This is a genomic window from Klebsiella sp. A-Nf5, from assembly GCF_002810545.1.
Taxonomy (GTDB): domain Bacteria; phylum Pseudomonadota; class Gammaproteobacteria; order Enterobacterales; family Enterobacteriaceae; genus Klebsiella; species Klebsiella variicola.
Map to the genome: position 1 here is coordinate 1 of NZ_PIOG01000291.1, position 52311 is coordinate 52311.

73 protein-coding genes (1 of these 73 only partly in view) are annotated in these 52311 nt (G+C 54.5%); 56 read left to right on the plus strand and 17 right to left on the minus strand.

Translation table 11 applies throughout. The features are described 5' to 3' along the window. The 3 genes from cysG to nirB form a co-directional block, all read right to left on the minus strand. The coding region (cysG, locus tag CWM53_RS29925) for a siroheme synthase CysG (protein ID WP_100750911.1) at nucleotides 1-926 on the minus strand (926 nt) is incomplete at its 3' end. Between the two features lie 152 nt (nucleotides 927-1078). After that, a complete protein-coding gene (gene nirD, locus CWM53_RS29930; protein ID WP_074387068.1) occupies nucleotides 1079-1405 on the minus strand; it encodes a nitrite reductase small subunit NirD in 327 nt (108 codons plus the stop codon). Beyond that, the gene (gene nirB, locus CWM53_RS29935) at nucleotides 1402-3945 is read right to left on the minus strand and encodes a nitrite reductase large subunit NirB (protein ID WP_100729736.1); all 2544 of its coding nucleotides are present in this window, start codon (nucleotides 3943-3945) and stop codon (nucleotides 1402-1404) included. The genes nirD and nirB overlap by 4 nt, the downstream gene beginning before the upstream one ends. 238 nt (nucleotides 3946-4183) lie before the next feature. Here nirB and CWM53_RS29940 point away from each other — a divergent pair, with 238 nt between their 5' ends. Next, the gene (locus CWM53_RS29940) at nucleotides 4184-5506 is read left to right on the plus strand and encodes a cytosine deaminase (RefSeq protein ID WP_061153117.1); all 1323 of its coding nucleotides are present in this window, start codon (nucleotides 4184-4186) and stop codon (nucleotides 5504-5506) included. On the opposite strand, the gene tsgA is transcribed toward CWM53_RS29940, so the two are convergent. Further along, nucleotides 5503-6690 carry an MFS transporter TsgA gene (tsgA, locus tag CWM53_RS29945; protein WP_061153118.1) on the minus strand — a complete coding sequence of 396 codons (1188 nt, stop codon included), beginning with the start codon at nucleotides 6688-6690 and terminating at the stop codon, nucleotides 5503-5505. The genes CWM53_RS29940 and tsgA overlap by 4 nt on opposite strands. A 277-nt stretch (nucleotides 6691-6967) precedes the next feature. On the opposite strand from tsgA, the gene ppiA reads away from it, so the two are divergent. The 5 genes from ppiA (at nucleotide 6968) to argD (ending at nucleotide 10310) form a co-directional block, all read left to right on the plus strand. Beyond that, on the plus strand, nucleotides 6968-7537 hold the full coding sequence (gene ppiA / locus CWM53_RS29950; RefSeq protein WP_002920238.1) for a peptidylprolyl isomerase A: 570 nt from the start codon (nucleotides 6968-6970) through the stop codon (nucleotides 7535-7537). Between the two features lie 106 nt (nucleotides 7538-7643). Further along, nucleotides 7644-7811, plus strand: coding sequence for a YhfG family protein (locus CWM53_RS29955; RefSeq protein WP_012540423.1), 168 nt, complete (start codon nucleotides 7644-7646; stop codon nucleotides 7809-7811). Continuing rightward, a complete protein-coding gene (locus CWM53_RS29960; RefSeq protein WP_074387070.1) occupies nucleotides 7801-8403 on the plus strand; it encodes a putative adenosine monophosphate-protein transferase Fic in 603 nt (200 codons plus the stop codon). The genes CWM53_RS29955 and CWM53_RS29960 overlap by 11 nt, the downstream gene beginning before the upstream one ends. A gap of 32 nt (nucleotides 8404-8435) precedes the next feature. Further along, a complete protein-coding gene (pabA, locus tag CWM53_RS29965) occupies nucleotides 8436-8999 on the plus strand; it encodes an aminodeoxychorismate synthase component 2 (protein WP_074387071.1) in 564 nt (187 codons plus the stop codon). A gap of 90 nt (nucleotides 9000-9089) precedes the next feature. Beyond that, a complete protein-coding gene (argD, locus tag CWM53_RS29970) occupies nucleotides 9090-10310 on the plus strand; it encodes a bifunctional acetylornithine/succinyldiaminopimelate transaminase (protein ID WP_100729737.1) in 1221 nt (406 codons plus the stop codon). Here the strand turns inward: argD and CWM53_RS29975 are convergent. Beyond that, complete coding sequence (locus CWM53_RS29975) at nucleotides 10300-12378, minus strand: YccS/YhfK family putative transporter (RefSeq protein ID WP_100631044.1); 2079 nt, start codon at nucleotides 12376-12378, stop codon at nucleotides 10300-10302. The genes argD and CWM53_RS29975 overlap by 11 nt on opposite strands. Before the next feature lie 51 nt (nucleotides 12379-12429). Next, entirely contained in the window at nucleotides 12430-13062 is a 633-nt protein-coding gene (gene crp / locus CWM53_RS29980) for a cAMP-activated global transcriptional regulator CRP (protein WP_000242758.1), read from the minus strand. 306 nt (nucleotides 13063-13368) lie between these two features. On the opposite strand from crp, the gene CWM53_RS29990 reads away from it, so the two are divergent. Continuing rightward, nucleotides 13369-13773 (plus strand): OsmC family protein, encoded by a 405-nt coding sequence (locus CWM53_RS29990; protein ID WP_004202200.1) that lies wholly within the window; start codon nucleotides 13369-13371, stop codon nucleotides 13771-13773. Nucleotides 13774-13828: 55 nt separating this feature from the next. On the opposite strand, the gene CWM53_RS29995 is transcribed toward CWM53_RS29990, so the two are convergent. From CWM53_RS29995 to CWM53_RS30010, 4 genes are all read right to left on the minus strand, one after another. Next, on the minus strand, nucleotides 13829-14698 hold the full coding sequence (locus CWM53_RS29995) for a phosphoribulokinase (RefSeq protein WP_061153123.1): 870 nt from the start codon (nucleotides 14696-14698) through the stop codon (nucleotides 13829-13831). A 36-nt stretch (nucleotides 14699-14734) separates the two neighbouring features. Next, nucleotides 14735-14953, minus strand: coding sequence for a YheU family protein (locus tag CWM53_RS30000; RefSeq protein WP_100729738.1), 219 nt, complete (start codon nucleotides 14951-14953; stop codon nucleotides 14735-14737). After that, nucleotides 14950-15948 carry a hydrolase gene (locus tag CWM53_RS30005; protein WP_072096663.1) on the minus strand — a complete coding sequence of 333 codons (999 nt, stop codon included), beginning with the start codon at nucleotides 15946-15948 and terminating at the stop codon, nucleotides 14950-14952. Before CWM53_RS30005 ends, CWM53_RS30000 begins: the two co-directional genes overlap by 4 nt. A 224-nt stretch (nucleotides 15949-16172) precedes the next feature. Further along, the gene (locus CWM53_RS30010) at nucleotides 16173-18077 is read right to left on the minus strand and encodes an ABC transporter ATP-binding protein (protein ID WP_074387075.1); all 1905 of its coding nucleotides are present in this window, start codon (nucleotides 18075-18077) and stop codon (nucleotides 16173-16175) included. Nucleotides 18078-18250: 173 nt separating this feature from the next. Between CWM53_RS30010 and kefG the strand changes: the two genes are divergently transcribed. The 4 genes from kefG to slyD all read left to right on the plus strand — a co-directional run bounded on the left by kefG (nucleotide 18251) and on the right by slyD (nucleotide 21502). Next, complete coding sequence (kefG, locus tag CWM53_RS30020; protein WP_074387076.1) at nucleotides 18251-18814, plus strand: glutathione-regulated potassium-efflux system ancillary protein KefG; 564 nt, start codon at nucleotides 18251-18253, stop codon at nucleotides 18812-18814. Next, entirely contained in the window at nucleotides 18801-20606 is a 1806-nt protein-coding gene (kefB, locus tag CWM53_RS30025) for a glutathione-regulated potassium-efflux system protein KefB (protein WP_100631045.1), read from the plus strand. Before kefG ends, kefB begins: the two co-directional genes overlap by 14 nt. 11 nt (nucleotides 20607-20617) lie before the next feature. Continuing rightward, the gene (locus CWM53_RS30030; protein WP_002920143.1) at nucleotides 20618-20818 is read left to right on the plus strand and encodes a YheV family putative zinc ribbon protein; all 201 of its coding nucleotides are present in this window, start codon (nucleotides 20618-20620) and stop codon (nucleotides 20816-20818) included. Nucleotides 20819-20911: 93 nt separating this feature from the next. Further along, entirely contained in the window at nucleotides 20912-21502 is a 591-nt protein-coding gene (slyD, locus tag CWM53_RS30035; RefSeq protein WP_008807039.1) for a peptidylprolyl isomerase, read from the plus strand. 58 nt (nucleotides 21503-21560) lie between these two features. On the opposite strand, the gene CWM53_RS30040 is transcribed toward slyD, so the two are convergent. Further along, entirely contained in the window at nucleotides 21561-21779 is a 219-nt protein-coding gene (locus CWM53_RS30040; protein WP_002920136.1) for a protein SlyX, read from the minus strand. A 222-nt stretch (nucleotides 21780-22001) separates the two neighbouring features. Between CWM53_RS30040 and fkpA the strand changes: the two genes are divergently transcribed. The 11 genes from fkpA (at nucleotide 22002) to bfr (ending at nucleotide 30218) form a co-directional block, all read left to right on the plus strand. Beyond that, nucleotides 22002-22832 carry an FKBP-type peptidyl-prolyl cis-trans isomerase gene (gene fkpA / locus CWM53_RS30045; RefSeq protein WP_008807040.1) on the plus strand — a complete coding sequence of 277 codons (831 nt, stop codon included), beginning with the start codon at nucleotides 22002-22004 and terminating at the stop codon, nucleotides 22830-22832. 168 nt (nucleotides 22833-23000) lie between these two features. Continuing rightward, nucleotides 23001-23723: a transcriptional regulator gene (locus CWM53_RS30055; RefSeq protein WP_002920130.1), complete on the plus strand. Its 723-nt coding sequence runs from the start codon at nucleotides 23001-23003 to the stop codon at nucleotides 23721-23723. Beyond that, nucleotides 23723-24109, plus strand: a complete 387-nt coding sequence (gene tusD / locus CWM53_RS30060) for a sulfurtransferase complex subunit TusD (protein ID WP_074387078.1) — start codon at nucleotides 23723-23725, stop codon at nucleotides 24107-24109. The genes CWM53_RS30055 and tusD overlap by 1 nt, the downstream gene beginning before the upstream one ends. Beyond that, nucleotides 24109-24468: a sulfurtransferase complex subunit TusC gene (gene tusC / locus CWM53_RS30065; RefSeq protein WP_074387079.1), complete on the plus strand. Its 360-nt coding sequence runs from the start codon at nucleotides 24109-24111 to the stop codon at nucleotides 24466-24468. The genes tusD and tusC overlap by 1 nt, the downstream gene beginning before the upstream one ends. A gap of 7 nt (nucleotides 24469-24475) precedes the next feature. Beyond that, nucleotides 24476-24763, plus strand: coding sequence for a sulfurtransferase complex subunit TusB (tusB, locus tag CWM53_RS30070; RefSeq protein WP_008807043.1), 288 nt, complete (start codon nucleotides 24476-24478; stop codon nucleotides 24761-24763). A gap of 124 nt (nucleotides 24764-24887) precedes the next feature. Beyond that, a complete protein-coding gene (gene rpsL, locus CWM53_RS30075; RefSeq protein ID WP_002920115.1) occupies nucleotides 24888-25262 on the plus strand; it encodes a 30S ribosomal protein S12 in 375 nt (124 codons plus the stop codon). A gap of 96 nt (nucleotides 25263-25358) precedes the next feature. Further along, the gene (gene rpsG, locus CWM53_RS30080; protein WP_008807044.1) at nucleotides 25359-25829 is read left to right on the plus strand and encodes a 30S ribosomal protein S7; all 471 of its coding nucleotides are present in this window, start codon (nucleotides 25359-25361) and stop codon (nucleotides 25827-25829) included. 96 nt (nucleotides 25830-25925) lie between these two features. After that, entirely contained in the window at nucleotides 25926-28040 is a 2115-nt protein-coding gene (gene fusA / locus CWM53_RS30085) for an elongation factor G (RefSeq protein WP_074387080.1), read from the plus strand. A 69-nt stretch (nucleotides 28041-28109) separates the two neighbouring features. Continuing rightward, nucleotides 28110-29294 carry an elongation factor Tu gene (gene tuf, locus CWM53_RS30090; RefSeq protein ID WP_012540432.1) on the plus strand — a complete coding sequence of 395 codons (1185 nt, stop codon included), beginning with the start codon at nucleotides 28110-28112 and terminating at the stop codon, nucleotides 29292-29294. Between the two features lie 179 nt (nucleotides 29295-29473). After that, entirely contained in the window at nucleotides 29474-29668 is a 195-nt protein-coding gene (bfd, locus tag CWM53_RS30095) for a bacterioferritin-associated ferredoxin (RefSeq protein WP_004152415.1), read from the plus strand. 73 nt (nucleotides 29669-29741) lie between these two features. Further along, a complete protein-coding gene (gene bfr, locus CWM53_RS30100) occupies nucleotides 29742-30218 on the plus strand; it encodes a bacterioferritin (RefSeq protein ID WP_004206792.1) in 477 nt (158 codons plus the stop codon). Here the strand turns inward: bfr and CWM53_RS30105 are convergent. Further along, nucleotides 30202-30687, minus strand: a complete 486-nt coding sequence (locus tag CWM53_RS30105; RefSeq protein WP_074387081.1) for a prepilin peptidase — start codon at nucleotides 30685-30687, stop codon at nucleotides 30202-30204. The genes bfr and CWM53_RS30105 overlap by 17 nt on opposite strands. Nucleotides 30688-30700: 13 nt before the next feature. Between CWM53_RS30105 and CWM53_RS31570 the strand changes: the two genes are divergently transcribed. The 32 genes from CWM53_RS31570 (at nucleotide 30701) to CWM53_RS30260 (ending at nucleotide 45969) form a co-directional block, all read left to right on the plus strand. Then, complete coding sequence (locus tag CWM53_RS31570; RefSeq protein ID WP_165785156.1) at nucleotides 30701-30859, plus strand: hypothetical protein; 159 nt, start codon at nucleotides 30701-30703, stop codon at nucleotides 30857-30859. A 209-nt stretch (nucleotides 30860-31068) separates the two neighbouring features. Further along, nucleotides 31069-31380 (plus strand): 30S ribosomal protein S10, encoded by a 312-nt coding sequence (rpsJ, locus tag CWM53_RS30110; RefSeq protein ID WP_001181005.1) that lies wholly within the window; start codon nucleotides 31069-31071, stop codon nucleotides 31378-31380. 32 nt (nucleotides 31381-31412) lie between these two features. Then, nucleotides 31413-32042, plus strand: coding sequence for a 50S ribosomal protein L3 (rplC, locus tag CWM53_RS30115; protein WP_002919796.1), 630 nt, complete (start codon nucleotides 31413-31415; stop codon nucleotides 32040-32042). Nucleotides 32043-32052: 10 nt separating this feature from the next. Further along, nucleotides 32053-32658 carry a 50S ribosomal protein L4 gene (gene rplD, locus CWM53_RS30120; RefSeq protein ID WP_002919794.1) on the plus strand — a complete coding sequence of 202 codons (606 nt, stop codon included), beginning with the start codon at nucleotides 32053-32055 and terminating at the stop codon, nucleotides 32656-32658. Next, the gene (gene rplW / locus CWM53_RS30125; protein WP_000617546.1) at nucleotides 32655-32957 is read left to right on the plus strand and encodes a 50S ribosomal protein L23; all 303 of its coding nucleotides are present in this window, start codon (nucleotides 32655-32657) and stop codon (nucleotides 32955-32957) included. The genes rplD and rplW overlap by 4 nt, the downstream gene beginning before the upstream one ends. A 17-nt stretch (nucleotides 32958-32974) precedes the next feature. Next, nucleotides 32975-33796: a 50S ribosomal protein L2 gene (rplB, locus tag CWM53_RS30130; protein WP_002919786.1), complete on the plus strand. Its 822-nt coding sequence runs from the start codon at nucleotides 32975-32977 to the stop codon at nucleotides 33794-33796. 16 nt (nucleotides 33797-33812) lie between these two features. Further along, entirely contained in the window at nucleotides 33813-34091 is a 279-nt protein-coding gene (rpsS, locus tag CWM53_RS30135; RefSeq protein ID WP_001138115.1) for a 30S ribosomal protein S19, read from the plus strand. A gap of 14 nt (nucleotides 34092-34105) precedes the next feature. After that, complete coding sequence (rplV, locus tag CWM53_RS30140) at nucleotides 34106-34438, plus strand: 50S ribosomal protein L22 (protein WP_002919773.1); 333 nt, start codon at nucleotides 34106-34108, stop codon at nucleotides 34436-34438. Nucleotides 34439-34455: 17 nt separating this feature from the next. Further along, entirely contained in the window at nucleotides 34456-35154 is a 699-nt protein-coding gene (gene rpsC / locus CWM53_RS30145; protein WP_002919766.1) for a 30S ribosomal protein S3, read from the plus strand. A gap of 12 nt (nucleotides 35155-35166) precedes the next feature. Next, nucleotides 35167-35577 (plus strand): 50S ribosomal protein L16, encoded by a 411-nt coding sequence (gene rplP / locus CWM53_RS30150; protein WP_002919759.1) that lies wholly within the window; start codon nucleotides 35167-35169, stop codon nucleotides 35575-35577. Next, nucleotides 35577-35768, plus strand: coding sequence for a 50S ribosomal protein L29 (gene rpmC / locus CWM53_RS30155; protein WP_002919754.1), 192 nt, complete (start codon nucleotides 35577-35579; stop codon nucleotides 35766-35768). The genes rplP and rpmC overlap by 1 nt, the downstream gene beginning before the upstream one ends. Further along, complete coding sequence (gene rpsQ / locus CWM53_RS30160; RefSeq protein WP_004106347.1) at nucleotides 35768-36022, plus strand: 30S ribosomal protein S17; 255 nt, start codon at nucleotides 35768-35770, stop codon at nucleotides 36020-36022. The genes rpmC and rpsQ overlap by 1 nt, the downstream gene beginning before the upstream one ends. Before the next feature lie 165 nt (nucleotides 36023-36187). Then, nucleotides 36188-36559 carry a 50S ribosomal protein L14 gene (gene rplN, locus CWM53_RS30165; protein WP_002919748.1) on the plus strand — a complete coding sequence of 124 codons (372 nt, stop codon included), beginning with the start codon at nucleotides 36188-36190 and terminating at the stop codon, nucleotides 36557-36559. Nucleotides 36560-36569: 10 nt separating this feature from the next. Next, nucleotides 36570-36884 (plus strand): 50S ribosomal protein L24, encoded by a 315-nt coding sequence (gene rplX, locus CWM53_RS30170; RefSeq protein ID WP_003031122.1) that lies wholly within the window; start codon nucleotides 36570-36572, stop codon nucleotides 36882-36884. A gap of 14 nt (nucleotides 36885-36898) precedes the next feature. Beyond that, a complete protein-coding gene (rplE, locus tag CWM53_RS30175) occupies nucleotides 36899-37438 on the plus strand; it encodes a 50S ribosomal protein L5 (RefSeq protein WP_003031123.1) in 540 nt (179 codons plus the stop codon). 14 nt (nucleotides 37439-37452) lie between these two features. Continuing rightward, on the plus strand, nucleotides 37453-37758 hold the full coding sequence (rpsN, locus tag CWM53_RS30180) for a 30S ribosomal protein S14 (protein WP_002919667.1): 306 nt from the start codon (nucleotides 37453-37455) through the stop codon (nucleotides 37756-37758). A 33-nt stretch (nucleotides 37759-37791) separates the two neighbouring features. Beyond that, nucleotides 37792-38184, plus strand: a complete 393-nt coding sequence (rpsH, locus tag CWM53_RS30185) for a 30S ribosomal protein S8 (RefSeq protein ID WP_008807048.1) — start codon at nucleotides 37792-37794, stop codon at nucleotides 38182-38184. A gap of 12 nt (nucleotides 38185-38196) precedes the next feature. Then, on the plus strand, nucleotides 38197-38730 hold the full coding sequence (gene rplF, locus CWM53_RS30190) for a 50S ribosomal protein L6 (RefSeq protein WP_008807049.1): 534 nt from the start codon (nucleotides 38197-38199) through the stop codon (nucleotides 38728-38730). 9 nt (nucleotides 38731-38739) lie between these two features. Then, nucleotides 38740-39093 (plus strand): 50S ribosomal protein L18, encoded by a 354-nt coding sequence (gene rplR, locus CWM53_RS30195; protein ID WP_006817270.1) that lies wholly within the window; start codon nucleotides 38740-38742, stop codon nucleotides 39091-39093. A 14-nt stretch (nucleotides 39094-39107) separates the two neighbouring features. After that, the gene (gene rpsE, locus CWM53_RS30200) at nucleotides 39108-39611 is read left to right on the plus strand and encodes a 30S ribosomal protein S5 (protein ID WP_000940121.1); all 504 of its coding nucleotides are present in this window, start codon (nucleotides 39108-39110) and stop codon (nucleotides 39609-39611) included. 3 nt (nucleotides 39612-39614) lie between these two features. Next, nucleotides 39615-39794 (plus strand): 50S ribosomal protein L30, encoded by a 180-nt coding sequence (gene rpmD, locus CWM53_RS30205; RefSeq protein ID WP_001140434.1) that lies wholly within the window; start codon nucleotides 39615-39617, stop codon nucleotides 39792-39794. A gap of 3 nt (nucleotides 39795-39797) precedes the next feature. Further along, a complete protein-coding gene (gene rplO, locus CWM53_RS30210) occupies nucleotides 39798-40232 on the plus strand; it encodes a 50S ribosomal protein L15 (RefSeq protein ID WP_061153137.1) in 435 nt (144 codons plus the stop codon). A 7-nt stretch (nucleotides 40233-40239) separates the two neighbouring features. Beyond that, nucleotides 40240-41571 carry a preprotein translocase subunit SecY gene (gene secY / locus CWM53_RS30215; protein WP_008807050.1) on the plus strand — a complete coding sequence of 444 codons (1332 nt, stop codon included), beginning with the start codon at nucleotides 40240-40242 and terminating at the stop codon, nucleotides 41569-41571. Nucleotides 41572-41604: 33 nt separating this feature from the next. Further along, complete coding sequence (rpmJ, locus tag CWM53_RS30220) at nucleotides 41605-41721, plus strand: 50S ribosomal protein L36 (protein ID WP_000868187.1); 117 nt, start codon at nucleotides 41605-41607, stop codon at nucleotides 41719-41721. Between the two features lie 146 nt (nucleotides 41722-41867). Then, a complete protein-coding gene (gene rpsM / locus CWM53_RS30225) occupies nucleotides 41868-42224 on the plus strand; it encodes a 30S ribosomal protein S13 (protein ID WP_002919259.1) in 357 nt (118 codons plus the stop codon). Between the two features lie 16 nt (nucleotides 42225-42240). Beyond that, nucleotides 42241-42630 carry a 30S ribosomal protein S11 gene (gene rpsK, locus CWM53_RS30230; protein ID WP_004388621.1) on the plus strand — a complete coding sequence of 130 codons (390 nt, stop codon included), beginning with the start codon at nucleotides 42241-42243 and terminating at the stop codon, nucleotides 42628-42630. Nucleotides 42631-42663: 33 nt separating this feature from the next. Continuing rightward, nucleotides 42664-43284: a 30S ribosomal protein S4 gene (gene rpsD, locus CWM53_RS30235; RefSeq protein WP_002919224.1), complete on the plus strand. Its 621-nt coding sequence runs from the start codon at nucleotides 42664-42666 to the stop codon at nucleotides 43282-43284. A 25-nt stretch (nucleotides 43285-43309) separates the two neighbouring features. Further along, nucleotides 43310-44299: a DNA-directed RNA polymerase subunit alpha gene (locus tag CWM53_RS30240; protein WP_002919219.1), complete on the plus strand. Its 990-nt coding sequence runs from the start codon at nucleotides 43310-43312 to the stop codon at nucleotides 44297-44299. 40 nt (nucleotides 44300-44339) lie between these two features. After that, entirely contained in the window at nucleotides 44340-44726 is a 387-nt protein-coding gene (gene rplQ / locus CWM53_RS30245) for a 50S ribosomal protein L17 (protein ID WP_002919206.1), read from the plus strand. Nucleotides 44727-44833: 107 nt separating this feature from the next. Next, a complete protein-coding gene (locus tag CWM53_RS30250) occupies nucleotides 44834-45202 on the plus strand; it encodes a DUF1992 domain-containing protein (protein ID WP_074387082.1) in 369 nt (122 codons plus the stop codon). 2 nt (nucleotides 45203-45204) lie between these two features. Next, nucleotides 45205-45633 (plus strand): Zn(2+)-responsive transcriptional regulator, encoded by a 429-nt coding sequence (zntR, locus tag CWM53_RS30255; protein ID WP_074387083.1) that lies wholly within the window; start codon nucleotides 45205-45207, stop codon nucleotides 45631-45633. 57 nt (nucleotides 45634-45690) lie between these two features. Next, on the plus strand, nucleotides 45691-45969 hold the full coding sequence (locus CWM53_RS30260; protein ID WP_071993293.1) for an alternative ribosome-rescue factor A: 279 nt from the start codon (nucleotides 45691-45693) through the stop codon (nucleotides 45967-45969). On the opposite strand, the gene mscL is transcribed toward CWM53_RS30260, so the two are convergent. The 5 genes from mscL to def form a co-directional block, all read right to left on the minus strand. After that, on the minus strand, nucleotides 45905-46318 hold the full coding sequence (gene mscL / locus CWM53_RS30265; protein ID WP_004145325.1) for a large-conductance mechanosensitive channel protein MscL: 414 nt from the start codon (nucleotides 46316-46318) through the stop codon (nucleotides 45905-45907). The genes CWM53_RS30260 and mscL overlap by 65 nt on opposite strands. 140 nt (nucleotides 46319-46458) lie before the next feature. Beyond that, on the minus strand, nucleotides 46459-47835 hold the full coding sequence (gene trkA, locus CWM53_RS30270; RefSeq protein WP_061153140.1) for a Trk system potassium transporter TrkA: 1377 nt from the start codon (nucleotides 47833-47835) through the stop codon (nucleotides 46459-46461). A 13-nt stretch (nucleotides 47836-47848) separates the two neighbouring features. After that, the gene (gene rsmB, locus CWM53_RS30275) at nucleotides 47849-49144 is read right to left on the minus strand and encodes a 16S rRNA (cytosine(967)-C(5))-methyltransferase RsmB (RefSeq protein ID WP_100632224.1); all 1296 of its coding nucleotides are present in this window, start codon (nucleotides 49142-49144) and stop codon (nucleotides 47849-47851) included. A 52-nt stretch (nucleotides 49145-49196) separates the two neighbouring features. Further along, complete coding sequence (gene fmt / locus CWM53_RS30280) at nucleotides 49197-50144, minus strand: methionyl-tRNA formyltransferase (protein WP_012540437.1); 948 nt, start codon at nucleotides 50142-50144, stop codon at nucleotides 49197-49199. Between the two features lie 14 nt (nucleotides 50145-50158). Beyond that, entirely contained in the window at nucleotides 50159-50668 is a 510-nt protein-coding gene (gene def / locus CWM53_RS30285; RefSeq protein ID WP_008807058.1) for a peptide deformylase, read from the minus strand. A gap of 128 nt (nucleotides 50669-50796) precedes the next feature. On the opposite strand from def, the gene dprA reads away from it, so the two are divergent. Beyond that, nucleotides 50797-51921, plus strand: a complete 1125-nt coding sequence (gene dprA, locus CWM53_RS30290; protein ID WP_074387087.1) for a DNA-protecting protein DprA — start codon at nucleotides 50797-50799, stop codon at nucleotides 51919-51921. Further along, on the plus strand, nucleotides 51893-52311 hold the 5' portion of the coding sequence (gene smg, locus CWM53_RS30295) for a DUF494 family protein Smg (RefSeq protein ID WP_008807060.1). It continues 55 nt past the right edge of the window; the window shows 419 of its 474 coding nt (coding positions 1-419); it begins with the start codon at nucleotides 51893-51895; its stop codon lies beyond the right edge, outside the window. The genes dprA and smg overlap by 29 nt, the downstream gene beginning before the upstream one ends.

Below are 52311 nucleotides of genomic sequence, written 5' to 3' on the forward strand. Positions count from 1 at the left end.
CGGCCAAAGATAAAGGGATCGCCGCCTTTCAGCCGGACCACGCGTTTTCCTTTTTGCGCTTCACGCAGCAGGATCTGGTTGATCTCCTCCTGCGGGACGCAGTGGTAGCCAGAACGTTTGCCGACGAATACCCGGTCAGCGTCGCGACGCACCAGATTCATGATGTCGTCGGAAACCAGCCGGTCATAAACCACCACGTCGGCCTGCTGGATCTGCTGCAGGCCTTTGAGCGTGAGCAGCCCGGCGTCACCGGGACCGGCGCCAACCAGGACGACCTCGCCGCGATGCTCCAATGGCTCCGTCAGTAGCTGCTCGGTGGTATCCGCCACCGCCTGCCGATCGTCATTGGCCAGCGACTGCGCCAGCCGGTCGTTCACAAACAGCTTCTCCCAGAAGCGGCGACGTTCGCCCACGCTGGCAAACTGCTGCTTAACGCGCGCGCGCAGATGGCCGGCATAGCGGGCCAGCTGGCCGAGATGCAGGGGTAAGACTGACTCCAGCTTCTCGCGCAGCAGGCGCGCCAGTACCGGCGATGTCCCGCCCGAAGAGACGGCGACCATCAGCGGCGAGCGGTCAATGATGGATGGCATAATAAAGCTGGCCTGACGTGGGGCATCCACCACGTTACAGAAGATACGCCTCGCTTCGGCCGCATCGCTGACCTGCTGGTTCACCGTCTCATTATCGGTAGCGGCAATGGCCAGCCAGCAGGTGTCCAGCAGCGAGGGGATAAACTCCCCCTGCACCAGGGTTAGCATCTGTGAATCGGCCCACACCTGAAACTGCGGGGTGAAGTCGAGCGCATTGACCGTGACGTTCGCGCCGGCATCCAGTAGCAGGCGGGCCTTGCGTTCGGCGACATCCCCGCCGCCAACCAGTAAACAATCGCGCTGGCGCAACTGGCAGAATATGGGTAAGTGATCCACAGAATAACCTCATGAAAATAAGGGGTAGAAAATGCGTGGTCGTAGAATAGCAGCAAAGGTAATACAAAACATGCGACTTATCCCGCACTCATGCATTGTCGGTCAGAAGTGTTGCTTATGTCTCCCCCCGTAACCGGGGGGAGGAAGGGGACTTACGCTTTAAGCTGCACCTGGCCGTCTTTCACCCGGGCGTCGAAGCGGGCGATGGAGTGGCTGGCATCTTCCATGCACAGGCCGTCGCTCAGGCGGAAGCGCTGCTTTTTCAGCGGGCTGGCAACCCATAGCGTGCCGTCATGTTCGGCGATAATCCCGCGAGATAGCACGCTGGCGTTGAAGAACGGGTCAATGTTGCTGATGGCGAATACCCGCTCGTCATGGTAGGGACGGAAGACCGCCACCTGCTGCTGGCCGAGCAGCGCGCAGACGCCGGTGGCCGGCAGGATGTCGTTGATGCTGCAGATGTTTACCCACTGGCTCATGCTTTTTCCTCCACCAGAGTAACCGGGATACGCTCATACGGCGTGGCCGGGCGGTGCTGGTCACGTTCCGGCACCACCTGAACGTTCGGGTCGCGCTGGTCGCTGTTGATAAAGTGTTTGAAGCGGGTCTGCGCCGCCGGGTTGTTGACGGTTTCGGTCCACTCGCAGGCGAAGGCGGCGCGCAGGCGAGCCAGCTCCTCTTCCAGATGGTCGTTCAGGCCCAGCTTGTCATCGATGATGACGCTGCGCAGATAGTCGATGCCGCCTTCCATGTTGTCCAGCCACGGTGCGGTGCGGGTCAGCTTATCGGCGGTGCGGATGTAGAACATCATAAAGCGGTCGAGATACTTAATCAGCGTCTCGCGGTCGAGGTCCGCGGCCAGCAGATCGGCGTGGCGCGGCTTCATCCCGCCATTACCGCACACGTACAGGTTCCAGCCTTTCTCGGTGGCGATGATCCCGACGTCTTTGCCCTGGGCCTCCGCACATTCGCGGGTGCAGCCGGAGACGCCGAACTTCATTTTGTGCGGGGTGCGGATGCCTTTGTAGCGGTTTTCCAGTTCCACGCCGAAGCCGACGCTATCCCCGACGCCGTAGCGGCACCAGGTGCTACCGACGCAGGTTTTCGCCATTCGCAGCGCTTTGGCGTAGGCATGGCCGGTTTCGAAGCCTGCTTCAATCAGTTGCCGCCAGATCTCCGGCAGGTCGTCTTTCTGCGCGCCAAACAGGCCGATGCGCTGGGAGCCGGTGATCTTGGTGTACAGATTGAATTCGCGTGCAATACGGCCCACGGCGACCAGCCCTTCCGGTGTGATTTCGCCGCCAGCGGAGCGCGGGATCACCGAATAGGTGCCATCTTTCTGAATGTTGGCAAGGAAGTTGTCGTTGGTGTCCTGCAGCGGCGTGTGCTGCGGCTTGAGGATGTACTCATTCCAGCAGGAGGCCAGCAGGGAGCCGACGGTCGGCTTACAGATCTCGCAGCCATAACCCTGACCGTGTTTTTCCAGCAGTTCGTCGAAGGTTTTAATGCCTTCCACGCGGATCAGATGGAACAGCTCCTGGCGGGAGTAAGCGAAGTGTTCGCACAGGTTATTGTTCACTTCGATGCCCTGTTTCGCCAGCTCGGCGTTGAGCACCTGCGTCACCAACGGAATACAGCCCCCGCAGCCGGTACCGGCTTTGGTTTCCGCTTTCAGCGCCGCTACGGTGTGGCAGCCTTTGTTGATGGCGGCGATCAGGTCGCCTTTGCTGACGTCAAAGCAGGAACAAATCTGCGCGCTGTCCGGCAGTTTATCGACGCCGATCGACGGCTTGCCGCTGCCGGCGTGGGCCTGGAGGATCAGCGAATCCGGATTTTCCGGCAACTCAATAGCGTTGAGCACCAGCTGCAGCAGGTTGCCGTAATCGCTGGTGTCGCCGACCAGTACCGCGCCGAGCAGGGTCTTGTTGTCTTCGCTGACGATAAGACGTTTGTAGACTTCTTTGCTTTCGTCGAGATAAACGTAGCTGCGGGCGCCCGGCGTACGGCCGTGGGCATCGCCGATCCCGCCCACGTCCACACCCAGCAGCTTCAGCTTGGCGCTCAGGTCGGCGCCGGTGAAGCTGTTTTCACTGCCGAGGAGATGGTCGACGGTCACCTGGGCCATTTTGTAGCCCGGAGCGACCAGACCATACACGCGGTTGTTCCAGCTGGCGCATTCCCCGATCGCGTAGATGTCCGGGTCGGAAGTCTGGCAACTATCGTTGACCATGATGCCGCCGCGCTGGGCGACTGCCAGCCCGCACTGGGTGGCCAGCTTATCGCGCGGGCGGATCCCGGTTGAGAAGACGATGAAATCGACCTGCAGCTCGCTACCGTCGGCGAAGTGCATGGTTTTACGCGCCTCAGTGCCCTGCTGGACGATCTCTTTGGTATTTTTACTGGTGTGAACTTTCACGCCCATGCTTTCAATTTTGCGCCGCAGCTGCTCGCCGCCCATCTGGTCGAGCTGCTCGGCCATCAGCATCGGCGCGAACTCGATCACGTGGGTTTCCACGCCGAGGTTTTTCAGCGCGCCTGCGGCTTCCAGGCCAAGGAGGCCGCCGCCGACCACCGCGCCGCGTTTGCTGCGACGGGCGCAGGATTCAATCGCGTTAAGATCTTCAATGGTGCGATAAACGAAGCAATCCTGAGTTTCCGCGCCTTTAATCGGCGGGATCCAGGGGTATGAGCCGGTCGCCATAATCAGCTTGTCGTAGAACACGGTGCGCCCGGCGCTGGAGTGGATCACCTTCTCCTGGCGGTTAATGGTGATCGCCCGTTCGCCGACCAGCACCTTGACGCCGTGTTTCTCATAGAAACCTTCGCGCACCAGCGACAGCTCTTCTGCGGTATGGTGGGAGAAATAAGACGACAGGTGGACACGGTCGTAGGCGATACGCGGTTCTTCACAGAACACGGTAATGTCGAACTGTCCGGCAGGCGCCTTATCGAGAAGCTCTTCGATAAAGCGATGGCCAACCATGCCGTTACCGATGATAGCGATTCTGACTTTGCTCATTTTTGCCTCGATTTCTTTTCTATTACCGCCTACCTTAACGATTCAGCCATCAGGCTTATTGATGCAAATCAATGACAACTTCACCTACCACTTAATGGGTATATGATTGATTTGTCAGTATTTTTATAAGTTATGGAAAACGCTGGCTTTTCCTTTTTGCTGATTTTGTGTACAAGAATTGGATGAGCCGCGATTGGGGTTGGGCAGAAAACTAGCCATATTGAATGGAGAAGGTGATATGACAGCAGCGCCGCTTTGGTTAATTCAGAACGTACGCCTGGCAGACCGCGACGGCCTGTGGCAGATAGCGATTGATAAGGGCCGCTTTGGCGAGATCACGCCGATGGGCGAGGCGAGCGACGAAAGCTACGAAGTGTTGAACGCTCGCGGTGGGCTGGCGATCCCGCCTTTTATTGAGCCGCATATCCACCTGGATACCACCCAGACGGCCGGCGAGCCGCACTGGAACCAGTCCGGCACCCTGTTCGAGGGGATTGAGCGCTGGGCGGAGCGAAAAGCGCTGCTCAGCCATGAGGACGTCAAAGCCCGGGCGTGGAAAACCCTGAAGTGGCAGATCGCCAATGGCGTGCAGTTTGTCCGCACTCATGTCGACGTCTCCGATCCCACGTTAACAGCGCTGAAGGCGATGCTGGAGGTCAAACGGGAGGTAGCGCCATGGGTCGAGTTGCAGATTGTCGCTTTTCCGCAGGAAGGGATCCTCTCTTACCCCAACGGCGAGGCGCTGCTGGAGGAGGCCCTCAAGCTGGGAGCGGACGTCGTTGGGGCCATCCCGCATTTTGAGTTCACCCGTGAATATGGTGTGGAGTCGCTGCATATCGCCTTCCGGCTGGCGCAGAAATATGACCGCCCGCTGGATATTCACTGCGATGAAATTGACGATGAACAGTCGCGCTTTGTCGAAACCGTTGCCGCGCTGGCGTTAAAGGCGGGGATAGGGGCGCGGGTGACGGCCAGCCATACCACCGCCATGCACTCCTATAATGGCGCTTATACCTCGCGCCTGTTTCGCCTGCTTAAGCTCTCTGGTATCAACTTTGTCGCCAATCCGCTGGTGAATATTCATCTGCAGGGCCGGTTTGATGACTACCCGAAGCGACGGGGGATTACCCGAGTGAAGGAACTCATGGCGGCGGGGATCAACGTGTGCTTTGGTCATGATGACGTCTTTGACCCATGGTACCCGCTGGGGACCGGCAATATGCTGCAGGTCCTGCATATGGGGCTGCACGTCTGCCAACTGATGGGCTACCAGCAGATCAACGACGGCCTGAAGCTTATCACCGACAACAGCGCCCGCACGTTTGGCCTGGAGGATTACGGCATTGTCAGCGGCAACCCGGCTAACCTGATCATTCTCCCGGCGGAGAATGGCTTTGAGGCCGTCCGCTGCCAGGTGCCTGTGCGCTGGTCAATTCGCCAGGGAAGGGTGATCGCGACCACCCAGCTGGCGCAAACCTGGATCCAGACCGACCGCGGTGGCGAGGAGCTCTCTTTTATGAGGAACAGCCCCCTTGCGGACGCAAAGGGGCCGAAGGCTTAGTGAGACGCCGCCTGAGCGTTGTTCTGGCGGTGACGGGAGACGAAGCCGAGGATAAAGCACATCACGAACACCACGGCGTAGAGGCCGTTAGCGGTGTGCAGCGCTGCCAGTGGACCGCTGGCAGCCACAATCGGGCCGGTGACGACGAAAGTGAGCATGGTGCCGATGGTGCCGCAGGTGAGGATAAAGTTCACCAGCTTCGGCGAAGCGACCCGCGTCTGTTGCGAGCCGAGCGTAATGATCGAGGTGTAGATGGCGCTGGAGAAGAAGCCCAGAGTCAGAATAAACCACGGCATGTGCTCTGGCGAACCATTGATAAACAGGTACATCAGCACCGTCGCGAGCCCGGCGAGGACGGTTAAGATACGCTGCAGGTCGAAGAAGCGCAGGATGAAGCTGAATGACCACATGCCGATCATGTAGGACATCCAGAAATCGCTCACCAGTTTACCGGCATCCCCGAGGCTCATGCCCAGGCTCTTCGCATATTCCGGTACCCAGGAGATAAAGCCCAGCTGACCGAGGATGTAGCACAGCGCCGCAACGGAGAGGAACAGCACGCCGATGCCCCACTTCTCTTTCACTACCGGCTGGCTGTTTTCGCTCTGCGCTTTTTTGCCCAGCACCGGGAAATCACAGCCAAAAGTCAGGACGAAAATGGCGACATACACCAGACCGATACTGGCGTAAACCCAGTACCACTCGATGCTGCGCGCCAGCAGGACGGCGGCGACCATCGGGAAAATCATTCCCGCCATACTAAAGAAGGAGTCGGTAAACAGCAGACGCGCCCCGCGCTGACGGCCTTCATACATATGGGTGATCAGGAAGGTCCCGATCGACATGGTGATCCCGCTCACCAGGCCGAGAACAAACATCGATGCGGAGAACAGCGCCAGGCTGTGGCTGAGCATCAGGCCGGCCACCGCCAGCACCATCAAAATAAAGCCAAAGCGCAGCTGAGTTTTCAGCGGCACGATTTCCATCAGCCAGGCATTGAGGAAGATGGAGATCAGAATACCGGCGTTCAGAAAGGTAAAGGTGTTGCTCATACTGGAAACGGGCAGATGGAAATAATCCGCAATGTTACCCATCACCATCCCGGTGACGATCACCAACGCGCCGGTCAGGGCGTAGGAGAAGAAGCTGATCCATGTGAGCTTAATACGGTTGCTGTTAGTCATGACTGGCCTGTGAATAGAAAGGTAAAGCGCGTTGACGCTGCGCCGGGCGGACAGATTTTATTCGTTCAGGTGATGTAATCAAATGTTTATTGTGAAAGTGGTTATCTTTTGCATAGTTTAATGTGACTTTCATCACACTTTATCCGTCGCACAGGATAACGTTTGCGCGGTTACAATTATTACAGCTAAGTAAAATTTGGTAAAAGGCTGGCCCAGGATGCAAAGGCTCTTTAGAATCAAGGCACTCGCTTTTATTCTGCTCCGTTAAGGAATTTCCATGCTCAAATCAACACTGGCGGCGATGGCTGCCGTTTTCGCCATTTCAGCTTTCTCCCCGGCCATGGCGGCAAAGGGCGATCCGCATGTGCTGCTGACCACCTCGGCAGGTAATATTGAGCTTGAGTTAAACAGCCAGAAAGCCCCGATTTCCGTGGATAACTTCCTGAAGTACGTCAACAGTGGCTTCTACAACAACACCACCTTCCACCGCGTGATCCCGGGATTCATGGTGCAGGGCGGCGGCTTTAACGAGCAGATGCAGCAGAAACAGCCTAACCCGCCGATCAAGAATGAAGCAGACAACGGCCTGCGCAACACCCGCGGGACCATCGCGATGGCGCGTACCGCCGATCAGGATAGCGCCACCAGCCAGTTCTTCATCAATGTGGCGGATAACGCCTTCCTTGACCATGGTCAGCGCGACTTTGGCTATGCGGTGTTTGGCAAGGTAGTGAAAGGTATGGACGTTGCGGATAAGATCTCCCAGGTCCAGACCCATAACGTCGGCCCGTACCAGAATGTGCCGACCAAACCAGTCGTTATCCTCTCTGCGAAAGTGCTGCCCTAATCCTTCCACGGCGCGGTGTGCTATCGCCGCGTCCGGTCGCCTCCCGGCATAACCTGAAATTGCTGCTTATACTTGTGGCACATAGGGGACGATAAGGGGGGCGACGATGCGTCCACTCACCGAAAAGCAAAAATCCCGACTCTGGGAACAGACACGCAATACCAATTTTCAGGCCAGTCGTCGCCTTGAAGGTGTGACGGTGCCGCTGGTTACGCTGACTGCCGAGGAGGCGCTGGCGCGTCTGGCGACGCTGCGGAGGGAGTATGAGCGATAAATTTGGTGATGAACGCGATCCTTACCTCTACCCGACGCTGAACGTCCTGCGCAACCGCCTCGGCATCCGTCAGTCTAAAAATCTGCAACAGGCCGCCTTTGAGATGACGGCGCTGCGGGCGGCAACCTTGCCGCTGGGCCCGCGCGTGCGCGGCTTACCCTATCTGTGCGCGATTCATCATCAGCTGTACCAGGACCTGTTTGACTGGGCGGGGCGGTTGCGCGAAGTGAACCTCTACCTGGGCGATACGCCGTTCTGCCATTTTGCCCGGATCGAGGAGGAGGGGAACGCCCTGATGCAGGCCCTTGAGCAGGAGGATTACCTTAGCGGCCTGCCGCGCGATACCTTTATCGAACGCCTGAGCTGGTTCTATGGTGAAATTAATGTGCTGCACCCTTTTCGTCTTGGCAATGGCCTGACCCAGCGCATTTTCTTTGAACAGCTGGCGATACATGCCGGCTACCTTCTTGACTGGCGTGACGTCGACCCTGCCGGCTGGAACGCGGCCTGCCAGCAGAGCGCGATGGGCGATCCGGCTCCGCTGGTGGCGATCTTTCGCAAAGTGGTAAGCGAAGCGCGGGAATCTGAGTAGAATAGCCCGGTTTTGATTGTTCCGGAGCCACTATGATCCTGCTTATCGATAACTATGACTCTTTCACCTGGAATCTGTATCAGTACTTCTGTGAATTGGGTGCGGAAGTACTGGTCAGGCGCAACGATGCGTTGACGCTGGAGGAGATAGCGGCGCTGGCGCCGGAGAAGATCGTGATCTCGCCTGGCCCCTGTACGCCGAATGAGGCGGGGATTTCCCTCGCGATTATCCGCCACTATGCGGGGAAAACGCCGCTACTGGGCGTCTGTCTCGGGCACCAGGCGATAGCCCAGGCGTTTGGCGCGACCATCGTACGGGCGGCACAGGTGATGCATGGTAAAACCTCGCTTATCGAGCATAACGGCGAAGGGGTGTTTCAGGGGCTGAATAATCCTCTGACGGTGACCCGTTATCACTCGCTGGTTATTGACCCGCCGACGCTCCCGCCCGAGTTTATCGTCACCGCCCGCAGCGCCAGCGCTGAGATTATGGGGATCCGCCACCGCGACTGGGATCTTGAGGGCGTGCAGTTTCATCCGGAAAGCATCCTCAGCGAGCAGGGCCATCAATTGCTGGAAAACTTTCTGAAGCGGTGATTTTCAGTTGCCATTGACTGATTTTTTATGCATATTTTGTGATTATATTTTCATGATTATATCTGCATAACGAAGAGGGATGGGCAAGACATGGCAACTGAACAACCGGCAATTACCCGCGCCACATTCGATGAAGTTATTTTGCCGATTTATGCACCAGCAGAATTCATCCCTGTGAAAGGGAAAGGCAGCCGCGTCTGGGATCAGCAGGGCAAAGAGTATGTCGATTTCGCTGGCGGCATTGCGGTGACGGCGCTCGGTCATTGCCACCCGGCGCTGGTGGCGGCGCTCCACGAGCAGGGCGAAACGCTGTGGCACACCAGCAACGTCTTTACCAATGAGCCAGCGCTGCGTCTGGGACGTAAACTTGTCGATGCCACCTTCGCCGAGCGCGTGGTGTTTATGAACTCCGGGACTGAAGCCAATGAAACGGCCTTCAAGCTGGCGCGTCACTATGCGGTGACCCGCCATAGCCCGTATAAAACCAAAATCATTGCCTTCCATAATGCCTTCCATGGCCGCTCCCTGTTTACCGTTTCCGTCGGCGGGCAACCGAAGTACTCCGATGGTTTCGGCCCGAAACCGGCGGACATTGTCCATGTTCCCTTCAACGACCTGCAGGCGGTAAAAGCGGTGATGGATGACCACACCTGCGCGGTGGTGGTGGAGCCGATTCAGGGCGAAGGCGGCGTGACGGCAGCGACGCCGGCCTTCCTGCAGGGGCTCCGTGAGCTGTGCGATCAGCACCAGGCGCTGTTAGTCTTTGATGAAGTGCAGTGCGGCATGGGGCGTACCGGATCGCTGTTCGCCTATATGCACTACGGTGTGACTCCGGATATTTTGACCAGCGCCAAGGCGCTCGGCGGCGGCTTCCCGGTCAGCGCCATGCTGACCACCCATGAGATCGCCAGTGCCTTCCATGCGGGATCCCATGGCTCAACCTATGGCGGCAACCCACTGGCCTGCGCGGTCGCCAACGCCGCCTTCGACCTGATCAATACCCCGGCGGTGCTGGATGGCGTGAGCGCGAAGCGCGAACTGTTCGTCAAACACTTGCAGCAGCTGGATGCTGAATTTGATCTGTTCAGTGATATTCGCGGGATGGGCCTGCTGATTGGCGCCGAACTCAAGCCGCAGCACAAGGGCCGCGCGCGCGATTTCCTCTATGCCGCTGCGCAAGCCGGCGTCATGGTGCTCAACGCCGGGCCGGACGTGATGCGTTTTGTTCCCTCGCTGATCATCGAAGAGCAGGATATTGCCGAGGGGATGGCGCGCTTTGCCCTGGCAGTGGCAAAGGTGATTAACGGCTGATTTTCCGCAGCCAGATGCCATGATGCGGCCGCTGACGCCATGCCACTGACGAAATGGTATGCATGGTGTTCAGATGGCCCAGAATGCGTTGCAGGTGTTGCTCCAGGGTGCTTAACGGACCGTTCGGCACCTCTGTTTCCGGCGACTCCAGAATATTGGCATCCCCTGCGCTGCCGGGACCATCGCTGTCCAGCCGCTGCTGGCAGCGCTGCAGGGCAATCTCACAGGATTCGAGATAGCGCTGGGCAAGATCCGGGGTCAGCATCGTGTGCTCCCGGGCGAGGGTGGTCATAGCGTTGATGTGTTCGACGATAAACTGGCTGTGCGTCACCCACAGCTTCATATCTTCCAGATAGTGGGTATTAAACCCGGGCTCCTGCATCGCCTGATTCAGGGAGTTGTAGAGCGCGTTATGCGCCTGGTTGACGCGCATGCGTTGGTAGGCCAGCGCGGGGGCTTTCGGGTCGGCGCTGAGGATCAGGCGAATCGCCTGCTGGTCGGCCTCCAGCGCATCGTGGGCGTTTTTTTTCAGCAGGCCGCTCTGCCACTGCGGCCAGAGCCAGACCATCCCGCCGAAGGCGATCAGGCAGCCGATAAGCGTGTCGATAAGCCGGGCGACAATAAACTGTTCGCCGTTGAGCGTCAGCAGTTGCAGGGTATACACCGCCGTCACCGTAAAGCCTACCATCGCCCAGCCATAGTGTTTACGGATGATCAGATAGCTGAGCAGGGTAATCAGCAGCATCCCGCTCAGGGTATAGCTCTCCGGAACGTGAAAGTGCAAGGTTAGCCCGGCGATGACCAGACCGGCGAGCGTTCCCGCCGCCCGGTGAACAATTCGCACCCGCGTGGCGCCGTAGCCGTTTTGCGTGACGAAGAGCACCGTCATCAGGATCCAGTAGGGCTTCGGCAAATGCAGGGCGTTGCCCATCAGGCTGGCGACGCTCAGCATCACGCTGATGCGGGCGGCATTGCGCAGTGCGGGTGATTTCAGCGACAGATAATTCTTTAGCGCGGGAAACAGCGGTAAACGACGCTCTTTGTCGGCCATCAGATCCCGGGCATACAGGGGGCGCTGGGTATGCAGCACCCGGGCGATACGGCTAAAGTGCCAGGCGCAGAACTGACCGACCGGGTTGTCCGGATGCTGGCGGGCGATCTTTTCCAGAGCCTCAATCTGTTTATCCATCTGAAAGCGCTGCGGAAAGCGATGATAGAGAATATCATCCGCCAGCACGCGCAGGCGGGCAGCGACGGTTTGCGCATTCCAGCGGATCACCGCTTCGGCATGGCTGCGTTCCACCAGCTTTTGCACCTCTTCTGGCTGATGCAGGCTAACCGAAATATGTTCCTGTAGATCCAGCCCAACCTGGAACGCCCGCAGCAGACGCTTGTGATCGTTGCGTTGGTTGGCGGCCAGCATATGCATCTGCTGATAGCACTGGGTAATCAGGTCGACTACCTTCTGCTGGCGGGTGAGCAGCGGCGGCAGGGCGGTCGACGGATCGGTATGCTGGGTCAACAGACTGTATTTGGCTTCACAATAGTCAGCCAGTTCCCGGTAAAGCAGGCTGAGCGACTCCCGCAGCGGCTGTTCGCGCCACAGCCAGAACCAGAGCCAGTTAAACACGCCGTACCACAGCGTACCGAAAGCGTAGATCAGCAGTGGTTCCCAGATGGGCATATTGCCCGCCAGGCTCAGGGTAAAGATAGCGGCGATCAGCGACGCGGGCAGCAGGCGAGCGTGCAGCGAACTGATCTCCGCGGTGACGCCGAGCAATAGCGCCAGACCGCTGAGAATAAGCGGCAAAGGAATGTCCTGGGCGAGCAGCAACTGCACGACCAGACTGCATCCGGCAAACAAACAGCCGCCGATAATCAGGCGTTTGAAAAAGCGCTTATGCGGGGTATCAAGACCGGCAATGTTGCAGCAGGCGGGCACTAAGGAAAACAACAGCCCCTGCTGGAGATGGCCGAGCAGAAGACCGATGGCCACAGGCAGACACAGCACCAGCGTTTGCCGCAGTGCATAGTTGACTTCCGGGTGGTAAATCAGCCTGCGCCACATGAGGGAAAAACAAGAACGGCGTACTGCAGGAGCAATACGCCGCTTAGCAACTTAACGGGTGCCGTAGACGACGATAGTTTTACCGTGTGCGGAAATCAGGTTCTGATCTTCCAGCATTTTCAAAATACGGCCAACTGTTTCACGAGAGCAGCCGACGATCTGACCAATTTCCTGACGGGTAATTTTAATTTGCATACCGTCCGGGTGGGTCATGGCATCGGGTTGCTTCGCCAGGTTCAGCAGCGTCTGGGCGATACGGCCCGTCACGTCGAGGAAGGCGAGGTTGCCCACTTTCTCAGACGTGACCTGCAGACGGCGAGCCATTTGCGAAGAGAGACGCATCAGAATGTCCGGGTTAACCTGGATCAGCTGACGGAATTTCTTATAAGAGATTTCGGCCACTTCACATGCGGTTTTCGCCCGTACCCAGGCGCTACGCTCCTGACCCTCTTCAAACAGGCCTAATTCACCGATGAAATCGCCCTGGTTGAGGTAGGAGAGGATCATCTCTTTACCTTCTTCATCCTTGATGAGTACAGCCACGGAGCCTTTAACGATGTAGTACAGCGTTTCTGCTTTTTCACCCTGGTGGATCAGCGTGCTCTTTGATGGGTACTTATGAATGTGGCAATGAGACAAGAACCATTCAAGGGTAGGGTCTGTTTGCGGTTTGCCAAGCACCATGCGCGGTTATCCTCTGTTATAAGCTATCTCCGGGCGCCGACACTACACGGCGTCCGGGCATGCAATCGTATTGTTTCCCTATACCTGGGAAGCTGGCTGATGATTTTTCGACAGCCCGTAATGTGAACTCCTCTGCATACATGCAGTACATCAATGTAATACTGTAGCATCCAGACTGTTTTAGCATAGCTTTCGCCGCATGTCTCCTGGTGTCTCGCTTCAGCATGACGCAGGTCGCCTTCCGTTGCGAGAATTGTTATGTGCGCGTAATCTGACAGGAAAATTGCGATACTGGAGTTAAATTTTATGCAAGCGCGTGTGAAATGGGTTGAAGGGTTAACCTTTATCGGGGAGTCCGCGTCAGGACACCAGATTCTGATGGATGGCAACTCCGGGGATAAGGCACCCAGCCCGATGGAGATGGTGCTGATGGCGGCGGGCGGTTGCAGTGCGATCGATGTCGTCTCCATTCTGCAAAAAGGTCGCCATGAGGTGACCAACTGTGAAGTGAAGCTGACGTCTGAGCGCCGCGAAGAGGCACCGCGTCTGTTTACGCATATTAATCTGCACTTTATCGTCACCGGTAAGGCGCTGAAAGATGCCGCGGTCTCCCGTGCGGTGGATCTGTCGGCAGAGAAATACTGCTCGGTGGCACTGATGCTGGAAAAAGCGGTGAAGATCACCCACTCCTATGAAGTGATCGAGGCGTAGTCTTCACCTGCCATAGTGAAGCATCTCAACCCCGGCCTGGCCGGGGTTTTTTCTGTTAGCCGATCTTGCGGCCTTCCATCAGGCGCTCGACCAGCGGCGTCATGATAAGCTCCATCGCCAGCCCCATTTTACCGCCCGGCACCACCAGCGTGTTCATGTGCGAGATAAACGACCCCTGCAGCATCGCCAGCAGCCAGGGAAAGTCGATATTCTGCAGGTTACGGAAATGGATCACCACAAAGCTCTCGTCCAGCGAGGGAATAGTTTTCGCAGCAAACGGGTTGGAAGTGTCCACCGTCGGCACGCGCTGAAAGTTGATATGGGTGCGGGAAAACTGTGGGGTGATGAAATTGATGTAGTCTTCCATCGAGCGGACGACCGAGTCCATCACCGCCTCCCGGGAGTGGCCGCGTTCGCTGGTGTCGCGAACGAGCTTCTGGATCCACTCGAGGTTAACGATAGGCACTACGCCGACCAGCAGGTCGACATGGCTGGCGACATCATGATGCGGCGTGACAACCCCGCCGTGCAGCCCTTCATAGAACAGTACATCTGTCGGCTCCGGCAGCGGCTGCCAGGGGGTGAAGGTCCCCGGTACCTGATTCCACGGCACGGCTTCGTCATAGGTGTGCAGGTATTTCCGCGACTGGCCTTTTCCGTGGCGGCCATAGTCGACAAAGGTCTGTTCCAGCAGGCCGAAGTCATTCGCCTCCGGGCCAAAGTAGCTGATATGTTTGCCCTGATCCCGCGCCTTGCGGATCGCCATGTCCATTTCCGGGCGGGTATAGCGATGAAAGCTGTCGCCTTCTACCTCCGCGGCGTGCAGGTTTAGCTGTGCGAAGATTTTGCGAAAGGCAAGGCTGGTGGTGGTAGTGCCCGCGCCGCTGGAGCCCGTGACGGCGATCACCGGATGTTTGGCAGACATAACAACTCCCTGGTTAAACGATGTAGTGGCGTCGCCTTAGCCGTTAAACAGGCCGCGCGGCATAATATTGACCGTCTCATGCAGTTCAGACCACACGAGGACCGCCTCTCCGCGTTTCAGCTGCTGTTTAACATCGGCGACTTTATCGGCAAGTGAACGTTCATATTCACCATAATCGGTGCCTTCACGTAACACAAAGCTTTCAATCAGGTTATCCAGCGTTTCGGGATCCAGATCCTGCCAGGGAATAATCATACGGGGACCTCCAGCCAACGGTTTAGCCAGTCCGGGATGCGTCGTTCCAGCCACATCTCCGGCTTACGCAGGGTGCCGCCGACGAAACCAACGTGACCGCCTTGCTCGGTTAATTGATACTCAACGTTCGCCGGCAGTTGCTCCTGCGGTGGTATGGAGTGGTGATCCATAAATGGATCGTCTTTCGCGTGAATGATGAGCGTCGGCTTAGTGATATCGCTGAGCCGCGGCATGGCGCTGCATTGCCGGTAATAATCCAGCGCATCGGCGAAGCCATGGATTTTGGCGGTGATCATATCGTCAAATTCCCGGATGCGGCGCATCCCTTTGAGCTGGCGTAAATCGACAGGCAGTGAGCCCGGATACGCTTTCAGCTTGCGTGAGGCATTGGCTTTTAACAGATTGAGCAGATAGCGCTGATAAACCCGCGAGAAGCCCTTATCCATATGATAGCTGCAGGCTTCGAGCATGAAAGGCGCGGAGACGATCACCGCCGCATCCAGCGGGCAGCGGTCGCCTTCTTCTGCCAGCAGGCAGCCCAGCATATTGCCGCCCAGTGAATAGCCGACGGCCGCAGTCGGCGCGGGGCCAAACTCTCGCTGTAGCCAGTGCAGAAACCAGGTGCCATCTTCCGTTTCGCCGGAGTGATAGATGCGGTGATTGCGGTTAGGTTCGCCGCTGCAGCCGCGGAAATGCATAACCACGCCCAGCCAGCCGCGCTGCATCGCCGCGTGGATCAGACCATGGGCATATGGGCTGTGCAGGCTTCCTTCCAGACCATGAAAGACGACAAGGCGCGGCTTATGGCGCGCCTGATGCGGATCTTCGCTCCAGGCCAGATCGACAAAATCGCCGTCCGGCAGCTCTAGGCGCTGCCAGTGCGGGGTAAAGCGCAATTTACGGCGGATCAGCCGCGGCAGCATGGTTTGCAGATGACGATTGCCCACGCCGCGCATCGGATGGAACTCACGCGAATCGTTTTCGGGGGGCGTCATGTCTGTGGGGATGATTTCAACCATAGCACCAGAACAATTAATAAACGTGATGATGACTATACCGCGCAGGGCGCACAGGGGTTAGCCAATATGTGGTCTTGTGACCAGTGACTCGAGGTTACAGCAAAAACAAATCATTGATGTCACTGATGGCAGGCCATGGAGAGGGCAGAAACCCACCCTGCCAGCGGCATCGTACGTGCAGGCAGGATGAGGAAGTCATATTAGCCTTCCTGAAGCATCTGCTCCAGCTGCTCCTGGGCCTCCAGCCAGGCCATTTCGCACTCCTCCAGCCCGGACTTCGCACTGGCCTGCTGCTGCAGGCATTCGGTCAGCTCGGCTTTGCGTGAGGCGTCATAAAGCTCACTGTCGCCAAGTTTTTCTTCCGCACTGGCCAACTGCGCGTTGAGCTTGTCCATCTCTTTTTCCAGACGGGCGATCTCTTTGCGCAGCGGTTGGGTCTGGCTGCGCAGTTCCGCTTCCCGACGCTTCTGGTCCTTGCGTGCCTGCGCGCTGTTGCCGCTCTCTTTTGGCGCCTCGCCGCTCTGGGATTCCTGTTTTTGCGAGTCGCTGAGCCACTGCTGATAATCTTCCAGATCGCCGTCGAACGGCTCAACTTTACCGTCATGGACGAGGTACAGATCGTCGGTGGTGGAGCGGATCAGGTGACGATCGTGCGACACGACAACCAGCGCCCCCTCAAAGTCGATCAGCGCTTCGGTTAAGGCCTGACGCATATCGAGGTCAAGGTGGTTGGTCGGTTCATCGAGCAGCAGCAGGTTAGGGCGCTGCCAGACGATCAGGGCCAGTACCAGACGCGCTTTTTCTCCACCGGAGAAGCGGCGGGTCTCTTCGCTGACTTTATCGCCCTGGAAACCAAAGCCGCCCAGATAATCACGCAGCTTTTGTTCCAGCTCCTGTGGCGCCAGGCGCGCCAGATGCTGTATCGGTGATTCATCGGCACGCAGGAACTCAAGCTGATGCTGGGCGAAGTAGCCGAGTTTGATACCTTTTGCGAGGCCGATCTCGCCGCTCACCGGCTGGAGTTCGCCCGCCAGCAGCTTAATCAGCGTCGACTTCCCGGCGCCGTTGCGGCCCAGCAGGCCGATGCGCGAGCCCGGCACCAGATTGAGCTTGATGGAGTCGAGGATAATACGCTCGCCGTAACCGGCGCTGACTTTCTCCATCTTTAGCAGCGGGTTAGGCAGACTCTCCGGCTGGCGGAAGCTGAAGTGGAACGGGTTATCCACGTGCGCCGGGGCGATAAGCTCCATCCGCTCCAGCATTTTGATACGGCTTTGCGCCTGCTTGGCCTTGGTGGCTTTGGCGCGGAAGCGATCGATATAGCTTTGCAGATGCGCAACGCGTTGCTGTTGGCTTTCGTACATCGCCTGCTGCTGAGAAAGTCGGGTAGCGCGCTGCACTTCGAACGAGCTGTAGTTACCGGTGTACTCAAACATCGTCTGCTGTTCGATATGGATAATTTTGTCGACGATAGGATCGAGAAAATCGCGATCGTGTGAGATCAGGATCAGCGTACCCGTGTAACCCTTAAGCCATTTTTCGAGCCAGATGACGGCATCGAGGTCGAGGTGGTTAGTCGGTTCATCGAGCAGCAGCAGATCAGAACGGCAAATCAGCGCCTGGGCGAGGTTAAGGCGCATACGCCAGCCGCCGGAAAAATCGCTGACCGGCCGCTCCAGCTGTTCGTTGCTGAATCCCAGACCGTGCAGCAGGCTGGCAGCGCGCGAACGGATAGTCCAGGCGTCGATGGCGTCCAGCTTGCCGTGGACCGTGGCGATGGCATGGCCGTCGTTGCGCTCATTAGCCTGCTGGAGCGCGGCTTCCAGCTGGCGGTATTCTCGATCGCCATCAATAACATAATCGATAGCCGGCTGAGGCAGCGCCGGGGTTTCCTGATTCACCCATGCCAGCTGCCAGCTGCCTGGAAAGGTCATACTGCCGCCGTCAGCGCTTATCTCGTTTTTCAAAAGCGATAGCAGCGTCGATTTCCCGCAGCCGTTTTTCCCCACCAGTCCGACCTTCTGACCTGGGTTGATGGTAGCGGTGGCGTTGTCCAGCAGGACGCGTACGCCGCGACGAATTTGTAACGAGGAGAAAACAATCATAAGGCGCCGTATGTTCAGACTATGTTAATTTGTCATTATGATAATGTAGTGTGGAAGCGAATCGCTTCACCGGGCCGCCATGGTAGCCCAAAACGAAGACGATACACAAAGTCATTCTGGCGGTGTCAGAACGCCGGGGCTGCGCAGGCCGCCAGAAGACCTACGGGAGGGGAATGATGTCTCAGACAGCGAAAGTGTTGCTGCTGTATGCCCACCCAGAATCTCATGATTCCGTGGCCAACCGGGTTTTATTAGAGCCGGCCTTACAGTTGCCGAACGTCACCGTGCACGATCTTTACGCGCACTATCCGGATTTTTTTATCGATATCGCTCATGAACAGGACCTGCTGCGCCAGCATGAGGTGATTGTTTTCCAGCATCCTTTATATACCTGGAGCTGTCCGGCGCTGCTCAAGGAGTGGCTGGATCGTGTGTTGAGCCGCGGCTTCGCCAGCGGTGCCGGAGGGAACGAGCTGGCGGGAAAGTACTGGCGTAGTGTGATCACCACCGGCGAACCTGAGAGCGCCTACCGTCGCGATGCCAATCGCTATCCGATGAACGAAATTTTACGTCCTTTTGAACTGACCGCCGGCATGTGCCGTATGCACTGGATGAGTCCCATTATTGTCTACTGGGCCCGGCGGCAACAGCCAGAGGAGCTGCGTAGCCGCGCCCGGGCCTACCGGGACTGGCTGGCCAACCCCATCGCCGCCGGAGGTATACATGGCGGGATCTGATTTGCTGCTGGCGGGCGTTCTGTTTTTGTTCGCCGCCGTTATTGCCGTCCCTCTGGCCTCAAGACTGGGTATTGGCGCGGTGCTGGGCTATCTGCTGGCCGGGATTGCGATTGGTCCGTGGGGACTTGGGTTTATCAGCGATGTGGATGAGATTCTCCATTTCTCTGAGCTCGGCGTAGTGTTTCTGATGTTTATCATCGGCCTGGAGCTTAATCCGGCCAAGTTATGGCGGCTGCGGAGCTCCATCTTCGGCGTTGGCGCGGCGCAGGTGATGCTCAGCGCGGCGATCCTCGGCGGTCTGCTGATGACGACCGGGTTTTCATGGCAGGCGGCGGTGGTCGGCGGGATCGGCCTGGCGATGTCTTCCACCGCCATGGCGCTGCAGCTGATGCGTGAGAAGGGAATGAGCCGTAGTGAGTCGGGGCAATTAGGCTTTTCGGTGCTGCTGTTTCAGGATCTGGCAGTGATCCCGGCGCTGGCGCTGGTGCCCCTGCTGGCCGGTTCAGCGGAGGAGCATGTTAACTGGCTGACGGTCGGCATGAAGGTCCTGGCCTTTGCCGGGATGCTGATTGGCGGACGTTATCTGCTGCGGCCGGTGTTCCGCTTTATCGCCAGCTCGGGGGTCAGGGAAGTGTTTACTGCCGCCACGCTGCTGCTGGTTCTTGGGTCTGCGCTGTTTATGGAGGCGCTGGGGCTGTCGATGGCGCTGGGTACCTTTATTGCCGGCGTGCTGCTGGCGGAAAGCGAGTATCGCCACGAACTGGAAATCGCTATCGATCCGTTCAAGGGGCTGCTGCTCGGGCTGTTCTTTATCTCCGTCGGCATGGCGTTGAACCTTGGCGTGCTGTACACCCATCTGCTGTGGGTGGCGGTGAGCGTGGCGGTGCTGGTGGCGGTAAAAATGCTGGTGCTCTATCTCCTGGCCCGCCTCTATGGCCTGCGAAGTTCAGAGCGGATGCAGTTCGCGGGCGTATTAAGCCAGGGCGGCGAGTTCGCCTTTGTCCTCTTTTCGTTGCCCGCCTCTCAGCGGTTGTTCCAGCATGACCAGATGGCGCTGCTGTTGGTGGCGGTGACGTTGTCGATGATGACGACGCCGCTGCTGATGAAGGGGATCGATAGGCTATTGTCGCGACGGCTGAATCCAGCGGACGATACCGATGAGGCGCCGTGGGTGGAGGATGACAAGCCGCAGGTGATTATTGTCGGGTTTGGTCGCTTTGGTCAGGTCATCGGCCGCCTGCTGATGGCCAATAAGATGCGTATTACGGTGCTGGAGCGGGACATCAGCGCGGTGAATCTGATGCGCAACTATGGCTATAAAGTCTATTTTGGCGATGCCACCCAGCTGGAGCTGCTGCGCTCGGCAGGTGCGGAAGAGGCGCAGTCGATCGTCATCACCTGTAATGAGCCGGAAGACACCATGCGGCTGGTGGAAATGTGTCAACAACACTTTCCACATCTGCATATTCTGGCCCGCGCACGCGGCCGCGTTGAGGCGCATGAGCTGCTGCAGGCCGGCGTGACGCAGTTTTCTCGTGAAACCTTCTCCAGCGCGCTGGAGCTGGGGCGGAAAGCGCTTATCACCCTGGGCATGCATCCTCACCAGGCGCAGCGCGCGCAGCTGCACTTCCGACGGCTCGATATGCGAATGCTGCGTGAGTTAATGCCGGTGCATACTGATACGGTACAGATATCTCGCGTGCGGGAAGCCCGACGCGAACTGGAAGAGATTTTTCAGCGTGAAATGCAGAAAGAAAGCCGGCAGCTGGACGGCTGGGACGAGTTTGAATAAAGGTAAATCATATGGCAGTACGTAAACGTTTTATTGCCGGGGCTAAATGTCCGGCGTGCCAGGCGCAGGATTCGCTGGCGATGTGGCGTGAGAATAATGTTGATGTCGTTGAATGCGTTAAGTGTGGTCACCAAATGCGTGAGGCGGATAAAGAGGCCCGCGAGCATGTACGCAAAGAGGAGCAGGTGATTGGCATTTTTCATCCCGACTAGCGTTATCCGTCGGCTTTTTTTAAGCTAGAGGGTACACGGCTGCAGAATTCCGCTACAATCTGCGCCACTATTCTTCCCATCTCAGGAGATATCATGAAAGTAGCAAAAGACCTGGTGGTCAGCCTGGCCTATCAGGTACGTACAGAAGACGGTGTGTTGGTTGATGAGTCTCCGGTAAGCGCGCCGCTGGATTACCTGCATGGTCACGGCTCCCTGATTTCCGGCCTGGAAAACGCGCTGGATGGCCACGAAGTGGGCGACAAATTTGACGTAGCTGTCGGCGCTAACGACGCTTACGGCCAGTATGACGAAAACCTGGTGCAGCGTGTACCGAAAGACGTCTTTATGGGCGTTGATGAACTGCAGGTTGGCATGCGCTTCCTGGCGGAGACCGATCAGGGTCCAGTACCGGTAGAAATCACTGAAGTTGAAGACGACCACGTTGTGGTTGATGGCAACCACATGCTGGCTGGCCAGAACCTGAAGTTCAATGTGGAAGTTGTCGCTATCCGTGAAGCAACGGCTGAAGAGCTGGAGCATGGTCACGTGCATGGCGCTCATGGCCACGATCACGATCATGACCACGGTCATGACGGTTGCTGCGGCGGCCACGGCCACGATCATGGTCACGACCATGAACACGGCAAAGGTGGTTGCGGTAACGGTGGTTGCGGTTGCCACTAATGGCGTCGCGTTCGCGCGGATAGCCAAAAAAAGCGGGGAAACCCGCTTTTTTTACGTCTCAATAATGCGGCGGCGGCGTCTCTTCTGCCTGAGAGGCGATATGGGACGGTTGGGTCGCCTTCAGTTTCTCGATCATCAGACGCATATGCTCCCGCATCTTCGCCATCTCTATCTCGTGGGCGGTCACGGTTTTATTGAGGTCTTCGATGGTGATTTCCTGAAACGCCAGCCGGCTTTCCAGCTCTGCAAGGCGCGTTTCTAATGTGCTATCGTGCATGGGTAACCTCTTTAGTCTGATCCTGCGAGCGGATTCTACTTAAGTTTCTCTTTTCGCGCAGCATCGCTGCGTCTGACAGGAAACTTATTCATACAAAAATAGTCCTAAAAGAGGCGATATTCAGGAACGTCCGTATGTAGATTTTAACGGCAACGTTCTATAGTACGTTTTTTGCTTTTTACGATAACCCTGGGGTGAGAGGCCCCGGCCCTGGAGAAATGGATGAAATCACTGTTTAAAGTAACGCTGCTGGCGACCACAATGGCCGTCGCCCTGAATGCACCGCTGACCTTTGCTGCAGATACGGCGGCGAAGGCAGCCCCAGCGGCTGAGAGTAAATCGGCATTTAAAAATGACGATCAGAAATCCGCCTATGCGCTGGGCGCGTCCCTGGGGCGTTACATGGAAAATTCCCTGAAAGAACAAGAAAAGCTGGGCATCAAGCTGGACAAAGCCCAGCTGATCGCCGGCGTACAGGACGCGTTTGCCGACAAGAGCAAGCTGTCCGACCAGGAGATCGAACAGACTCTGCAGGCCTTTGAAACGCGCGTGAAGACCGCGGCTCAGCAGAAAATGGAAAAAGACGCAACTGAGAACGAAGCCAAAGGCAAAACCTTCCGCGATAGCTTTGCTAAAGAGAAGGGCGTGAAAACCTCGAAAACTGGCCTGCTGTATAAAGTCGAGAAAGAAGGCACTGGTGATGCGCCGAAAGACAGCGACACTGTGGTCGTTAACTACAAAGGCACCCTGATCGATGGTAAAGAGTTTGATAACTCTTATACCCGTGGTGAGCCGCTCTCTTTCCGCCTGGACGGCGTGATCCCGGGCTGGACGGAAGGCCTGAAGAACATCAAGAAAGGCGGTAAAATCAAGCTGGTCATTCCACCGGATCTGGCGTACGGCAAAACCGGCGTTCCGGGGATCCCGGCCAACTCTACGCTGGTCTTTGACGTAGAACTGCTGGATATCAAACCGGCGCCGAAGGCAGATGCACAGCCGGAAGCCGCTGGCGAAGCGAAAGCCGCAGACGCGAACGCTGACGCTAAGAAGTAATCGAGTTCAGGCCGCCGTCTCGTCAGAGGCGGCGGCTTTTTTATTGAGCGCAGATATAATTAAAACTGGAAAGATCCTCAGGCGCTGTATTACTTTAGATAGCTTAATAATGATGATGAGCCTGCCCTGACAATAACGACAGGCTCCTGAAAAGGAGTGCTTTTTTTCATGTCCAGGTCGCTTTTAACCAACGAAACCAGCGAGCTTGACCTGCTGGATCAACGTCCCTTTGACCAGACCGATTTCGATATTCTTAAATCTTATGAAGCGGTGGTGGACGGGTTGGCGATGCTCATCGGTTCGCACTGTGAAATCGTGCTGCATTCTTTGCAGGATCTTAAATGCTCTGCCATTCGTATCGCCAATGGTGAACATACCGGCCGCCAAATCGGTTCACCGATTACCGATCTTGCGCTGCGCATGCTGCACGATATGACTGGCGCCGATAGCAGCGTTTCCAAATGCTACTTCACCCGCGCCAAAAGCGGCGTACTGATGAAGTCGGTGACGATTGCCATTCGCAACCGCGATCATCGGGTGATTGGTCTGCTGTGCATCAACATGAATCTGGATGTTCCGTTTTCCCAGATCATGAGCACCTTTATTCCGCCAGAAACGCCGGAGGTCAACTCACCGGTGAACTTTGCTTCCTCGGTTGACGATCTGGTCGCGCAGACGCTGGAATTCACCATTGAAGAGGTGAATGCCGATCGCAGCGTGTCTAATAATGCGAAAAACCGCCAAATCGTGCTGAATCTCTATGAAAAAGGGATCTTCGATATCAAAGACGCCATTAACCAGGTGGCCGATCGTCTGAACATCTCCAAGCACACCGTCTACCTCTATATCCGCCAGTTCAAGAGCGGCGATTTCCAGGGGCTGGATAAGTAATGCGTTTTGCCATTACGGTGACTGGCCCTGCCTATGGGACGCAGCAGGCAAGCAGCGCCTGGCAGTTTGCCCAGGCCGTTTTGCAGGAAGGTCATGAACTGGCATGTGTTTTTTTCTATCGCGAAGGCGTACTCAACGCTAATCAGCTGACGGCGCCCGCCAGCGATGAGTTCGATCTGGTGCGCGCATGGCAGTCACTGCACGATGAACAAGGTGTGGCATTGCACATCTGTGTGGCGGCTGCCTTACGTCGAGGCGTAACGGACGAACGTGAAGCGCAACAGCTCGCGCTGGCCAGCCACAATTTGCAGCCGGGTTTCACGCTTAGCGGGCTCGGTGCGCTGGCGGAAGCCGCGCTCACTTGCGATCGGATGGTACAGTTCTGATGAAACGTGTAGCTTTTGTTTTTTCCTCCGCGCCGCACGGTAGCGCCGCCGGCAGGGAAGGCCTCGATGCGTTACTCGCCACCTCCGCGCTTACCGACGAGATTGGCGTATTTTTTGTCGGCGACGGCGTTTTTCAACTGCTGCCCGATCAACGGCCGGGTGCAGTGCTGGCTCGCGACTACATAGCCACCTTTAAACTGCTGTCACTGTATGACATCGATCAGTGCTGGCTGTGTGCCGACTCCGCGCGGGAGCGCGGTCTGGACCCCGCTACTCCGTGGGCGGTGGATGTCGAATGCCTGGCGCCGGATACCCTGCGCGCCCGTCTGCATGAATTTGATGTGATTTTGCGTTTCTGAGGTCCCCATGCTCCATACGCTCAGTGTTTCTCCCTGGCATGCCGATATCGCAGCAATGCTTCGCGTGATGGATCACGGCGACGATCTGTTATTGCTGTCTGATGGCGTCACGGCGGCCATCGCCGGCGGTCGCTTCCTTGAGATCCTGCAATCCGCCCCCATAACCCTCTATGTGCTGCAAGACGACGTTGACGCCCGCGGGTTGGCTGGTCAAATTGCGGACAGTGTCGGTAGGGTTAGCTATACTGATTTCGTCAGACTCACGGTAAAACATGCCGGTCAGTTGGCCTGGTGATGGCGGGATCGTTGTATATTTCTTGACACCTTTTCGGCACCGCCCTAAAATTCTGCGTCCTCATATTATATGAGGCGATTTATTACGTGTTTACGAAGCAAAAGCTAAAACCAGGAGCTATTTAATGGCAACAATTAACCAGCTGGTACGCAAACCACGCGCACGCAAAGTTGCAAAGAGCAACGTGCCTGCGCTGGAAGCCTGCCCGCAGAAACGTGGCGTATGTACTCGCGTATATACCACCACTCCTAAGAAACCGAACTCCGCACTGCGTAAAGTTTGCCGTGTGCGTCTGACTAACGGTTTCGAAGTCACCTCCTACATCGGTGGTGAAGGTCACAACCTGCAGGAGCACTCCGTGATCCTGATCCGTGGCGGTCGTGTTAAAGACCTTCCGGGTGTTCGTTACCACACCGTTCGTGGTGCGCTTGACTGCTCCGGCGTTAAAGACCGTAAGCAGGCTCGCTCCAAGTACGGCGTGAAGCGTCCTAAGGCTTAATGGTTCTCCGTTAAGTAAGGCCAAACTGATTTACCTTAATGTCATACTAAACTCTTAGAGTTTTGGACAATCCTGAATTAACAACGGAGTATTTCCATGCCACGTCGTCGCGTCATTGGTCAGCGTAAAATTCTGCCGGATCCGAAGTTCGGATCAGAACTGCTGGCTAAATTTGTCAATATCCTGATGGTAGATGGTAAAAAATCTACTGCAGAAGCAATCGTATACAGCGCGCTGGAGACCCTGGCTCAGCGCTCTGGTAAAAATGAACTGGAAGCTTTCGAAGTCGCTCTCGACAACGTGCGCCCGACTGTAGAAGTTAAGTCTCGCCGCGTTGGTGGTTCTACTTATCAGGTTCCAGTTGAAGTTCGTCCGGTTCGTCGTAATGCTCTGGCAATGCGTTGGATCGTTGAAGCTGCTCGTAAACGCGGTGATAAATCCATGGCTCTGCGCCTGGCGAACGAACTCACTGATGCTGCAGACAACAAAGGTACTGCAGTTAAGAAACGTGAAGACGTTCACCGTATGGCCGAAGCCAACAAGGCGTTCGCACACTACCGTTGGTAATCCCTTCGGAGTCATAGTCACCAGGCGGGCGCTTCAGATGAGTCGCCCGCTCTGGATAACTTAACTGAACGCCTAAAGAAATAAACGAGGAATCAAATGGCTCGTACAACACCCATCGCACGCTACCGTAACATCGGTATCAGTGCGCACATCGACGCCGGTAAAACCACTACTACCGAACGTATTCTGTTCTACACCGGTGTAAACCACAAAATCGGTGAAGTTCATGACGGCGCCGCTACCATGGACTGGATGGAGCAGGAGCAGGAACGTGGTATCACCATCACTTCCGCTGCGACTACTGCATTCTGGTCTGGTATGGCTAAGCAGTATGAACCGCACCGTGTAAACATCATCGACACCCCGGGGCACGTTGACTTCACTATCGAAGTAGAACGTTCCATGCGTGTTCTTGATGGTGCGGTAATGGTTTACTGCGCAGTTGGTGGTGTTCAGCCGCAGTCTGAAACCGTATGGCGTCAGGCAAACAAATATAAAGTTCCGCGCATTGCGTTCGTTAACAAAATGGACCGCATGGGTGCGAACTTCCTGAAAGTTGTTGGTCAGATCAAATCCCGTCTGGGCGCGAACCCGGTTCCGCTGCAGCTGGCGATTGGTGCTGAAGAAGGTTTCACCGGTGTTGTTGACCTGGTGAAAATGAAAGCCATCAACTGGAACGATGCCGACCAGGGCGTTACCTTCGAATACGAAGATATCCCGGCTGAAATGCAGGACCTGGCTGACGAATGGCACCAGAACCTGATCGAGTCCGCTGCGGAAGCTTCCGAAGAGCTGATGGAAAAATACCTGGGTGGTGAAGAACTGACTGAAGAAGAGATCAAAAAAGCTCTGCGTCAGCGCGTTCTGAACAACGAAATCATCCTGGTAACCTGCGGTTCTGCGTTCAAGAACAAAGGTGTTCAGGCGATGCTGGATGCGGTAATTGATTACCTGCCATCCCCGGTTGATGTTCCGGCAATCAACGGTATTCTGGACGACGGTAAAGATACCCCGGCTGAGCGTCACGCAAGCGACGAAGAGCCGTTCTCTGCACTGGCGTTCAAAATCGCTACCGACCCGTTTGTTGGTAACCTGACCTTCTTCCGTGTGTACTCCGGTGTGGTTAACTCTGGTGATACCGTACTGAACTCCGTGAAAGCTGCACGTGAGCGTTTCGGTCGTATCGTACAGATGCACGCTAACAAACGTGAAGAGATCAAAGAAGTTCGCGCGGGCGACATCGCTGCTGCTATCGGTCTGAAAGACGTAACCACTGGTGACACCCTGTGTGACCCGGATGCGCCGATCATTCTGGAGCGTATGGAATTCCCTGAGCCGGTAATCTCCATCGCCGTTGAGCCGAAAACCAAAGCTGACCAGGAAAAAATGGGTCTGGCTCTGGGTCGTCTGGCTAAAGAAGACCCGTCATTCCGCGTATGGACTGACGAAGAGTCTAACCAGACCATCATCGCCGGTATGGGTGAGCTGCACCTCGACATCATCGTTGACCGTATGAAGCGTGAATTCAACGTTGAAGCGAACGTCGGTAAACCTCAGGTTGCTTACCGTGAAGCGATTCGCGCGAAAGTTACCGATATCGAAGGTAAACACGCCAAGCAGTCTGGTGGTCGTGGTCAGTACGGTCACGTTGTGATCGACATGTACCCGCTGGAGCCGGGCTCTAACCCGAAAGGTTACGAGTTCATCAACGACATCAAAGGTGGTGTAATTCCTGGCGAATACATCCCGGCCGTTGATAAAGGCATCCAGGAACAGCTGAAAGCTGGTCCGCTGGCAGGTTACCCGGTAGTTGATATGGGTATCCGTCTGCACTTCGGTTCTTACCACGACGTTGACTCCTCTGAGCTGGCGTTTAAACTGGCTGCGTCTATTGCCTTTAAAGAAGGCTTTAAGAAAGCAAAACCAGTTCTGCTTGAGCCGATCATGAAGGTTGAAGTAGAAACTCCGGAAGAGAACACGGGTGATGTTATCGGTGACTTGAGCCGTCGTCGCGGTATGCTGCGCGGTCAGGAATCCGAAGTAACCGGCGTTAAGATCCACGCTGAAGTACCGCTGTCCGAAATGTTCGGTTATGCAACTCAGCTGCGTTCTCTGACCAAAGGTCGTGCATCATACACCATGGAATTCCTGAAGTATGATGATGCGCCGAACAACGTTGCTCAGGCCGTTATTGAAGCCCGTGGTAAATAATCCACAGGATTAAAACCTAAGTCCCGTGCTCTCTCCGGTGGGGAGAGCACTATAGTAAGGAATATAGCCGTGTCTAAAGAAAAATTTGAACGTACAAAACCGCACGTCAACGTTGGTACTATCGGCCACGTTGACCATGGTAAAACTACCCTGACTGCTGCCATCACTACCGTTCTGGCTAAAACCTACGGTGGTTCTGCTCGTGCATTCGACCAGATCGATAACGCGCCGGAAGAAAAAGCTCGTGGTATCACCATCAACACTTCTCACGTTGAATATGACACCCCGACTCGCCACTACGCGCACGTAGACTGCCCGGGCCACGCCGACTATGTTAAAAACATGATCACCGGTGCTGCGCAGATGGACGGCGCGATCCTGGTTGTTGCTGCGACTGACGGCCCGATGCCGCAGACTCGTGAGCACATCCTGCTGGGTCGTCAGGTAGGCGTTCCGTACATCATCGTGTTCCTGAACAAATGCGACATGGTTGATGACGAAGAGCTGCTGGAACTGGTTGAGATGGAAGTTCGTGAACTGCTGTCTCAGTACGATTTCCCGGGCGACGACACCCCGATCGTTCGTGGTTCTGCTCTGAAAGCGCTGGAAGGCGACGCAGAGTGGGAAGCGAAAATCATCGAACTGGCTGGCCACCTGGATACCTATATCCCGGAACCAGAGCGTGCGATTGACAAGCCGTTCCTGCTGCCGATCGAAGACGTATTCTCCATCTCCGGTCGTGGTACCGTTGTTACCGGTCGTGTAGAGCGCGGTATCATCAAAGTCGGTGAAGAAGTTGAAATCGTTGGTATCAAAGACACCGCGAAAACCACCTGTACTGGCGTTGAAATGTTCCGCAAACTGCTGGACGAAGGCCGTGCTGGTGAGAACGTTGGTGTTCTGCTGCGTGGTATCAAACGTGAAGAAATCGAACGTGGTCAGGTACTGGCTAAGCCGGGCAGCATCAAGCCGCACACCAAGTTCGAATCTGAAGTGTACATCCTGTCCAAAGACGAAGGCGGCCGTCATACTCCGTTCTTCAAAGGCTACCGTCCGCAGTTCTACTTCCGTACTACTGACGTGACTGGCACCATCGAACTGCCGGAAGGCGTAGAGATGGTTATGCCGGGCGACAACATCAAAATGGTTGTTACCCTGATCCACCCGATCGCGATGGACGACGGTCTGCGTTTCGCAATCCGTGAAGGCGGCCGTACCGTTGGCGCGGGCGTTGTAGCTAAAGTTCTGGGCTAATTCGTTAGCTTCGAATAAAAAGGGCGCTTCGGCGCCCTTTTTGCTGTGCGCAGTTCCGCGAAATAACGTGTACAACACACTATTCATAACGTGCGCTGCGGCGGATAATGCGCAAATGGTCTATTGTAATCATAACTATTCTCATTTAATATTTGTGCATAAATTGAACGGGAGTTTATATGTACGTTTGTTTGTGCAATGGCGTTAGCGATAAAAAAATTCGCCAGGTTGTTCGCCAGTTTCAACCGCAATCTTTTCAGCAATTACGTAAGTTTGTTCCCGTTGGAAATCAATGCGGTAAGTGTGTTCGAGCTGCACGTGAAGTGATGGAAGATGAATTAACCACCATGCCGGAATTCAAAGAAATCGCCTGAAGTCCGCGCTTCTCTTTTGACATCCCTATAGGCCGGACTACGCTTCAATAAGTGGAAGCGGAGGGACTATATAATGAAAGGTGATGTCAAAATCATAAGTTATCTCAATAAATTATTGGGAAATGAGCTGGTCGCAATCAATCAGTACTTTCTCCATGCGAGAATGTTCAAAAACTGGGGTCTGATGCGCCTCAACGATATTGAGTACCACGAATCAATTGATGAAATGAAGCACGCCGATAAGTACATCGAGCGTATTCTTTTCCTCGAAGGCATTCCTAATCTGCAGGATCTCGGCAAACTTGGCATCGGTGAAGATGTGGAAGAGATGCTGCAGTCAGATTTACGCCTGGAGCTGGAAGGCGCGCAAAACCTGCGTGAAGCGATCGCCTATGCCGACAGCGTACATGACTATGTCAGCCGCGATATGATGATTGAGATCCTGGCGGATGAAGAAGGCCATATCGACTGGCTGGAAACCGAACTCGATCTGATTGGCAAAATTGGCCTGCAGAATTACCTGCAGTCGCAGATCAAAGTGTCAGACTAATCAGCGTTTGCCACCCGCACCAGAAACCTGCTGCCGTCAGAAATGGCCCAAATGGCAGCGGGTTGTCCTTTTCCCATTTTCTGTTGCCGCCGCACCTGGGGGACAGACCCAATACCACCCACGTTATGCCGGCGAGCAATGACGCTACCAGCACCAGCTGCGGCAGCATTCGCCAGCCATGCCAGGCCCCGAGGGCGGCGAGATATTTTATATCGCCATAGCCTAATCCTTCATATCCACGGACCCTGCGGTATAGCCAATAAAGGGCGGCAAACGAGAGATAGCCAGCTATAGCTCCCCAGACAGCCTCGTTGAGCTGATGCGGCGCCAGACAGAGATAAAAAAGCAAGCCGCTCCACAGTAGGGGGCAGGTGAAGCGGTCTGGCAGCAAACCGTGACGCAGGTCCTGCTGGCATAATACTAGCGTCAATCCGCTATAACAGAGTAAGAAGGGGAGGGCGGCGAGCATAGGTTACCCCGCGATGAGCAATGAATATGGCTTCACTATGCTTATCGGCTCGGCGCAGGGCAAAATGCAATTTTCAAGAGTGGATGGCGCTTTGCGGATTTATTGGCAGCGTTACGGCGCTTGCACAGCGCACTATCGCGAAGACGCGCAAATCTCGGTGATGATTTTCTAAACAGCGCTTGCGTCGTGCCAGAATTTGCGTATAATGCGCGGGCCTGTCAAAGTTGACAGCCGGTTCGATATGAACCCTGATAGTGCTTTTTGCTATCAAACAATGTCCCCAATCGGGGGACTATGTAAGAACGGTTACACTCTCCCATCAATCGTAATGGGTATGAGGAGTAATCATTTCGTCTATAAAATAATTGGAGCTCTGGTCTCATGCAGAACCAAAGAATCCGTATCCGCCTTAAAGCGTTTGATCATCGTCTGATCGATCAATCAACCGCGGAAATCGTCGAGACTGCTAAGCGCACTGGTGCGCAAGTCCGTGGTCCGATCCCGCTGCCGACCCGCAAAGAGCGCTTTACCGTTCTGATCTCCCCGCACGTCAACAAAGACGCGCGTGATCAGTACGAGATTCGCACTCACAAGCGTCTGGTTGACATCGTTGAGCCAACTGAAAAAACCGTTGATGCTCTGATGCGTCTGGATCTGGCTGCCGGTGTAGACGTGCAGATCAGCCTGGGTTAATCAGGTCATCGAGCGATTGAGAGGTTGAAACAATGATTGGTTTAGTCGGTAAAAAAGTGGGCATGACCCGCATCTTCACTGAAGATGGCGTATCTATCCCAGTAACCGTAATCGAAGTTGAAGCAAACCGCGTTACTCAGGTTAAAGACCTGGCTAACGATGGCTACCGCGCAATCCAGGTTACCACCGGTGCTAAAAAAGCTAACCGTGTAACCAAGCCGGAAGCGGGTCACTTCGCTAAAGCTGGCGTTGAAGCTGGCCGTGGTCTGTGGGAATTCCGTCTTGCTGACGGCGAAGAATTCACCGTAGGTCAGAACATTAGCGTTGAACTGTTTGCTGACGTTAAAAAAGTTGACGTAACCGGTACCTCTAAAGGTAAAGGTTTTGCTGGTACCGTTAAGCGCTGGAACTTCCGTACCCAGGACGCTACTCACGGTAACTCCTTGTCTCACCGCGTTCCGGGTTCTATCGGTCAGAACCAGACTCCGGGCAAAGTGTTCAAAGGCAAGAAAATGGCAGGTCAGCTGGGTAATGAGCGTGTAACCGTTCAGAGCCTGGACGTAGTACGTGTTGACGCTGAGCGCAACCTGCTGCTGGTTAAAGGTGCTGTCCCGGGTGCTACCGGTAGCGACCTGATCGTTAAACCAGCTGTGAAGGCGTGAGGAGATAGCAATGGAATTAGTATTGAAAGACGCGCAGAGCGCGCTGACTGTTTCCGAAACTACCTTCGGTCGTGATTTCAACGAAGCGCTGGTTCACCAGGTTGTTGTTGCTTATGCAGCTGGTGCGCGTCAGGGCACTCGTGCTCAGAAGACTCGTGCTGAAATCACTGGCTCCGGTAAAAAACCGTGGCGCCAGAAAGGTACCGGCCGTGCGCGTTCTGGTTCTATCAAGAGCCCGATCTGGCGTTCCGGTGGCGTGACCTTCGCTGCTCGTCCGCAGGACCACAGTCAAAAAGTTAACAAGAAGATGTACCGCGGCGCGCTGAAAAGCATTCTGTCCGAACTGGTACGTCAGGATCGTCTGATCGTTGTCGAGAAGTTCTCTGTTGAAGCGCCGAAAACTAAGCTGCTGGCACAGAAACTGAAAGACATGGCTCTGGAAGATGTGCTGATCATCACCGGTGAGCTGGACGAGAACCTGTTCCTGGCCGCACGTAACCTGCACAAGGTTGACGTACGTGATGCGAACGGTATCGACCCGGTTAGCCTGATCGCCTTCGACAAAGTCGTAATGACTGCTGATGCTGTTAAGCAAGTTGAGGAGATGCTGGCATGATTCGTGAAGAACGTCTGCTGAAGGTGCTGCGCGCACCGCACGTTTCTGAAAAAGCGTCTACTGCGATGGAAAAAACAAACACCATCGTTCTCAAAGTTGCTAAAGACGCGACCAAAGCAGAAATCAAAGCTGCTGTGCAGAAACTGTTTGAAGTCGAAGTCGAAGTCGTTAACACCCTGGTTGTTAAAGGGAAAGTTAAACGTCACGGACAGCGTATCGGTCGTCGTAGCGACTGGAAAAAAGCTTACGTCACCCTGAAAGAAGGCCAGAATCTGGACTTCGTTGGCGGCGCTGAGTAAGTCGGAGGAGTAATACAATGGCAGTTGTTAAATGTAAACCGACATCTCCGGGTCGTCGCCACGTCGTTAAAGTGGTTAACCCAGAGCTGCACAAGGGCAAACCTTTTGCTCCGTTGCTGGAAAAAAACAGCAAATCCGGTGGTCGTAACAACAATGGCCGTATCACCACCCGTCATATCGGTGGTGGCCACAAGCAGGCTTACCGTATTGTTGACTTCAAACGCAACAAAGATGGTATCCCGGCAGTTGTTGAACGTCTTGAGTACGATCCGAACCGCTCCGCGAACATCGCGCTGGTTCTGTACAAAGACGGCGAGCGCCGTTACATCCTGGCCCCGAAAGGCCTGAAAGCTGGTGACCAGATTCAGTCTGGCGTTGATGCTGCAATCAAAGCAGGCAACACCCTGCCGATGCGCAATATCCCGGTTGGTTCTACCGTTCATAACGTAGAAATGAAACCAGGTAAAGGCGGTCAGCTGGCACGTTCCGCTGGTACTTACGTTCAGATCGTTGCTCGCGACGGTGCTTATGTCACCCTGCGTCTGCGTTCTGGTGAAATGCGTAAAGTCGAAGCAGACTGCCGCGCTACTCTGGGCGAAGTTGGCAATGCTGAGCATATGCTGCGCGTTCTGGGTAAAGCAGGTGCTGCACGCTGGCGTGGTGTTCGTCCTACCGTTCGCGGTACTGCGATGAACCCAGTAGACCACCCACATGGTGGTGGTGAAGGTCGTAACTTTGGTAAGCACCCGGTATCCCCGTGGGGCCTGCAGACCAAAGGTAAGAAGACCCGCAGCAACAAGCGTACTGATAAATTCATCGTACGTCGCCGTAGCAAATAATTTTAGAGGATAAGCCATGCCACGTTCTCTCAAGAAAGGTCCTTTTATTGACCTGCACTTGCTGAAGAAGGTAGAGAAAGCGGTGGAAAGCGGAGACAAGAAGCCCCTGCGCACTTGGTCCCGTCGTTCAACGATCTTTCCTAACATGATCGGTTTGACCATCGCTGTCCATAATGGTCGTCAGCACGTTCCAGTCTTTGTTTCCGACGAAATGGTTGGTCACAAACTGGGTGAATTCGCACCGACTCGTACTTATCGCGGCCACGCTGCTGATAAAAAAGCGAAGAAGAAATAAGGTAGGAGGAAGAGATGGAAACTTTAGCTCAACATCGCCATGCTCGTTCTTCTGCTCAGAAGGTTCGCCTCGTAGCTGACCTGATTCGCGGTAAGAAAGTGTCGCAGGCCCTGGATATTCTGACCTACACCAACAAAAAAGCTGCTGTACTGGTCAAGAAGGTACTGGAATCTGCCATTGCTAACGCTGAACACAACGATGGCGCTGACATTGATGATCTGAAAGTTGCGAAAATTTTCGTAGACGAAGGCCCGAGCATGAAGCGCATTATGCCGCGTGCTAAAGGTCGTGCAGATCGCATCCTGAAGCGCACCAGCCACATCACTGTGGTTGTGTCCGATCGCTGAGACTCTGGAGACTAGCAATGGGTCAGAAAGTACATCCTAATGGTATTCGCCTGGGTATTGTCAAACCATGGAACTCTACCTGGTTCGCGAACACCAAAGAATTCGCTGACAACCTGGACAGCGATTTTAAAGTACGTCAGTTCCTGACAAAAGAACTGGCTAAAGCGTCTGTATCTCGCATCGTTATCGAGCGTCCGGCTAAGAGCATCCGTGTGACCATTCACACTGCTCGCCCGGGTATCGTTATCGGTAAGAAAGGCGAAGACGTAGAAAAACTGCGCAAGGTCGTAGCGGATATCGCTGGCGTACCTGCACAGATCAATATTGCCGAAGTTCGTAAGCCTGAACTGGACGCTAAATTGGTTGCTGACAGCATCACTTCTCAGCTGGAACGTCGCGTTATGTTCCGTCGTGCGATGAAGCGTGCTGTACAGAACGCAATGCGTCTGGGCGCTAAAGGTATCAAAGTTGAAGTTAGCGGCCGTCTGGGCGGCGCGGAAATCGCACGTACCGAATGGTACCGTGAAGGTCGCGTACCGCTGCACACTCTGCGTGCTGACATCGACTACAACACCTCTGAAGCGCACACCACTTACGGTGTAATCGGCGTTAAGGTATGGATCTTCAAAGGTGAGATCCTGGGTGGTATGGCTGCTGTTGAACAACCGGAACCGGCTGCTCAACCTAAAAAGCAGCAGCGTAAAGGCCGTAAATAAGGAGCGTCGCTGATGTTACAACCAAAGCGTACAAAATTCCGTAAAGTGCACAAAGGCCGCAACCGTGGTCTGGCGCAGGGTACGGATGTTAGCTTCGGCACTTTCGGTCTGAAAGCTGTTGGCCGTGGTCGTCTGACTGCCCGTCAGATCGAAGCAGCACGTCGTGCTATGACCCGTGCAGTTAAGCGTCAAGGTAAGATCTGGATCCGTGTATTCCCGGACAAACCGATCACCGAGAAGCCGCTGGAAGTTCGTATGGGTAAAGGTAAAGGTAACGTGGAGTACTGGGTTGCCTTGATTCAGCCGGGTAAAGTCCTGTATGAAATGGACGGCGTACCGGAAGAGCTGGCCCGTGAAGCATTCGGCCTGGCAGCAGCGAAACTGCCGATCAAAACCACCTTTGTAACTAAGACGGTGATGTAATGAAAGCAAAAGAGCTGCGTGAAAAAAGCGTTGAAGAGCTGAACGCTGAGCTGCTGAACCTGCTGCGTGAGCAGTTCAACCTGCGTATGCAGGCTGCAAGTGGCCAGCTGCAACAGACTCATCTGCTGAAGCAAGTGCGTCGTGATGTTGCACGCGTTAAGACTTTACTGACTCAGAAGGCGGGTGCGTAATGACCGATAAAATCCGTACTCTGCAAGGTCGCGTAGTTAGCGACAAAATGGAGAAATCCATTGTTGTTGCTATCGAACGTATGGTGAAACACCCGGTATACGGCAAATTCATCAAACGTACGACCAAACTGCACGTACATGACGAGAACAACGAATGCGGTATCGGTGACGTGGTTGAAATCCGCGAATGCCGTCCGCTGTCCAAGACTAAGTCCTGGACGCTGGTTCGCGTTGTAGAGAAAGCGGTTCTGTAATAGAGTACGCATTCTCGATACGGATAAACGGCTCAGCGATGAGCCGTTTATTTTTTCTACCCATATCTGGTTTGTGGTGTTATAATGCCGCGCCCTCGATATGGGGCTTTTTAACGACCCTAATTTTCGGGTCTCAGTAGTAGTTGACATTAGCGGAGCACTAAAATGATCCAAGAACAGACTATGCTGAACGTCGCCGACAACTCCGGTGCACGTCGCGTAATGTGTATCAAGGTTCTGGGTGGCTCGCACCGTCGCTACGCAGGCGTAGGCGACATCATCAAGATCACCATCAAGGAAGCAATTCCGCGTGGTAAGGTCAAAAAAGGTGATGTGCTGAAGGCGGTAGTGGTGCGCACCAAGAAGGGTGTTCGTCGCCCGGACGGTTCTGTCATTCGCTTCGATGGTAATGCATGCGTTATTCTTAACAATAACAGCGAGCAGCCTATCGGTACGCGTATTTTTGGGCCGGTAACTCGTGAACTTCGTACCGAGAAGTTCATGAAAATTATCTCTCTGGCACCAGAAGTACTCTAAGGAGCGAATCATGGCAGCTAAAATCCGTCGTGATGACGAAGTTATCGTGTTAACCGGTAAAGATAAAGGTAAACGCGGTAAAGTAAAAAATGTCCTGTCTTCCGGCAAGGTCATTGTTGAAGGTATCAACCTGGTTAAGAAACATCAGAAGCCGGTTCCGGCCCTGAACCAACCAGGCGGCATCGTAGAGAAAGAAGCAGCTATTCAGATCTCTAACCTTGCTATCTTCAACGCGGCAACCGGCAAGGCTGACCGTGTAGGCTTTAGATTCGAAGACGGCAAAAAAGTCCGTTTCTTCAAGTCTAACAGCGAAACTATCAAGTAATTTGGAGTAGTACGATGGCGAAACTGCATGATTACTACAAAGACGAAGTAGTCGCTAAACTCATGACTGAGTTTAACTACAATTCTGTCATGCAAGTCCCTCGGGTCGAGAAGATCACCCTGAACATGGGTGTTGGTGAAGCGATCGCTGACAAGAAACTGCTGGATAACGCAGCAGCTGACCTGACAGCAATCTCCGGTCAAAAACCGCTGATCACCAAAGCACGCAAATCAGTTGCAGGCTTCAAAATCCGTCAGGGCTATCCGATCGGCTGTAAAGTAACTCTGCGCGGCGAGCGCATGTGGGAGTTCTTTGAGCGCCTGATCACTATTGCTGTACCGCGTATCCGTGACTTCCGTGGCTTGTCCGCTAAGTCTTTCGACGGTCGTGGTAACTACAGCATGGGTGTCCGTGAGCAGATCATCTTCCCAGAAATCGACTACGATAAAGTCGACCGCGTTCGTGGTTTGGATATTACCATTACCACTACTGCGAAATCTGATGAAGAAGGCCGCGCTCTGCTGGCTGCCTTTGACTTCCCGTTCCGCAAGTAAGGTAGGGTTACTTAATGGCTAAGCAATCAATGAAAGCACGCGAAGTAAAGCGCGTGGCTTTAGCTGATAAATTCTTCGCTAAACGCGCTGAACTGAAAGCTATCATCTCTGATGTGAACGCAACCGACGAAGATCGTTGGAACGCTGTTCTCAAGCTGCAGACTCTGCCGCGTGATTCCAGCCCGTCTCGTCAGCGTAATCGCTGCCGTCAAACAGGTCGTCCGCATGGTTTCCTGCGGAAGTTCGGGTTGAGCCGTATTAAGGTCCGTGAAGCCGCTATGCGCGGTGAAATCCCGGGTCTGAAAAAGGCTAGCTGGTAATTGTCACCAATTGAATCACGGGAGTAAAGACAGATGAGCATGCAAGATCCGATCGCGGATATGCTGACCCGTATCCGTAACGGTCAGGCCGCGAATAAAGCTGCGGTCACCATGCCTTCCTCCAAGCTGAAAGTGGCAATTGCCAACGTGCTGAAGGAAGAAGGCTTTATTGAAGATTTTAAAGTTGAAGGCGACATCAAGCCGGAACTGGAACTGACTCTTAAGTATTTCCAGGGTAAAGCTGTTGTAGAAAGCATTCAGCGTGTCAGCCGCCCAGGTCTGCGCATCTACAAACGTAAAGATGAGCTGCCGAAAGTTATGGCGGGTCTGGGTATCGCAGTTGTTTCTACCTCTAAAGGTGTTATGACTGATCGTGCAGCGCGCCAGGCTGGTCTTGGTGGCGAAATTATCTGCTACGTAGCCTAATCGGAGGAAAAAATGTCTCGTGTTGCTAAAGCACCGGTCGTTGTTCCTGCCGGCGTTGATGTTAAAGTCAACGGTCAGGTTATTACGATCAAAGGTAAAAATGGCGAGCTGACTCGTACTCTCAACGATGCTGTTGAAGTTAAACATGCAGATAATGCTCTGACCTTCGGTCCGCGTGATGGTTACGTAGACGGATGGGCTCAGGCTGGTACCGCGCGTGCCCTGCTGAACTCAATGGTTATCGGTGTTACCGAAGGCTTCACTAAAAAGCTTCAGCTGGTTGGTGTAGGCTATCGTGCAGCGGTTAAAGGGGATGTAGTAAACCTGGCTTTAGGTTTCTCTCATCCTGTTGAACACAAGCTGCCGGCCGGTATCACTGCAGAATGTCCGACTCAAACTGAAATCGTGCTGAAAGGCGCTGATAAGCAGGTGATCGGCCAGGTTGCAGCAGATCTGCGCGCCTACCGTCGTCCTGAGCCTTATAAAGGCAAGGGTGTTCGTTACGCCGACGAAGTCGTGCGTACCAAAGAGGCTAAGAAGAAGTAAGGTAACACTATGGATAAGAAATCTGCTCGTATCCGTCGTGCGACCCGCGCACGCCGCAAGCTCCAGGAGCTGGGTGCAACTCGCCTGGTGGTACATCGTACCCCGCGTCATATTTACGCACAGGTAATTGCTCCGAATGGTTCTGAAGTTCTGGTAGCTGCTTCTACTGTAGAAAAAGCTATCTCTGAACAACTGAAGTACACCGGTAACAAAGACGCGGCCGCAGCTGTGGGTAAAGCTGTTGCTGAACGCGCTCTGGAAAAAGGCATCAAAGATGTTTCCTTTGACCGTTCCGGGTTCCAATATCATGGTCGTGTCCAGGCACTGGCAGATGCTGCCCGTGAAGCTGGCCTTCAGTTCTAAGGTAGAGGTGTAAGATGGCTCACATCGAAAAACAAGCTGGCGAACTGCAGGAAAAGCTGATCGCGGTAAACCGCGTATCTAAAACCGTTAAAGGTGGTCGTATTTTCTCCTTCACAGCTCTGACTGTTGTTGGCGATGGTAACGGTCGCGTTGGTTTTGGTTACGGTAAAGCGCGTGAAGTTCCAGCAGCGATCCAGAAAGCGATGGAAAAAGCCCGTCGCAATATGATTAACGTCGCGCTGAACAACGGCACCCTGCAACACCCGGTTAAAGGTGTTCACACGGGTTCTCGTGTATTCATGCAGCCAGCTTCCGAAGGTACCGGTATCATCGCCGGTGGTGCAATGCGCGCCGTTCTGGAAGTTGCTGGGGTTCATAACGTTCTGGCTAAAGCATACGGTTCCACCAACCCGATCAACGTGGTTCGTGCAACTATTGATGGCCTGGAAAATATGAATTCTCCAGAAATGGTCGCTGCCAAGCGTGGTAAATCCGTTGAAGAAATTCTGGGGAAATAAACCATGGCAAAGACTATTAAAATTACTCAAACCCGCAGTGCAATCGGTCGTCTGCCGAAACACAAGGCAACACTGCTTGGCCTGGGTCTGCGTCGTATTGGTCACACCGTAGAGCGCGAGGATACTCCTGCTGTTCGTGGTATGGTCAACGCGGTTTCCTTCATGGTTAAAGTTGAGGAGTAAGAGATGCGTTTAAATACTCTGTCTCCGGCCGAAGGCTCCAAAAAGGCGGGTAAACGCCTGGGTCGTGGTATCGGTTCTGGCCTCGGTAAAACCGGTGGTCGTGGTCACAAAGGTCAGAAGTCTCGTTCTGGCGGTGGCGTACGTCGCGGTTTCGAGGGTGGTCAGATGCCTCTGTACCGTCGTCTGCCGAAATTCGGCTTCACTTCTCGTAAAGCGATGATCACCGCAGAGATCCGTCTCTCTGATCTGGCTCACGTAGAAGGCGATGTAGTAGACCTGAACGCGCTGAAAGCGGCTAACATTATCGGCGTCCAGATCGAGTTCGCGAAAGTGATCCTGTCTGGTGAAGTAGCTCGTCCGGTAACTGTTCGTGGCCTGCGTGTGACTAAAGGTGCTCGTGCTGCTATCGAAGCTGCTGGCGGTAAAATTGAGGAATAAGTAGCAGATGGCTAAACAACCGGGATTAGATTTTCAAAGTGCCAAAGGTGGCCTTGGCGAGCTGAAACGCAGACTTCTGTTTGTGGTCGGTGCGCTGATAGTGTTCCGTATTGGCTCTTTTATTCCGATCCCTGGTATTGATGCCGCTGTACTTGCCAAACTGCTTGAGCAACAGCGAGGCACCATCATTGAAATGTTTAACATGTTCTCTGGTGGTGCTCTCAGCCGTGCTTCTATCTTTGCACTGGGGATTATGCCGTACATTTCGGCATCTATCATCGTGCAACTGCTGACGGTGGTTTACCAACCGCTGGCAGAGCTGAAGAAAGAAGGGGAGTCTGGTCGTCGTAAGATCAGCCAGTACACCCGCTACGGTACTCTGGTGCTGGCGATATTCCAGTCGATCGGTATTGCTACCGGTCTGCCGAATATGCCTGGTATGCAGGGCCTGGTGATTAATCCAGGCTTTGCATTCTATTTCACCGCTGTTGTAAGTCTGGTCACAGGGACTATGTTCCTGATGTGGCTCGGCGAACAGATCACTGAGCGCGGTATCGGTAACGGTATCTCGATCCTGATCTTCGCCGGGATCGTTGCGGGACTCCCGCCGGCCATCGCCCATACTATCGAGCAAGCGCGTCAAGGCGACCTGCACTTCCTCCTGTTGCTGTTGGTTGCAGTATTAGTATTTGCAGTGACCTTCTTTGTTGTATTCGTTGAACGTGGTCAACGCCGCATTGTGGTAAACTACGCGAAACGGCAGCAGGGTCGTCGTGTCTATGCTGCACAGAGCACACATTTACCGCTGAAAGTGAATATGGCGGGGGTAATCCCGGCAATCTTCGCTTCCAGTATTATACTGTTCCCGGCAACCATCACGTCATGGTTCGGGGGTGGTACTGGTTGGAACTGGCTGACAACAATTTCGCTGTATTTGCAGCCTGGGCAACCGCTTTATGTGTTACTCTATGCGTCTGCAATCATCTTCTTCTGTTTCTTCTACACGGCGTTGGTTTTCAACCCGCGTGAAACAGCAGATAACCTGAAGAAGTCCGGTGCATTTGTACCAGGAATTCGTCCGGGAGAGCAAACGGCGAAGTATATCGATAAAGTGATGACTCGCCTGACTCTGGTTGGTGCGTTGTATATTACTTTTATCTGCCTGATCCCGGAGTTCATGCGTGACGCGATGAAAGTGCCGTTCTACTTCGGTGGGACATCGCTGCTTATCGTTGTTGTCGTGATTATGGACTTTATGGCTCAAGTGCAAACTCTGATGATGTCCAGTCAGTATGAGTCTGCATTGAAGAAGGCGAACCTGAAAGGCTACGGCCGTTAAAACTGGTCGCCCGAGAAGTTACGGAGAGTAAAAATGAAAGTTCGTGCTTCCGTCAAGAAATTATGCCGTAACTGCAAAATCGTTAAGCGTGATGGCGTCATCCGTGTGATTTGCAGTGCCGAGCCGAAGCATAAACAGCGCCAAGGCTGATTTATTCGCATATTTTTCTTGCAAAGTTGGATTGAGCTGGCTAGATTAGCCAGCCAATCTTTTGTATGTCTGTACGTTTCCATTTGAGTATCCTGAAAACGGGCTTTTCAGCATGGTACGTACATATTAAATAGTAGGAGTGCATAGTGGCCCGTATAGCAGGCATTAACATTCCTGATCACAAACATACCGTAATCGCTTTAACCGCTATTTTCGGTATCGGCAAAACCCGTTCTAAAGCTATCTGCGCTGAAACGGGCATCGCTGAAAATGTTAAGATCAGTGAGCTGTCTGAAGAACAAATTGATATTCTGCGTGAAGCAGTAGGTAAATTTGTCGTTGAAGGTGATCTGCGCCGTGAAATCACCCTGAGCATCAAGCGTCTGATGGACCTTGGTTGCTACCGTGGTTTACGCCATCGTCGTGGTCTTCCGGTTCGCGGTCAGCGTACCAAGACCAACGCACGTACCCGTAAGGGTCCGCGTAAACCGATCAAGAAATAATCGGGGTGATTGAATAATGGCAAAGGCACCAGTTCGTGCACGTAAGCGTGTAAGAAAACAAGTCTCTGATGGCGTGGCTCATATCCATGCTTCTTTTAACAACACCATCGTTACTATTACTGATCGTCAGGGTAACGCACTGGGTTGGGCAACAGCCGGTGGTTCCGGTTTCCGTGGTTCTCGCAAATCCACTCCGTTTGCAGCTCAGGTTGCAGCAGAGCGTTGCGCAGAAGCCGTAAAAGAATACGGCATCAAGAATCTGGAAGTTATGGTCAAAGGTCCGGGTCCGGGTCGCGAATCTACCATTCGTGCACTGAACGCCGCTGGTTTCCGCATCACTAATATTACTGATGTGACTCCGATCCCTCATAACGGTTGTCGTCCGCCGAAGAAACGTCGCGTATAACGCTACGTTTTCCAGGTTAGTTGGAGAAAGAAAATGGCAAGATATTTGGGTCCTAAGCTCAAGCTGAGCCGTCGTGAGGGCACCGACTTATTCCTTAAGTCTGGCGTTCGCGCGATCGATACCAAGTGTAAAATTGAACAAGCTCCTGGCCAGCACGGTGCGCGTAAACCGCGTCTGTCTGACTATGGTGTGCAGTTGCGTGAAAAGCAAAAAGTTCGCCGTATGTACGGTGTGCTGGAGCGTCAGTTCCGTAACTACTATAAAGAAGCAGCACGTCTGAAAGGCAACACCGGTGAAAACCTGTTGGCTCTGCTGGAAGGTCGTCTGGACAACGTTGTATACCGTATGGGCTTCGGCGCCACTCGTGCTGAAGCACGCCAGCTGGTTAGCCACAAAGCGATTATGGTAAACGGTCGTGTTGTTAACATCGCTTCTTATCAGGTTAAAGCGAATGACGTTGTCAGCATTCGTGAGAAAGCGAAAAAGCAATCTCGCGTGAAAGCCGCTCTGGAGCTGGCTGAGCAGCGTGAAAAGCCAACCTGGCTGGAAGTTGATGCTGGCAAGATGGAAGGTACGTTCAAGCGTCAGCCGGAGCGTTCTGATCTGTCTGCGGACATTAACGAACACCTGATCGTCGAGCTTTACTCCAAGTAAAGCTTAGTACCAAAGAGAGGACACAATGCAGGGTTCTGTGACAGAGTTTCTAAAACCGCGCCTGGTCGATATCGAGCAAGTGAGTTCGACGCACGCCAAGGTGACCCTTGAGCCTTTAGAGCGTGGCTTCGGCCATACTCTGGGTAACGCACTGCGCCGTATTCTGCTCTCATCGATGCCGGGTTGCGCGGTGACCGAGGTTGAGATTGATGGTGTACTGCACGAGTACAGCACCAAAGAAGGCGTTCAGGAAGACATCCTTGAAATCCTGCTCAACCTGAAAGGGCTGGCGGTGAGAGTTCAGGGTAAAGATGAAGTCATCCTTACTTTGAATAAATCTGGCATTGGCCCTGTGACTGCAGCCGACATTACCCACGACGGTGATGTCGAAATCGTCAAGCCGCAGCACGTGATTTGCCACCTGACTGATGAGAACGCTGCTATTAGCATGCGTATCAAAGTTCAGCGCGGTCGCGGTTATGTGCCGGCTTCTGCCCGAATTCATTCGGAAGAAGATGAGCGCCCAATCGGCCGTCTGCTGGTCGACGCCTGCTACAGCCCTGTAGAGCGTATTGCCTACAATGTTGAAGCTGCGCGTGTAGAACAGCGTACCGACCTGGACAAGCTGGTCATCGAAATGGAAACCAACGGCACAATCGATCCTGAAGAGGCGATTCGTCGTGCGGCAACCATTCTGGCTGAACAACTGGAAGCTTTTGTTGACTTACGTGATGTACGTCAGCCAGAAGTGAAAGAAGAGAAACCAGAGTTCGATCCGATCCTGCTGCGCCCTGTTGACGATCTGGAATTGACTGTCCGCTCTGCTAACTGCCTCAAGGCAGAAGCTATCCACTATATCGGTGATCTGGTACAGCGTACCGAGGTTGAGTTGCTGAAAACGCCGAACCTGGGTAAAAAATCTCTTACTGAGATTAAAGACGTGCTGGCTTCCCGTGGACTGTCTCTGGGCATGCGCCTGGAAAACTGGCCACCAGCAAGCATTGCTGACGAGTAACCGGATCACAGGTTAAGGTTTTACTGAGAAGGATAAGGTCATGCGCCATCGTAAGAGTGGTCGTCAACTGAACCGCAACAGCAGCCATCGCCAGGCTATGTTCCGTAACATGGCAGGTTCGCTGGTTCGTCATGAAATCATCAAGACGACCCTGCCGAAAGCGAAAGAACTGCGTCGCGTAGTTGAGCCGCTGATTACTCTTGCCAAGACTGATAGCGTTGCTAATCGTCGTCTGGCATTCGCCCGCACTCGTGATAACGAGATCGTGGCAAAACTGTTTAACGAGCTGGGCCCGCGTTTCGCGAGCCGCGCCGGTGGTTACACTCGCATTCTGAAGTGTGGCTTCCGTGCAGGCGACAACGCGCCGATGGCATACATCGAGCTGGTTGATCGTGCTGAGCCGAAAGCAGAAGCTGCTGCAGAGTAATCTGTAGTAACGTAAAAAAACCCGCCCCGGCGGGTTTTTTTATATCTACCTTATCCCCACTTCACTACACTATCTGTACTCTTTTTGTTCATCCCCGGAGCCGTAGAATGTGGTTACTGGATCAGTGGGCGGAACGCCATATCCTCGATGCCCAAGCTAAAGGTGAGTTCGATTGTTTACCCGGCAGCGGCGAACCGCTGACTCTCGATGACGATTCACATGTGCCGACGGAGCTGCGGGCAGGTTATCGCCTTCTGAAGAATGCTGGGTGCCTCCCCCCGGAGCTGGAGCAGCGTAGGGAAGCGGTGGCACTGGCTGATTTACTGAAGGGCGTCCGTCAGGACGATCCGCGTCATGCTGAACTCAGTAAACGGCTTGCCTTGCTCGAACTGAAGCTTCGTCAGGCTGGCCTGAGCACCGACTTTTTACGCGGTGAGTATGCCGATGCTTTGCTACAAAGAATGAATCAGGAGTAAATATGTATCGTATTGGTGAGCTGGCTAAGCTGGCTGACGTCACGCCAGATACCATCCGTTATTATGAGAAACAGCAAATGATGGATCATGACGTGCGCACCGAGGGGGGATTTCGTCTTTACTCGGATAACGATCTTCAGCGGCTACGCTTTATTCGCTATGCCCGTCAGCTGGGCTTCACTCTGGAAGCGATCCGCGAATTATTGTCGATCCGTATCGATCCGGAGCACCATACCTGCCAGGAATCGAAAGGGATCGTTCAGGCGCGATTAAGCGAAGTCGAGGCGCGGATCAAAGAGTTGCAGACGATGCGTCGCTCTCTGCAGCGGCTTAATGATGCCTGCTGTGGGACTGCGCACAGTAGTGTTTATTGTTCGATCCTTGAGGCCCTTGAACAAGGCGCCAGCAATGGCGGTACTACGGGCCGTTGATTTTTTCATCGCGTGGATCTACACTCGCGCGGAATTCACACATGCACTGGAGTTACTATGAGTCGCTATCAGCATACCAAAGGGCAAATCAAAGATAACGCCATTGAGGCACTTCTCCACGATCCGTTATTCAGGCAGCGTGTAGAGAAAAACAAGAAAGGGAAAGGAAGCTATCAACGTAAAGATAAACATGCAGGAAGGATTGACCGGGAGGCCAGTGGCAAGCAAGCGAATCGCTTTTTTACCACTGGCCTTCTGCTTTCTGTGCTGATTAAGAACGGTTGTTTTGTTCTTTCAGCAGATCGCGAATTTCGCTCAGCAGGACTTCTTCTTTAGAAGGAGCTGGCGGCGCCGCCGGAGCCTCTTCTTTCTTACGATTTAACTTATTCATCAGTTTAATCGCCATGAAGATGGCAAACGCGACGATGATGAAATCGAAAACGTTCTGAATGAATACCCCATAATGCATCACGACAGCAGGGACATCGCCCTGGGCATCACGTAGCGTGACGGCAAACTGTTTAAAATCGATCCCGCCAATCAACAGGCCGAGTGGTGGCATAATAATATCTGCGACCAGCGATGAAACAATTTTACCGAATGCTGCACCGATGATCACACCCACTGCCAAATCGACAACGTTCCCGCGCATCGCGAATTCGCGAAACTCTTTTAAAAAACTCATTTTATTCTCCTTGTGCCAGCTGACGATGTAAGTTTAACAAATGTATTTTCATTTGCCATTACCAGTAGATAGTTACCGCAAATTATTAACCTTTGAATAATAAGGGATAATAAAAAGGCGCCTGTCCGGCGCCCTGGGAATTACAGGAAGAAAGGACTTGGCTGGAACAGCCTTTCTACATCGGAAATAAACTTTTTGTCGGTCAAAAACATGATCACATGATCGCCCTGCTCGATCCGCAGATTATTATTCGCGATCATAACGTCGTTGCCACGCACGACGGCGCCGATGATCGTACCTGGCGGAAGCTTGATCTCATCGATCGAACGTCCTACTACCCGCGAGGTGCTTTCATCGCCGTGTGCGACTGCCTCGATCGCTTCGGCAACGCCGCGGCGCAGGGAGGAGACGCCGACAATATCGGCTTTACGGACATGGCTGAGGAGTGCGGAAATTGTAGCCTGCTGAGGCGATATCGCAATATCGATGACGCTGCCCTGGACCAGATCAACATAGGCTTTGCGCTGGATCAGCACCATCACTTTTTTCGCCCCCATCCGTTTGGCCAGCATCGCAGACATAATATTTGCTTCGTCATCGTTTGTGACGGCAATAAACAGGTCCACCTGATCAATATGCTCTTCAGCCAGCAGCTCCTGGTCCGATGCATCACCGTAGAAGACGATTGTATGCTGCAGCTTTTCCGCAAGCTCAGCAGCTCGCTGCTGATTACGTTCGATAAGCTTGACGCTGTAATCTTTTTCCAGCTTATGGGCCAGACCCGCACCAATATTGCCGCCGCCGACCAGCATAATACGCTTATACGGCTTTTCCAGTCGCTGCAGCTCACTCATGACTGCGCGAATATGCTGCGAGGCGGCAATAAAGAATACTTCATCGCCGGCTTCCACAATCGTCGAACCCTGTGGGCGAATAGGACGATCGTGGCGGAAAATAGCGGCCACACGCGTATCGATATGCGGCATATGCTCCCGCATGGTGGACAACGCATTCCCTACCAGCGGACCACCGTAATACGCTTTTACTACGGCGAGGCTGACTTTCCCTTCGGCGAAGTTCACGACCTGAAGCGCGCCAGGATATTCGATCAGGCGGTGAATATTGTCGATGACCAGCTGTTCCGGGGCGATCAAGTGATCGATGGGCACCGCTTCAGAATTGAAGAGTTTATCCGCATCACGAACGTAATCAGGCGCACGAATACGGGCTATACGGTTTGGGGTATTGAATAATGAGTAGGCGACCTGGCAGGCCACCATATTGGTTTCATCCGAACTGGTGACCGCTACCAGCATATCGGCATCATCGGCCCCCGCCTCCCGCAGTACGCGAGGGTGAGAGCCATGTCCCTGGACGACACGCAGGTCGAACTTATCCTGCAGGCTGCGCAGACGGTCGCCATTGGTATCAACCAGCGTAATATCATTGTTCTCGCCGACGAGGTTTTCCGCCAGCGTGCCGCCGACCTGGCCGGCGCCCAGAATAATAATCTTCATCTGCAATGACCCATTAGTTCTGACGTTTGATTAGCTTAGCGTAAAAGAAGCCATCACCTTCTTCCGGGCCCGGCAGATTTTGCTGCCCGGGACTCTCCGGCGTGCCGGTTGCGTGAAGTTCTGCATCCGGGGTTCGCGCGAGGAAGGCGGCAATTTGCTGGCTATTCTCTTCCGGCAGAATAGAACAGGTAGCATACACCAGCGTGCCGCCTGGCTTCAGATGTGGCCAGGTGGCATTCAGGATCTCGGCCTGCAGCTGGGCTAATTCGGCGATATCCCGATCCCGGCGCAACCACTTGATATCAGGATGACGGCGAATGACGCCGGTGGCGGAGCAGGGGGCATCCAGCAGAATACGATCGAACTGTTCGTTGCCACACCACTGCTCAGGGAAGCGACCATCGCCCTGTTTGACTTCGGCTTTCATGCCCAGACGCTTCAGGTTGTCATAGACGCGTGACAGACGCAGTTCATCAATATCCACCGCCATGACCTGAGCCTGCGGGGCAACCTCCAGAATATGCGTCGTCTTGCCGCCCGGCGCGGCGCAAAGATCGAGAATGCGTTCGCCATTTTCTGGCAGCAGGTATCGCATACAGCCCTGGGCCGAGGCATCCTGGACGGTGACCCAGCCTTCGGCAAAGCCTGGCAACGCAAGGACCGGGGCAGGGGTGGCCATACGCACGGCGTCCGGATAGTCAGGATGGGTGAAACCCTCTAAGCCGGCCTCTTTAAGCAGAGCAAGCCATTCATCCCGGGAATGATGGTTGCGGTTAACGCGCAGCCACATCGGCGGGCGCTGGTTGTTCGCATCGACGATCTCCTGCCACTGCTGCGGCCAGGCCTGCTGCAGGCGTTTCAGCAGCCATTTGGGATGAAGATAGCGGTTTTCATGCTCAGCAAATTCGGCTAATAACGCTTCCTGCTGGCGCTGGAACTGGCGTAGCACGCCGTTGATCAGCCCTTTAAGCTGCGGGCGTTTAATGGCCACCGCGCCTTCTACCGTTTCCGCCAGTGCGGCATGCGGAGGAATACGGGTATAGAGCAACTGATAAAGCCCAACCATGATTAGAAAATGCACGGTGCGCTGTTTGCCGGTCATCGGACGCGCCATCAGCTTGTTGATAAGCCACTCAAGCTGACTGAGCGTACGCAATACGCCAAAACACAGCTCCTGCAACAGCGCTTTGTCTTTATCGCTGACTTTCTGCTGCAGAGGGGGCAGAACGTTGCTCAAAGACTGACCTTGTTCAATCACTTGCTCGATAGCCTGGGCGGCCAGACTGCGTAAGTTTATTTTGTTTTTCATAAGCGCAAAAATAAAAATGCCCGGCTAACCCGGGCTTTTAAAGAGACAACCGTCAGGCGAGACGGGTACCAGGGATGAACCACTCCCGGCGGGAATTGAGTAAGTCCTGCGAGCTCATCGCTTTTTTACCCGCTGGCTGTAGCGATTCCAGACTGAGGATCCCATCACCCGTGGCGACCTGAATACCCTGTTTGGTTGCTGCCACTATTGTTCCCGGCTCGGCGTGCGTGACTTCGGCAATAACCGATGCCCGCCAGACTTTGACTGGCTGCCCGTCAATCTCCAGCCAGCTCATTGGCCAAGGATTAAACGCCCGGATGCAACGTTCCAGCTGTGCAGCGGAAAGCGACCAGTCGATGCGGGCCTCTTCTTTACTCAGCTTCTCGGCATAACTGACGAGTGACTCGTCCTGGACTTCAGGCTGTGCCGTTCCGTTTGCCAGTTGCGCTAAGGTTGTCAGCAGTCCCTGTGGGCCGAGATCGGCCAGCTTATCGTACAGGCTGCCGCTGGTATCCTCAGCGGTAATGGGGCAGGAAAGCTTATACAGCATGTCACCCGTATCAAGGCCGACGTCCATCTGCATGATGGTCACGCCGGTTTCACTATCGCCCGCCCACAGCGAACGCTGGATCGGCGCGGCGCCACGCCAGCGCGGCAGCAGGGAGCCATGAACGTTGATACAGCCCAGTCGCGGCATTTCAAGCACCGCTTTTGGCAGAATCAGACCATACGCCACCACCACCATGATATCGGCGCCCAAATCGGCGACGAGCTGTTGGTTCTCCTGCGGACGAAGAGACGATGGCTGGAATACGGGGACATCATGGGCTTCAGCCAGCACTTTTACCGGGCTCGGCATCAATTTTTTGCCGCGTCCCGCGGGACGGTCTGGCTGAGTAAACACGCCAACGATCTGATGTTCAGACGACAACAACGCGTCAAGATGACGCGCTGCAAAATCGGGGGTGCCGGCGAAAATGATACGTAGTGAATGTGACACGGTATTCCTTGTTATCAGGCACGGGAACGTAAACGATCCAGTTTCTCAACCTTCTGACGAATGCGCTGTTGTTTGAGCGGTGACAGATAGTCAATAAACAGTTTGCCAACCAGGTGATCCATTTCATGCTGGATACAGATAGCCAGCAGGCCATCGGCCTCCAGCTCAAACGGCTTACCGTCGCGATCCAGCGCACGGATCTTCACTTTTTCCGCACGGGGTACCAGAGCACGCTGTTCCGGAATGGACAAGCAGCCTTCTTCAATACCGGTTTCGCCGTCTTTTTCCAGCAACTCCGGGTTGATTAACACCAGCCGCTCTTCACGGTTTTCCGACACATCGATAACGATGATGCGCTGATGGATATCGACCTGGGTTGCGGCCAGACCGATGCCTTCCTCGGCGTACATGGTGTCGAACATATCATCGACGATACGCTGAATTTCCGCATTCACTTCTTTGACCGGCTCGGCGACTTTGCGAAGGCGCTCGTCCGGAATATGTAACACTTGCAAAACTGCCATAAAGTTCCAGAGTCGTATTCAGGAGTTGATAAGATTATTAGCTCTATTCTAGACAAAACCCCCTGCAATTGACAGTCTCACTGTCCAATCGCAAAGATTGTCAATGCCGCTTATGGCAGGGGGTAAGGATGACGCCCGACGAGATTTGGCTGCGGCTGATGAAGGTCAGTAATTTGTATGGCGACAGGATGCTGGATATCGCGCAGCGGTTATGCGCAGCCGCTTCCGTTGATAGTGAAGCGCTGCATGCCGTTGGGATGACTGCGGCGCAGGCGAAGCCATTTTTACGGTTTGACGAGCGTGAGCTTGACGAGACGCGGCGCTGGTTGGAACACCCGGATCATCATCTGTTACGGGCCGACGATCCGCGCTATCCGTTGCGGCTAAGGGCTATCGCTGATTACCCCGGCGCGTTGCTGGTCAGTGGCGACCCCGCCCTGCTTCACAGCGCGCAGCTTGCCGTTATTGGCAGCCGTTTGCACTCCTGGTATGGCGCCCGCTGGGGAAAACTGTTCAGCGAAACGCTGGCGCGTAGAGGGATCACCATCACCAGTGGGCTGGCGTTAGGCATTGATGGCGTTGCGCACCGCGGCGCGCTGGCCGCGGAGGGGAAAACCATCGCGGTGCTGGGCAACGGGCTGGAACAGGTTTATCCGCGGCGCCATGCAAACCTCGCCCAACAGATCATCGACAATGGCGGTACGCTGGTCTCTGAATTTCCACTCATTACGCCGCCGCTTCCCGCTCATTTTCCCCGACGTAACCGTATTATCAGCGGCTTAAGTTTGGGCGTGCTGGTGATTGAGGCGGCGTTGCGAAGCGGATCGCTGGTCACCGTCCGTTGCGCCCTGGAGCAGGGAAGAGATGTGTTCGCCCTGCCTGGCCCGATTGGTAATCCGGGATCTGAAGGTCCGCACTGGTTAATCAAGCAAGGCGCGGTACCGGTGACCTCGCCAGAGGATATCGTGGAGTACTGGCAAAACGAGCTGGCCTGGCTTACTGATACGTCTGATTCGATAAATAATTGCGCCGATCAGCCGTCTGTAGCATTGCCATTTCCGGAGCTCCTGGCTAACGTAGGAGATGAGGTAACACCTGTTGACGTTGTCGCTGAACGTGCCGGCCAATCTGTGCCAGTAACCGTAGCTCAGCTACTTGAACTGGAGTTAGCAGGCTGGATCGCAGCTGTACCCGGCGGCTATGTCCGATTAAGGAGGGCAAGCCATGTTCGACGTACTCATGTATTTGTTTGAAACTTACATCCATAACGAAGCAGAAATGCGCGTGGATCAGGACAAACTGACGCGGGATCTTACCGATGCGGGTTTTGAGCGGGAAGATATCTATAACGCGTTAATGTGGCTCGAGAAACTGGCTGATTATCAGGAAGGTCTCGTTGAACCCATGCAGCTCGCTTCCGACCCGCTGTCGCTTCGGGTGTATACCGAAGAGGAGTGCCAGCGTCTGGATGCCAGTTGCCGGGGATTTTTACTCTTCCTCGAGCAGATTCAGGTGTTGAACCTCGAAACGCGAGAAATGGTGATAGAGCGCGTCCTGGCGCTGGATACAGCAGAATTTGAACTGGAAGACCTGAAATGGGTCATCCTGATGGTACTGTTCAACATTCCGGGTTGTGAAAACGC

Bases quoted from the DNA above. Each gene is read 5' to 3' on its own strand.
- rplP (WP_002919759.1), top strand. From the start codon at position 35,167: ATGTTACAACCAAAGCGTACAAAATTCCGTAAAGTGCACAAAGGCCGC.
- kefB (WP_100631045.1), top strand. From the start codon at position 18,801: ATGGCGGGATCTGATTTGCTGCTGGCGGGCGTTCTGTTTTTGTTCGCC.
- tusC (WP_074387079.1), top strand. From the start codon at position 24,109: ATGAAACGTGTAGCTTTTGTTTTTTCCTCCGCGCCGCACGGTAGCGCC.
- rpsK (WP_004388621.1), top strand. From the start codon at position 42,241: ATGGCAAAGGCACCAGTTCGTGCACGTAAGCGTGTAAGAAAACAAGTC.
- rplW (WP_000617546.1), top strand. From the start codon at position 32,655: ATGATTCGTGAAGAACGTCTGCTGAAGGTGCTGCGCGCACCGCACGTT.
- rpsG (WP_008807044.1), top strand. From the start codon at position 25,359: ATGCCACGTCGTCGCGTCATTGGTCAGCGTAAAATTCTGCCGGATCCG.
- rpsC (WP_002919766.1), top strand. From the start codon at position 34,456: ATGGGTCAGAAAGTACATCCTAATGGTATTCGCCTGGGTATTGTCAAA.
- pabA (WP_074387071.1), top strand. From the start codon at position 8,436: ATGATCCTGCTTATCGATAACTATGACTCTTTCACCTGGAATCTGTAT.
- rplN (WP_002919748.1), top strand. From the start codon at position 36,188: ATGATCCAAGAACAGACTATGCTGAACGTCGCCGACAACTCCGGTGCA.
- rpmJ (WP_000868187.1), top strand. From the start codon at position 41,605: ATGAAAGTTCGTGCTTCCGTCAAGAAATTATGCCGTAACTGCAAAATC.
- rplX (WP_003031122.1), top strand. From the start codon at position 36,570: ATGGCAGCTAAAATCCGTCGTGATGACGAAGTTATCGTGTTAACCGGT.
- rplD (WP_002919794.1), top strand. From the start codon at position 32,053: ATGGAATTAGTATTGAAAGACGCGCAGAGCGCGCTGACTGTTTCCGAA.
- CWM53_RS30000 (WP_100729738.1), bottom strand. From the start codon at position 14,953: ATGATTATTCCCTGGCAGGATCTGGATCCCGAAACGCTGGATAACCTG.
- CWM53_RS29995 (WP_061153123.1), bottom strand. From the start codon at position 14,698: ATGTCTGCCAAACATCCGGTGATCGCCGTCACGGGCTCCAGCGGCGCG.
- CWM53_RS29955 (WP_012540423.1), top strand. From the start codon at position 7,644: ATGCGTCCACTCACCGAAAAGCAAAAATCCCGACTCTGGGAACAGACA.
- def (WP_008807058.1), bottom strand. From the start codon at position 50,668: ATGGCAGTTTTGCAAGTGTTACATATTCCGGACGAGCGCCTTCGCAAA.
- CWM53_RS29960 (WP_074387070.1), top strand. From the start codon at position 7,801: ATGAGCGATAAATTTGGTGATGAACGCGATCCTTACCTCTACCCGACG.
- rpsN (WP_002919667.1), top strand. From the start codon at position 37,453: ATGGCTAAGCAATCAATGAAAGCACGCGAAGTAAAGCGCGTGGCTTTA.
- rpsQ (WP_004106347.1), top strand. From the start codon at position 35,768: ATGACCGATAAAATCCGTACTCTGCAAGGTCGCGTAGTTAGCGACAAA.
- rpsJ (WP_001181005.1), top strand. From the start codon at position 31,069: ATGCAGAACCAAAGAATCCGTATCCGCCTTAAAGCGTTTGATCATCGT.
- CWM53_RS30010 (WP_074387075.1), bottom strand. From the start codon at position 18,077: ATGATTGTTTTCTCCTCGTTACAAATTCGTCGCGGCGTACGCGTCCTG.
- fkpA (WP_008807040.1), top strand. From the start codon at position 22,002: ATGAAATCACTGTTTAAAGTAACGCTGCTGGCGACCACAATGGCCGTC.
- CWM53_RS30250 (WP_074387082.1), top strand. From the start codon at position 44,834: ATGTGGTTACTGGATCAGTGGGCGGAACGCCATATCCTCGATGCCCAA.
- CWM53_RS29940 (WP_061153117.1), top strand. From the start codon at position 4,184: ATGACAGCAGCGCCGCTTTGGTTAATTCAGAACGTACGCCTGGCAGAC.
- CWM53_RS30040 (WP_002920136.1), bottom strand. From the start codon at position 21,779: ATGCACGATAGCACATTAGAAACGCGCCTTGCAGAGCTGGAAAGCCGG.
- CWM53_RS30260 (WP_071993293.1), top strand. From the start codon at position 45,691: ATGAGTCGCTATCAGCATACCAAAGGGCAAATCAAAGATAACGCCATT.
- CWM53_RS29975 (WP_100631044.1), bottom strand. From the start codon at position 12,378: ATGTGGCGCAGGCTGATTTACCACCCGGAAGTCAACTATGCACTGCGG.
- rpsD (WP_002919224.1), top strand. From the start codon at position 42,664: ATGGCAAGATATTTGGGTCCTAAGCTCAAGCTGAGCCGTCGTGAGGGC.
- CWM53_RS29990 (WP_004202200.1), top strand. From the start codon at position 13,369: ATGCAAGCGCGTGTGAAATGGGTTGAAGGGTTAACCTTTATCGGGGAG.
- CWM53_RS30030 (WP_002920143.1), top strand. From the start codon at position 20,618: ATGGCAGTACGTAAACGTTTTATTGCCGGGGCTAAATGTCCGGCGTGC.
- CWM53_RS31570 (WP_165785156.1), top strand. From the start codon at position 30,701: ATGAGCAATGAATATGGCTTCACTATGCTTATCGGCTCGGCGCAGGGC.
- nirB (WP_100729736.1), bottom strand. From the start codon at position 3,945: ATGAGCAAAGTCAGAATCGCTATCATCGGTAACGGCATGGTTGGCCAT.
- rpsH (WP_008807048.1), top strand. From the start codon at position 37,792: ATGAGCATGCAAGATCCGATCGCGGATATGCTGACCCGTATCCGTAAC.
- rplR (WP_006817270.1), top strand. From the start codon at position 38,740: ATGGATAAGAAATCTGCTCGTATCCGTCGTGCGACCCGCGCACGCCGC.
- slyD (WP_008807039.1), top strand. From the start codon at position 20,912: ATGAAAGTAGCAAAAGACCTGGTGGTCAGCCTGGCCTATCAGGTACGT.
- argD (WP_100729737.1), top strand. From the start codon at position 9,090: ATGGCAACTGAACAACCGGCAATTACCCGCGCCACATTCGATGAAGTT.
- rsmB (WP_100632224.1), bottom strand. From the start codon at position 49,144: ATGAAAAACAAAATAAACTTACGCAGTCTGGCCGCCCAGGCTATCGAG.
- rplF (WP_008807049.1), top strand. From the start codon at position 38,197: ATGTCTCGTGTTGCTAAAGCACCGGTCGTTGTTCCTGCCGGCGTTGAT.
- nirD (WP_074387068.1), bottom strand. From the start codon at position 1,405: ATGAGCCAGTGGGTAAACATCTGCAGCATCAACGACATCCTGCCGGCC.
- rpsL (WP_002920115.1), top strand. From the start codon at position 24,888: ATGGCAACAATTAACCAGCTGGTACGCAAACCACGCGCACGCAAAGTT.
- mscL (WP_004145325.1), bottom strand. From the start codon at position 46,318: ATGAGTTTTTTAAAAGAGTTTCGCGAATTCGCGATGCGCGGGAACGTT.
- fusA (WP_074387080.1), top strand. From the start codon at position 25,926: ATGGCTCGTACAACACCCATCGCACGCTACCGTAACATCGGTATCAGT.
- bfd (WP_004152415.1), top strand. From the start codon at position 29,474: ATGTACGTTTGTTTGTGCAATGGCGTTAGCGATAAAAAAATTCGCCAG.
- tusD (WP_074387078.1), top strand. From the start codon at position 23,723: ATGCGTTTTGCCATTACGGTGACTGGCCCTGCCTATGGGACGCAGCAG.
- rplV (WP_002919773.1), top strand. From the start codon at position 34,106: ATGGAAACTTTAGCTCAACATCGCCATGCTCGTTCTTCTGCTCAGAAG.
- crp (WP_000242758.1), bottom strand. From the start codon at position 13,062: ATGGTGCTTGGCAAACCGCAAACAGACCCTACCCTTGAATGGTTCTTG.
- tsgA (WP_061153118.1), bottom strand. From the start codon at position 6,690: ATGACTAACAGCAACCGTATTAAGCTCACATGGATCAGCTTCTTCTCC.
- rplC (WP_002919796.1), top strand. From the start codon at position 31,413: ATGATTGGTTTAGTCGGTAAAAAAGTGGGCATGACCCGCATCTTCACT.
- kefG (WP_074387076.1), top strand. From the start codon at position 18,251: ATGATGTCTCAGACAGCGAAAGTGTTGCTGCTGTATGCCCACCCAGAA.
- secY (WP_008807050.1), top strand. From the start codon at position 40,240: ATGGCTAAACAACCGGGATTAGATTTTCAAAGTGCCAAAGGTGGCCTT.
- rpsS (WP_001138115.1), top strand. From the start codon at position 33,813: ATGCCACGTTCTCTCAAGAAAGGTCCTTTTATTGACCTGCACTTGCTG.
- rplQ (WP_002919206.1), top strand. From the start codon at position 44,340: ATGCGCCATCGTAAGAGTGGTCGTCAACTGAACCGCAACAGCAGCCAT.
- ppiA (WP_002920238.1), top strand. From the start codon at position 6,968: ATGCTCAAATCAACACTGGCGGCGATGGCTGCCGTTTTCGCCATTTCA.
- CWM53_RS30005 (WP_072096663.1), bottom strand. From the start codon at position 15,948: ATGACGCCCCCCGAAAACGATTCGCGTGAGTTCCATCCGATGCGCGGC.
- rplB (WP_002919786.1), top strand. From the start codon at position 32,975: ATGGCAGTTGTTAAATGTAAACCGACATCTCCGGGTCGTCGCCACGTC.
- rpsE (WP_000940121.1), top strand. From the start codon at position 39,108: ATGGCTCACATCGAAAAACAAGCTGGCGAACTGCAGGAAAAGCTGATC.
- CWM53_RS30105 (WP_074387081.1), bottom strand. From the start codon at position 30,687: ATGCTCGCCGCCCTCCCCTTCTTACTCTGTTATAGCGGATTGACGCTA.
- rplE (WP_003031123.1), top strand. From the start codon at position 36,899: ATGGCGAAACTGCATGATTACTACAAAGACGAAGTAGTCGCTAAACTC.
- trkA (WP_061153140.1), bottom strand. From the start codon at position 47,835: ATGAAGATTATTATTCTGGGCGCCGGCCAGGTCGGCGGCACGCTGGCG.
- dprA (WP_074387087.1), top strand. From the start codon at position 50,797: ATGACGCCCGACGAGATTTGGCTGCGGCTGATGAAGGTCAGTAATTTG.
- CWM53_RS30055 (WP_002920130.1), top strand. From the start codon at position 23,001: ATGTCCAGGTCGCTTTTAACCAACGAAACCAGCGAGCTTGACCTGCTG.
- CWM53_RS30240 (WP_002919219.1), top strand. From the start codon at position 43,310: ATGCAGGGTTCTGTGACAGAGTTTCTAAAACCGCGCCTGGTCGATATC.
- tusB (WP_008807043.1), top strand. From the start codon at position 24,476: ATGCTCCATACGCTCAGTGTTTCTCCCTGGCATGCCGATATCGCAGCA.
- bfr (WP_004206792.1), top strand. From the start codon at position 29,742: ATGAAAGGTGATGTCAAAATCATAAGTTATCTCAATAAATTATTGGGA.
- rpmC (WP_002919754.1), top strand. From the start codon at position 35,577: ATGAAAGCAAAAGAGCTGCGTGAAAAAAGCGTTGAAGAGCTGAACGCT.
- zntR (WP_074387083.1), top strand. From the start codon at position 45,205: ATGTATCGTATTGGTGAGCTGGCTAAGCTGGCTGACGTCACGCCAGAT.
- rplO (WP_061153137.1), top strand. From the start codon at position 39,798: ATGCGTTTAAATACTCTGTCTCCGGCCGAAGGCTCCAAAAAGGCGGGT.
- rpmD (WP_001140434.1), top strand. From the start codon at position 39,615: ATGGCAAAGACTATTAAAATTACTCAAACCCGCAGTGCAATCGGTCGT.